Genomic DNA, 57,671 nt, shown 5'->3' with positions numbered 1-57,671 from the left:
GTTATTTTTTCTTCATTGCCGTAGACGGCAAGGCTCGCCGTACCTTCCAATACGATGTAGATTTTGTCGTCAGCCGGTTTCTTGCAGCCCAAATTTAGCGTAATCCAGTCGTCATGACCGGCTGCAATATCCAAGCGGTAATCTTTCAACTCGCTGGTGGGAATGTAGTTTTCCTTCCGTTCCCCGGCAAACAGCTTTACATGCAAAGTTTCCGAATGCTCGGACCTATTTTTAATTTTGATCCGTACACTTTCAGCCACGGATGTCTGAATCGGCAAGACCAAACATAACCCTTTCTCCAAGGGAATCTCTTCAGTTGGATGAAGATTATCATAGCTGCGCTGAGACGAGGCACGAATAGTTAATCCGTCAGCGAAGTAAGGATTCAATTCCTCTTGAAGCCCTACAATCGTTTGGCCATCTCGAAGCAGCAGCGCCTGCAGCTCCTCCATATGAGATTCGACTATGGCCGCAGGGTCTATCTCATATTTCAAGCATAACGAAGCTGCCGTTCCAACCGCCTGCCCCATACAACCGCAGGTTGCCATTACCCTAGTAGATCCGAAAGCCACATGGGTAGCACTTATATTGCGACCAGCGAACATGAGATTAGGAATATTTCGTGAATATAAACTGCGGAAAGGGATATTGTACAATCCAGGCACGAAATTCCATGCTGTAGCTGGCCCCTCATCGTAGATGCCCTTATTCGCATGTAAATCCATATACCATCCACCGACGGATACAGCATCTTCGAAATGCGGCTTTGCTGTAAGATCGTTCTGAGACAACATGTGGTCTCCTATGAACCGCCTCGACTCCCGCTTTCCAGGAATCGGGCATACATAATCCAAGATGAGATTGTCTACATCATCAAATTCGCCGCTATTTTTGATATAATCCCAAATCCCGTACACCAATTTCCGCAGTTCCAATGCGATGTCTTCATTATTCTTGATAATATCCATATGTCCACCATATTCTAGCCACCACAATCCGCCAAGCCCATTGATTTTTCTTGGTAAAGCCCGATGGTTTAAACCTTTTCTGATACTATCGAAAAAAGCCAACTTCGTAATATCATACGCAAAGCCAGGTCTTTTGAATGGAACGGAATATTCTACGTCACGGGCTTGAAACAGGATCGTATCGCCCATGGTGTAATGGTCCGCCACTTCAGGAGCCAATTCTTCCATGTATTCATGCTTCGCTTCTCTCCCCCAGCGGAAGAGAGCACCTGCTTGATATCCGACAACTCCATCTCCGGAGCAATCGATGTAGGTTCGGCTTTCGAAACGAAATTTTCTTTCGGAAGCCAATTGAAGGCCCTCCACCCATTTAATTCTACCGTTCTCCATGCCCGTTTCATGCACGCATGTATTCAGAAACAGAGAAATGTTAGGCTCAGCATAAACCATATCCAACAAGACCGTATCCGAAAGCGAAAGCATAAGCTTCTTGTTGTATAACGGATTATAGTGAAAAATCTTCAACTTGAGTTCTTCCACCAATCCGCCCTCGCGTGCATAATAGGATGGACTGTTTCCGAGATATGCTGACCCGTTGATATGAACCCGGACCTCGCTGCTCGCATTTCCTCCAAGAACCGGCCGATCATTAATAAGTGAAACCTGCAGCCCTTGGCGTGCGGCAGCAATGGCAGCGCATATCCCAGCAATACCTCCGCCTACGACGGTTACATCTGCTTTAATAAGCTCCATTTTGATAACCTCCATGATTAGATCCTTCTATCATGGTAAGCCTTTTGTTGCTCTTTTTTTTACATGATTTCACGAGAAATTTATACATTTTTTGCAACCTTATTTGGATTCATATCGTGTCATTTTTATCCGATATTGCTTAGGCGTATCACCCGTATATTCTTTAAATAGTTTACAAAAATAACCTTCATTCACAATTCCTACTTCCTCACACAATTCCAATAAAGAATAATCCTGAACATTTAACAGCTCGAGAGCTAAGTGAATTTTTTTGCGGTTGATGTAGCTGATAACGCCCTCGTTCATTGTTTTTTTGAATAAGCTGCTAAAATACGATGGAGCTAAATTCACTTCCTCAGCAATAGCCTCAAGCGTTAATCTCTGTTTCAGGTTTTTCTCTATAAAGCGCATAGCACTCATGATTTCTATACGATGTAAAAGCTGGCCAGCGTGTACATATTCGAATGTGAAGTCGCCAATATAGGCAAGCTGCTCCCGAAATGTCATGAATTTTATGGGAAACTCTGATGCATCCGTGGTCAACGAGTTCCCCGATTTAAATTTCGCAGTAATGTCTCTGTACAAGCCTTGAAGCATAGGTGCCATGATGGACTTATGAATTTTATAATCCGTTACAAATTGGTTTAAAGCAGAGAGTTCTTTCTCTAGCTCTTCCTTGGAAACTTTCCTTTGTACCCATGTGAGAAAATCAGCCAGTTTCAGCTGAAAGTCCTCCTTTTTGTCATTACGGTAATGGAACCGATGCATGGGTGTTTTGACTACTTTCTCTTCATGATAATAGAAATCCTCACTCACGATATTAGCTTCCATGTAAGCTTGTTTGATAGATTCCCAGCCTCGGTGCGGACCTCCAAAAGCGACGGATACCCTTTGATTCAAATATTGATGTAAATGGGAGACGATCTGACTACCCAATGAATGGCAAGCATATTCCGTGTCCATATCGCTGCGATTATTTTCCCAGGAAAGAAAGCCAATAAAACGATTATCGGATAGATCCGCTGCTACACCTCTGCCACCATTCACCACAGTTTCTTCGATTATATTCGTAATCGCATATTTCAAGATGTTTTGATCAGACGCTGAATAATCGTTTCGGAAACTTTCATACAAATTCATTTCAACAATGAAGCAGCAATAGTTGGCTTGAAAGAAATGGAATTGCATGCGATTGGCAAAATCCGATGCCCGATGAGAAGGAATTTCGCCTCTGATAAGCTCATTAAAAAATTGCTTTCGGACTCTATATTTATTTTCAAGCACGGATACGTTTAACGATTGAAATTCCGCTTCTTTTTTCTTAACCTCATTTAAAATCCCGGCTGCCTTATCTAAAGCGCGATCTAAATCCTTTTCCCTGAGCGGAACCTTAACAATGTACTCCAAGACGTTGGCTTGAATAGCTCTCTGGGCGTATTCAAAGGATGAATAAGCGGTCAAAAGAATGTATTGGGTATGGGGAAGCTTTGGTTTTAGCTGCTCAATCATGGAAATTCCATCCATTCGAGGCATTACGATATCAGATATCACGATATCCGGCTTAAGCTTTACGATCTCCTCTATCCCTTCCAGACCATTTTTTGCTTTTCCCACTAAATGAAATCGCTTATCCCTATGGGAGAGCTCGTTAAAAAACAATTCCAATCTCTGAATGATTAGATCTTCATCGTCAACAATGAAGCAGGTGTAGTCTCTCACCATCATGCATCTCCTTTAAACGAGCCTGCTGGGAATAAGGCTTGAACACGGGTTATTTCCTTAGGTATGCTTATGATTTGAAGCCCGAATTGTTCTCCGTAGTGAAGTTTTATTCGGTCATGAATATTATTTAACCCGATTCTTTTCCTTTTCAATTCCACATCACTCGGTTCTGAAATCAAAATATGCTTTATTTTATCAGTTGGAATTCCCTCCCCTAGATCAACTACTTCTATGATGACGATGCCGCCCTCCCTGTACGCATGAATAGTAATAGGGCCTTCGATCCCCCCTCCGTTATAACCATGGAAGATACTATTCTCCACAAGGGGCTGCAGCAGCATTCGAAAAACTGGGAAATCTATTAAATCTGCTTCGATATTTTCAATCAAGTGGAAGTTCCTGTTATAGCGGATGTTCTGGATCGCGATATAGTCCGAGACATTTTGCAATTCCTGACGTAGTGAAACCTTCTCCGAAGCATCAGCTATCCCATATTCCAATATTGAAATGAGAGACTCGATCACCACATCTACTTTCTCTATTTGTCCGAGTCGTATGACATTGCTGATAGAACCAAGCGTGTTATATAGAAAATGAGGGTTTATTTGAGACTGAAGCACTTGGATTTCCAGCTTCCGCTCAAGTTCATTATGTAGCTCTGCTCCCCGTATCAGTTCCACAATTTGCTGAAGCATACGATCGAATGCGCGGGAGAGATCTCCAAACTCATCGTTTCGGTTAATCGATATTGTAGTTGTGAGGAGGCCTTGCTCCACCCGCTTCATTTTTGTTTTGAGCGCATAGAGAGGGGTCCTTATATATTTGGCAATAAAAAAGGAAATGAACAGACTTAAGAGAAGACCTGCAGCTAGAAGCCCGATATAATAGGTTTCCAATCTGGACAAAGCAGCTTTCAAGCGTGATTCATCATTGATCGAGATGATGGTCCAGTTGAATTTCTCAGTCGGTTTTTTCAAAAGGGAGACTGGAATACCATCCTTGGTATGTAGTTGAAGGCTTGTTTCTGTAGTATCCAGAATTTGTTCCACCGTCGTTTCACCGATTGAAAAAGTATGATCTTGAATATTCATGGGTCCTTTATTTTCCGAAAATCCGGCAATGATTTTTCCCGATGCGGTGATTAGAGCCAAATCCATTTGTTCTTTTTTATTAATCTTGAACAAGGTTTCTTCAATGGCATTTAGATCCAAATCTACCGCAATGGCCATAGGAAACGGAGCACTATTCAGATATCGAACCATCGTAACTGTCCAGCCGGAATATTTAGATTTGTAAGGATCACTGACAAATGTAGTCCTTCTGTTCTTGTCAGCCGCATCAAACAAAGGTTCTCTTTCAGCTAAAGGTTCATCGAATATTCGGGTAGGTGTACTCCCGCCTAGAATGGATAAATCGCTTTTGATCAAATAAATATTACTGACGTAATTACTGTTGAGTTCATACAGCTCTCTTAATTGCTTTTTAATCACTTCTGTATTGTCAATGTTGGCTTTCACCGATGTTTCGACCGAGAACAGGATCGTCTGGAAAGAGGAAAAATTAACTGTGAAATACTGATCTACCTTGTCTAGTATTTGGTTGGTGTAATAAATGTCAGTTTTTCTTATTTCCTTTTGGACATAGTGGTAAGACAATTGACTTATCAAGATTATGCAGCTTAATACAAATGCAAACACGATAAAAAATAATTTTAAAGGCAAGCTTATTCTTCTTCGCATCTATCATCTTCCTTTTAAACAAATAATAGCATATGACAAGAAGAAACGCCTTCGGCGTCCTTTTTAAGGACGATAAGCGTTTCTTCGAAAAATAGAAGGAAAAAGTATAAAGTAAAACTTATACTTTCTTATATTTCAATAAAGAGAGGGGCTATTTATAGCCTCTCTCTTTGTTTAAGAGATAAGAATTTATATGCTTCGCGCATAAATGTTCCTTATCTTTCTCGCTGAAACGGTACCGTCCTTTAAAAGGACGGCGAAGCCGTTTCTACTTGATTTACTTAATTAAGCCCGCTTCTTTAAATTGCTTGATTACTGTGTCCTTATATTTCTGCATGTCAAACTTGGTATCCAACGTATTGAGGAAATTCTCCCAGTTAGAAAGAGGATCCTTTCCGGTCATAAATTTGACCAAACTTTCATTAATGAAACGTTGGCGGTCAGCTGCCAATGTATCGTTCGGGTCTTCAGTCAATAAATTCCCGGGCAAAGTAGGCGCCACGTACTTCTGATTGTTCTCAAAAGCTTCTGCCGTCTTAGGATTCTGGAAGCTGAAGTACTCAGCATCATCACCACGACGCGGCATTCTATAATGGTCAACCCATAGGTACTTTTCTTTCATTTCCTTTGATAATTCGGAGGTTTTATTCTTGATCTTGCCGTCCACTAAATCCCAATGAATCCCTTTAATTCCGTATGCAAAATTCGGATATGCTTCTTTGTCCGTAAAGAGATAATTCAGCATGGATAAGATCCGAATGATTTTGTCCTTATCCGCTTTCTTGGATATGGCCCATGAATTGCCTTGGAACGATTTTCTCTCTACAATTTGATCACCATAAGGACCTATCATTGGAGGAATGACGATCCATTCCGGTACCTCTCCACTGATTTCTTTCATTTTCTGCTGATAATCCGGTTCCAGCCTGCGTGCATCTCTTATCATGAAGCCAACTTTACCCTTAAATAACTTTTGGTCCAACAAATCGGGAGTATTCATCGTCACCCAGTCTGGATCTACAACTTTGGCTTCCATCATTTTATTGATATAAGTGAGCGCCTCTTTCATTTTTGGGTCGGTATACAGGAACACCGGTTCATTGTCTTTCACATCAATGGCTGATGGAGGATTGACGCCAAACATCCACATCAAACTATCGAAGCCGTAGGTTTGCAGATTGCCTTCTTTATTCATGCCGCCTATGAATCCGTAAGTATCGTTTTTGCCATTACCGTCCGGGTCTTTCTCTGTAAAGGCTTTCATAACTTCGAATAACTCGTCAGGTGTCGTTGGCACTTCCATATTCAACTTTTTCAGCCAATCATTGCGAATGAAGAAGCTTCGACTGATACCATTTACATTATCATAACCTGGAACCCCAATGGTTTTTCCTTGATAGGACATCGCCTCCCAGGAGTCGTTGCTAAAACGTTTCTGTAATTCAGGAAATTGATCCAGATACGGTGTCAAATCCGCAAGAACGCCTTGGTCATAATATTGCGCGAGATCAGCCCGGCTTTTCAAGAAAATCAAATCTGGAATATCTCCTCCAGCAATGAGCGTATTTAATTTAGTCGTTGCTTGACCTGATTGAGGAATCATCATTTCCAAGTCGATATTTACTGCTTTCTCCAACATTTGTCGTTGGATATCTTCTTCACGGGGAGGAATCGGAGCAGCAGCATTGAAAGTGCCTTGGTTAAACATCGAAATTTTCAATTTTTTTTCAAAGGGACTAGACTGGCCTTGTGAATTACCCGTAGCTGACGATGTAACCTCTTTTTTGTCCCCACATCCTGACAATACCGTTCCCACACCGACCATTGCTGTCAGAATAGCAAATGTAATCGCTTTACGTTGCATAATGACCTCTCCTTTGCTTCTATATTATCACGGTTTCCCCGTAACAACTCAGGTTGGAATTTCTTTTTAACCTTTAACAGATCCCAAGAGTACACCTTTGGTAAAATGCTTTTGCATAAATGGGTAAACGATCAAAATCGGAACTGTAGTCACGACAACTGCTGCCATTTGTATAGCGAACGTACTAACAGCTCCGGTATTGGCAAGCGAATCAGCACTTTGGGTTGCGACGTTAAGCAGGATGTTGCGCAAGATCACTTGAAGCGGCATTAAGTTGGAATCATTGATATAAACAATAGCATCGAAATAACTATTCCAATGCCCGACTGCGTAAAATAAGGAAATTGTGGAAAGGACGGGCAAGGACAGGGGTAAAATGATCCGCCATAACGACTGAAGCTCACTTGCACCGTCTACCCTCGCTGATTCCTCGATTTCAGCAGGCAATTGCTCGAAAAAGCCTTTAATGATCACCAGATTAAATGCACTAATGAGATTTGGAATAATCAATACCCACGGACTGTTTAGCAATCCCAGAGAGCGGACTAGTAAATAAGTCGGAATTAATCCTCCCCCAAACATCATGGTAAAGACAATGAATAGTAAAAATGGGCTTCGACCCGGCAAATATTTTTTGGATAACGGATATGCCGCTATTACCGTAAAGAACACATTGAGAGCAGTGCCTACTATTGTTCGAAACAATGTAATTTTATACGCCTGCCCGATACCATGAGAAATGAATACTTCTTTATAGGCTAGAAAGGTAAAGGTTTCTGGTATAATAACAATTCCTCTTCTTAACACTTCCGATTCTGGCGTCACTGAAACAGCAACCACATATAGAAAGGGTAGTAAGCAAAGTAGAGCTAGCAAAATAAGAATAAAATAAACGACGGCTTGCCAGACTTTCTCTCCGATTGTCAAATTGATCATTTTGATAACCACCTCACCAAATTTGCCCATCGAATTTTTTGGCGAGCTTATTCGCTGCCAACACTAAAACAAATCCGATGACCGCTTTAAACAATCCCACAGCAGTAGCCAAGCCAATCTTAAGTCGCTCGAGCCCTTCACGGTATACCCATGTGTCGATAATGTCGATCTTCTCCTGATTAAAGCTGTTGGCAAACATGAATATTTGGTCAAAACCAGCATCCAGAATATGGCTTAATTTAAGGATCAGCATCAGAATCATCACGCCTCGAATGCCGGGAAGTGTTACATGCCATAGCTGTCTCCATTTGGAAGCGCCATCAATTCTAGCCGCTTCATATAAGCTTGGATCGATTCCTGCTAGTGCTGCAAGGTACAATATCGCTCCCCATCCAATATCCTTCCATATTTCAGATAAGATGATCAGCAGTCTGCCCCAGGCAGGTTCCGTTAGGAATGAGATGGGTTCAACTCCAGCTTCCTTCAAAATCATGTTAAAAAGACCATCCCCTGGGGCTAATAATGCCACCATCATTCCATAAACAATGACCCATGATAGAAAGTGGGGTAAATAAGTGATCGTTTGTACGATTTTCTTAAACCATTGGGTATAAACTTCATTGAGCAGCAAAGCAAGTATGATAGGAGCTGAGAAACCGAACAATAGCTTATACAGCGATATGATTATCGTATTTCTCATGATGTCCCAGAAATAAACGCCGTTCATAAAATCTGTAAAATTTCTAAATCCCACCCATGGACTATCCCATAGTCCCAATGCTAGGTTATAGTTTTTAAAAGCAATAATGATTCCCGCCATAGGAACGTATTTGAAAACGGCAAAGTAAAGTAATGCCGGGAACAAGAGAGCGTACATCACTTTATACTTTTTTATCGTTCTTATCCATGAATTCCGCTTTTTGGTGAGGGGAATGGCGTCCGCTGCCAATTTTGCTTGCATATCATCACCTCGTCTTTATTTATATTTGTATAATAGCATCCCACTACCCGAATAAATTTCTGTGATTTCAAGAATTTCTTATAAGATTTTAAGTAAATACAGCCTTGGATAATTTCAATACAATAGGCATGATTGTCTTGATTTAAAGCTGTACAATAACTCTGACTCGAAAGTTTGAGTATAGACCAAATACAATCCTGAGGTCTCAAACAAAAAAAGCCCTAGAGAAAATTGGGCTTAATTTAATGAGACATGTTTTTTATATAATGCATCCACGTATTTTATTTTCCATTACTAAAAACTACATTCATGAGCAAAAAAGGCATCCTCCAGCGTGGAAGGATTACCTTTTACTTCTCCAATGTTCCATCAGCAACGATTGTTCCATGCTTAATAATCATCACATCATCAACCGTCGCTGCATGCTCTTCCATTAGATGAATGGATAGTAACACCGAGTTTCCAGCCTCAGCCCGTTCTCGTAAGTTTAGACTTCTCATTAAATAAATCAATAGTGCTTATGACTGAGCCAAAATTCCTTTAACAAACAATGAGACACTGTGCTTGTAGAACTCTTCCTCGGTGACGAGTTGGGATTGATATTGCCGGTGAATCAGCTCGCTCATCTGAAATCCGTAGCACATCGAGAGAAAAGACATTGCGACAAGACGCTCATCCTGTCTGGCTATAACTTTTTTATTCTGCAAGCGTTGAAAATATTCAACCAGCAAGGAGTGAAGCTTCGCCGGCGGATCGGCTAGCACTCTGTCTAATTCGGGAAGCATTCCTTTGTCGCGGATGCCAATCAAAATGATGTCCGCATTTTTATGGAAAAACAAACGGTACTGCTGACTTACATTCAGCAGATCGATTTCCGGGTTATCGGTCGCGTCCTCTTTTAACAGCTTCTCAAATTGCGGGATATCCGAATGTCTTTCAATGATGGTTTCCAATATGCCTTGCTTGCTTCCAAATTGCCGGAAAATCGTAGATTCATTGACTTTAGCTTCCGTTGCAATGGCTTTGGTGCTTACTCCCCGATAGCCCTTCTTTTTGATGAGCTGTGTCGCGGCTTCAATGATTCTGTCTGAAGTTTGCATTGTATTTCTCCTTTTGCATATGTTAATCCTATTCTACTACAAGTTTTGCATATGCAGCAGGGTCGGGGTTCATCATTTTGATAAACGTTTTTTAAGGCAAATCGCTTCTTTTTTCCCAGCGGCTTGGTTCCGTAATCTTGACATGATTAGGCACCAATTGCGTGAGCGTGCCTAATTTATCAAATGTAATCTGGATTCGGTCAGAGGGCAACAGCCATTCTTCGGTCTCGATTGCGCAGCAATCCGGTATCGTCCCCATTCCTATAATCGTGCCCGGGAGTGGCGTGAAAACTTTGAGAACCTCCTCCATCACTTTTGCAGGGTGTGCAGAATACTCGGATGTGCTTCCCTTCCAGTGCAGTCTCTCCCCGATGCGTACATCCACATCCAGTGCCAGCGGGTTGTCGATTTCATCCGGCGTTACCAGAAATGGTCCTATTCCTTTGCTGCGATCGAAATCTTTGCAGCGCGTCGGTCCGGTCATCGCCTGGAAATCCGGCCACTGCACATCGCGGACAGTACTGTCGTTAAAAATAACATAACCTGCAATGCAGTTCCCCTTCCCTGTAACAAAGGCCAGCTCCGGCTCGATATCCAGGTAGGAAGAGTACGAAGGCCAATGAATCGTATCCCCATCGCCAATTAATGCATTATGGTTACACTTATAATAACTGAAAGTTACTTTATTCAGATCTTGCTGGAATTTTTCGAAAATTTTACGTGTAAGCTCTTCTCTTTCCGGCCCTGTATATTCTCTTTGCAGCAGATTTACGCCAGCATTTCTCAGATGTCTTGGTGTCAGTCCGAAATCGATAAGCGCAGCCGGATTTGGAACTGGCGGCAGCAGTTTTACCGCTACAATCGGGCAGATTTCATTTTTATTAAATTGATGCGACTGTTCGACCGCATATTGCATTAATTCCTTAGCGGCATCATAACTTGACGGTAAATAATGAAGATAGCTGTCCATACTTTCAAGACTGTCAACGAATGTTCCCTGCTTTTTCATGATTGCGGCAAAAGACACGACAAATTTCTCGTTAATTACAAGCCCAAACAAAGGTTCCTGGGATGTCTTGGTTTGAAAGGTTACTAGTTTCATGTTGCAGCGCCTCCATGCATGTAGTGTGATGTTGTTCTGTTACATCATATTACATGGAGCGAATGCATGCAAGTACATGCTTGCATTTATGTTTTCCACTCTCTATAATAAAGGCATGCTTTACCCCAAAAACATATACACAAAGGAGAATTTTCATGAAGTATGGACGTATTATCCAAAAACCTCGCGTTAAATTTTTTGAAGTCGCAGATGGCGTCTTTGCCGGTATTTCGCCGTATCGCGGCATCAGTTGGGCCAATGCCGGGTTCATCAACAAGGGTGAAGGGCTGGTGTATGACACGTTCTTCGATTTGTTCCATGCACGGGAAATGCGGGAGGCTTTTAATGAAGTAAGTAACGGTGGCTCTCCCGCATATGTGGTGAACTCGCACTATAACAGTGATCATGCCTGGGGAAACAAAGTGTTTGAAGATGCTTGCATTATTATGCACAAGGAAGCGTCCAGAGAGCGTCTCACCGAAAATATCGCTTGGATGGATAACGTCATCAGAAGAGGAAAGGATTCTCCGGAATCGACTTCGGGCGAGCGGTTTTTTGCAGCGGAATTTGAAGGATTCGACCTGGAAGGCGTAGAATGGGTGCTCCCGAATATTGAGATAAAGGACGATATCAACATCCGTCTTGGCGAAACGGAAGTTATGATTTACAACGTAGCTCCCGCCCACTCTGACAGTGACTTGCTGATGTGGATGCCAAAAGAAAAAGTGCTGTTCGCCGGCGATGTCGTGTTTAACGGGTGTACGGCATACAGCGAAGAGGGAACCCTCAATTGGGTTAAAGTGCTTGATCGCATTATTGATGAAATTAAACCCGAAATCGTTGTTCCAGGACATGGCGCCATCTGTGGCCTGGACTTCGTGAAGGAGCAGAGAGACTACCTCTTGAACTTGATCAGCGAGTTCAACAAGCATTACAATGACGAAATTGATGCCTTGTCCCTGACCAAGCAAATTGATATTTCCCGCTTCCTTCATTGGATTCAGCCAGAACGCTTGTATGTTACAGTGGACATCCTATTGAAAAGCAAACGAGGGTTACCACCCCTTCCAATTTGGAACGAGGTGCCTGCTAAGCTGGAAGACATGAAAGCTTTTTTGGCTGGAAAATATGGCAATCAGATCAAGCCATGGGACCCTATGAGTGTTTGGCAAGAATAGCAATTTACAGCTAACCTATGAAAAACAAAAGAACGGCCCTGTCGCAAACGATGCGAACAGCGGCCGTTCTTTTGAATTGTTCAACGGAATTAAAATGGGCGCTTAGAACCGACTATGATCAACCCCAACTAGATTTGGAGAAGATTCCCGTTGTTTTTAATATTTATTATTCCAAATAGCCTTTTGCAATTTTCATCAAAGTTTCTTTGCTTACTTTATTTATGTCTCCACGTAAAGTATAGGCGTATTTCACCTTTTTGTCTGGGCTCTCGTATACCCATTTCAGCTCGTGCGTCTGCGAAGGAGCAAATTCTGTATGCAGCATTTCTACTCCCTTCACTTGAACCTTCTCCTGCTTAAATTCAACCTTCTCGTCAATATACATTGTAGGATCGCTCTTTCCACTCAGATTAGTGATATTAACCCCGATTTTATCTTCGCCATTTTGATACGTAGCAAAGAGAAGGAAAAACTGATCTGTCATTTCAACCGGCATCATGGCATATCCCTGATTGGATTCTTCCGCCTGCTTTCTCAGCTTTTCTGCCATTTTCTTTTTTTCTTCCGAAGAAGGAGGATTCACTTCCTGAGCATTTTTAAAGATTACGTCCGCCTTTTGGAATGTATAATTTCCATTGACTTTGTCTGCGATCTTAATGGATTTATCCGTAATCTTATCTCTCAATTGAGAAAGATCTTGGAAGATAGTCACCTTCGTTCCAAGAATTGTTTCATGATTCGGATTATTGGCAACCATATAGAACAGCCCAGCTTCCCCGTTCTTTAGCACCTTATCCTTAAGTTCATAAAATGCCTTGTAACGCTCTATCTCATCTTTCGATTCTGTTTTTCCGTAATCTTTCGTCGATTTAGTCTCATATACGACTTCGCCATCCTTATTCGTCAAAGAATGATATTGAACTGCCGCATAACCTGTGGAGGCCATTAACATCATCCCTACACACGCAGTCAAAACAACTTTATATTTCATAAAAAACCTCTCCTTTTCTTTTGGCTTAGCATGTAATATTCTCATTACTTTTCCTGTCAAGTCGGCGTCGGGAATGCGCGGGTCATCAAACAGTCTTTTCAAATCCCGATCCCTGTCCATATTCATACACTCCCACTCCCTTCACTTGAGCATAATACTTTCGAAATTTTGCAGATGCACGTTCGTACTTTTTACGAAGGCTGGCACTGTTTTTGCCGAGAATCAATCCGATCTCCTGGTAGCTTTTATCCTCGACACAACGTAAGATTAACAAATTACGCTCTTCCGCCGATAATTTTGCCATGGCTTGATGTACGGATTCATCAAAATAGTTGGCTTCAATATGCAAGTCGACTTCATTATTTTCTTTCTCATCCTGGTAAAAGAAAGGCAAATATTTCACCAACTTTCGCTTACGGATGATGTCGATACATTGATGGTAGGCAATCTTGTATACCCAGGCGCCAAAATCTATTTGATATTGGGTATATTTCTTCAACGTGCGGAATGTCTTCAAAAATACTTCCTGTGCGTTATCCTCGGCTTCGGCGTAATTGCCCAGCATATGATAACAGTAGAGAAAAATCGGTTTTTGATAAACCTCCATGATTTTTTCGAATTTTTCTGTGTCCCCATCCAACACATCTGCAATGATCTGACTTAACTCCGTATCATTCAAGCTGTCTCCCCCCCTTTCACTCTATACAACGAAGAGCTCGACCCAAAATGTGACAGCAATTGTTTATGTATTAAGCCATAGTTACTTACTTTAAATATTTTTTTCTTTTGTTGTATGTGAAAATTCATAGTCAGTTAGAGCCGCATCATAGACAAAGCCTGCAACCCCCTACACAGCATAAATGCGTTCATCTTCTTCATAAACCTTAGGAATATCAAGACTATGTATCATCACATTTTCTGTAGTAGATTCAAAGAAAAAACGGATTTTGGTGTTTACCTAGATCTTATATAAAAAACGAAAGGTGCCCTAAACAGCCATAAAATGGCTTTCTGGACACCGCAAGAGAATTAATCAGTCTTTTGTTTTAGATATTCATCTTGGTACGATTGTTGAAATAAAACTGTAATAAGTAGTGCTAGAACTTCATAAATCCAAATCGTCAGTTTACTCATGAGCAGCCCAATCGATTCGAAATTGTTTCTCTTGATGTCCATTTCCTTCTCCTATTAAACTGCATACTTTATCCTATTAACAAGAAGGGAGCTGAATGCAATGGGACTTAGTTTTCGTAACAATACGAGTTTAACTGTATATGTTGCCTTCGCATATTACTCCTCTGCAAGCTGTAATCAGGACTCTAACCCCTTGATACCTTGGCCCAGCTGGTATGAAGCGGTAGGTTGGTACACAATAAATCCAGGTCAAACGGTAGAGGTATTGAGTGGGGAAGTCAACAATCGAGAGATATATTACTATGCTGAATCTTCAGATAGGCGTCTTGTATGGTCAGGTGTTAATTATCTTACTCTACCGCAAAATGCTTTCAAACTTTGTGGTGGCGCAGGTTACTGTGATGCTCCGCTTTGTAGAAGGCTAGGATTGAGAAAAATCAGTATTGGTAACTTCAGAAATTACACAGTTAATATTGTATCTAGTAATATTCAAAGTCAATCTAAGTTTTTAAATGTCAACACGGCAGTTCCTGGTAAAAAGAAGAATGTTGGCCGGAGTACCTCTCCTATTAAAGGTCTTCGAGTTGTAAGGCCTGCTGCTGGCAGAAAATCTATCTCGAAACGTTAGACGTAAAAATGCAGAAACAGTCTTGGGCTTTCCTATTCAGTTCAAGACTGTTTCTACTTTTCAAATCTTCACACTCCAACTTCTCCGATCATTTGCTGTTCGATTTGTTTCATCTCATAAAAATAGCCTTTTTGCCCCATCAACTCCGAATAGGAACCCGTTTCGACTACCTTGCCTTGGTCCATGACCACAATTCGGTCCATCTCTTCCAATCCGGTTAGCCGATGACAAATCAAGAGAAGCGTATCATTAGCCGCCTGTGCGTAGAGATGCTTCAAAACGTGATGCTCTGTCACATAATCCAGCGATGAAGTTGGTTCGTCCAGAAGCCATACCCGTCCTTTGCGGAGCATCGCTCGCGCCAGAGCCAACCGCTGCTTCTCGCCGTCTGACAGATTCTCTCCTTTTTCATACACCATATCGGTCAACGATGTATCGGGCAGCTGCATTTTAGCTAGCACATCCAACAATTGTTCGTCAGTATGTTCTTCTCCATTCAGCAGCAGGTTGTCCCGGATCGTTCCCCGGAAAAAATGACTTTGCTGAAATACCACATTAGCCGTTTGCCAAATGCTCGTCTCATCCAGTTCCTTCATCGAGATACCGTTTAATCGTATCTCGCCAGCCGTTGGTGTTCGCAGTTTGAGCAGCAATTCGATAATTGTTGATTTTCCTGACCCACTCGGCCCGACAATCGCCGTTTTGGAGCCAGGTAAAATGTGCAGGGACACATCCCTGAGCGCCGGTCTCCACTCCCCATCATATTGAAACGTAACATCGGATAGTTCCATCGTAACAGCATGATCAACAGACAATGTGCCACTTGGCTGCGAGGACTGCTCATCAAAGGTCTGAACTGTTTCCGTCAGTCGTTTGGCTGCGTGTTCGCTATCCTCTTTATAGGCGGGTAATGTGGCCATAGCCGTCGCTTCTTCAAATACGGTTTGTGATGCCATGACCAACATGGCAAGAAATACTCCTGCAAGCGCTCCTTCCATAATTAAATAGGCGCCGAGCGTCAGCACTCCCCAGGAAACGAGAAACGTAACAAAAGTGTGCATCGATTGCCCGCGCAACAAGTGCCCGGCTGCTCGTTGCTGTTCAGTTGCCAATACAGCGGAAGCGTGCTGAAGCTGTTCCTCCCGTTGTGCCAATTGACCGTATACTTTCAAATCCCGGAAACCGTACAACACTTCGGTAACTTCCGTAGATAGCTGCGCCCTCTGCTCACGAACGCGTCCATGTATTCTCCGCTGCCCGAGTAACACAATTCCCGGTACAACGAATGCCGTTATCAGCATACCTAGTACAAACAAAACGGCAATCCAGATCGAAAAGGTAGAAGTAAACAGCACCGTAGCCAAAAACACCATGACGACCATGATCGGAGGATAAGCGACTCGCAAGAAATAATTTTGTAAACTTTCGACATCCCCAACGATCCGCGCAAGCAGATCCCCGCTTCGATTTTTGTTCAATATACCAGGCGTTAAAGGAATAAGCTTGGCAAAAAAGGATGTACGTAAACGGCTAAGCATGGAGAATGTCGCCCGGTGAGAATATAAGCGTTCTCCATAACGACTCGCCGCCCGAAGCAGACCAAGCAGTTTGACCATCGAGGTGAGTACAATTAAAGTATAAAGCGGTGGCGCAAATACCGTTTGCGAAATTAGATACCCGCTCGCAGAAAAGAGTGCCACACCGGCTATGCCGGCGATAAATCCACCCAAAATCGAAAGAATGATATCCTTACGCTCCTGAATCATCGCCTTTGACAGAACGGCCAGTTCATTCATGAGGATATCCCCCCTTTCCGCTCTACATCAATCATCTCGGCATATTGAGGCAGGCGACCCAGAAGCTCTTCATGCCGTCCGGAGTCCACCAACACTCCATTGTCCATAAACAAAATCTTGTCGGCTTGTTGAATCGTATATAATCGGTGAGCCACCGTAATCATCGTAGCCGTTTTTGCCAGTTTGGCTATGGAGCGTTGCAGTACCCGCTCGGTGTGCAAATCCAGTCCAACTGTGGGTTCATCAAACAAAATGATAGCAGGACGCTTCAAAAAAGCGCGTGCTAAGGCAAGCCGCTGCTTTTCCCCACCAGACAGTCCCCTGCCTCCTTCACCAACAAAGGTATCAAATCCATGCTCCAATTGGGCTGTAAGCGCAGTGAGCCCTGCTTCCTCCCCCGCCCGCTCAATTTCTGCTCTGGAGATGCTCCCACGAGCACCAATCGCAATATTTTCAGAAAATGTGCCTGCAAAAATATACGGATGCTGTGTAATGTAGCTAACATGTTCGAACCATTCGGTTTCATCGTATTGCGAGAGTGGACTTCCATTCACCAGAAGCGTTCCAGATTCTGGTTTCAGCAGACCGGCAATGAGATGGAGCAAAGTCGTTTTACCGGAACCACTTTTACCTACAATCGCAATATGTTCTCCCGGTTTAAACTGGATCCGACCCGTCTCAAGCTTGAATGAATCTGGAGCATATTGAAACTGAAGATGATCTATTTCCATGGATGGCGGTACTGAAAGATCATTGGAATTTCCAATTTCTAATTTGCTTCCCTTGTCGACCCTATCCATGCTGTCGATCTCGTTAATTCCATCGGTTGTTAATGCTCCTTCAATGCTATTCGCGTCCCTGCTCTCCCCTGCCGGTTCTTCAAGCATCTGTTCCACCTTACGAACCGCACCCATACTTGTCCGGCCACTGTGAAAGGCCGTTCCCGTATTCTTTAACAGGTTGTAAAACTCGGGAACGAGCAACAACACGAGAAAGGCGGTGTGGAACGTCATAGATTTGAAAACGAGCAACTGGATGGCCAGTTCAAGAGCGACAATGCCAATGCTTAGCATCACGATCGATTCCAGCATAAAGGTATTCGTAAACGCAATCTTCAAAATGCCCATTGTGGCATCACGGTAACTCAGGCTACTGTGTTCAATTTTCTGTTGCTGACGGTGTGCCCGTCCAAATATTTTCAACGTCACTAGCCCTTGAAGAGAATCCAGAAACGTACCTGAAAACTCGGCCAGTTGCGCATATTTTTCTTCGGATTTGTTCTTCGTTTTCAGTCCTACCAAAATCATGAATAGCGGGATGAATGGAGCTGTAAATAATAGAATGAAACCTGTGTTGGCATGTTGGATAAATGTAACGACCAAAATCAGAATCGGGATGATAGCAGCTTCCATCATACGCGGCATGTACTGACTGAAATAACTATCAGCCTCATCCACAGCATCAAGAGCAATACTGACCTTGCCTCCCGTCTGTCCACGAAGGGTGGAAGGCATGGAAGCATGGGTCAAGTTTTGCAGCACGGCTGCGCGCATATTTGTCTTGGCAGTGGCAGCCATTCGCAAGCCAACTTTACCGTTTCCATATGACAACAATGTGCGTACAGCCATAACAGCCAGAAGAATGCCGAGCAACAGGATAACCGATGAAAATGAAGCTCTCTCCACAAAAATCCGTTGGACTGCTTCAGCAAGCAGTCCAGCCTGACTCACAATAGCTGTACCCAGCCCGAGCGAAAGGATCGCGAGGAGGGCCATATTTTTTCTTTGTGAAGACATTTGTTGAGAAATCAGACTGGATTTCCTCGGCACAGATCACACCTCCTTTATATATAGGCTTGTAGAGAAACCTCATACACGCCGTAATGGATCAATTAGCTTTATTTTTTCCCTTTTACATAATCCGCATCAAACAGGAAGAGCTTGAAGACCAGAATAAGGGATGGGATCAACAGGCACAGACCGCCGATAAACACAACAACTAACGCTAAGCCCATTGCTGGTGAAGTTGCACTGCTCTGAATCGTGATATACGGATCGAGAATATAAGGGTATTGCCCAATCCCATAAGCGAAAAAGGCACAGAAAAATTGCAGCATGATGCATATGAAAGCTAATCCGTAACGGCGTCCGTTATATAACAGCCACATCGCGATCATGAAGAAAGCAACGGAAAGTGCCAAGAGCCACCATAAATCCATCATATTTTGAAAATGCCGCTCATTGTGTTGACCCAAATAGATAAATGCTGTCAGTGCGAGAATTATCGTCGGTGTGCTCCAAAACAGGGCGTAGTTCCGCATCAGCTTCAACGCGGAATGATCCTCTGCACGAGATGCGTAAAAAGTCAGAAATGAGCCGCTTATGAACAAAACGGACACGATTGCCAGTCCAACGATGCTCCACGATAACGGATTGGTAAACAGCGCCCAGTAATCCAGAGAAACCGTCTCAGCCTGCTTCACAATAAAGCCGCCTTCAGACAAAGTAAGTGCCACTGACAACGAAGCCGGAATAAGCAGACCTGTAGCTCCGTACAAAAAAAGATATACTATGTTTTTCTTGGAACCATAATTTTCAAAAGCGTAGAACGAACCGCGAATCGCAAGAAGAATAACTGCAATACTTCCCGGAACAAGCAGCGCGGAGCCATAATAATAGGCTGTGTCCGGAAAAAATCCGACGATGCCAATATAGAAAAAGATAAAAAATACATTTGTAATCTCCCATACGGGTGATAAATATCGGGAAATCAGACGATTAATGAGATGATCCTGCTTCGTCAAACGGGCATAAAAGGCGAAGAATCCCGCTCCGAAATCAATGGAAGCTATAATTAAATAGCCGTACAAGAACAGCCAGAGCACCGAGATGCCAATTATTTCGTAACTCATCATTCAGTGCCCCCCTTTTCCACAGATTGATTAGGATGTTCCTTCATCCATTTCTCCATCTCAGCTTCTGCCGGATTATTGTTAAACAAACGTCTTAGCACGATTACACACATACTGCCGAGTACGATGTACAAGAGTAATAAGGCGAAGAATATAATTCTTACATTCGGTGAAGTCGTGGCAGCCTCCTCTACACGCATATATCCGCGGATAATCCACGGCTGTCGCCCAACCTCTGCATAAAACCAGCCCAGCTCTACAGCTAGAAAAGCGAGCGGTGCGATCAGTGCGATGATGCCAAGCATCCACTTGTTAAGCACATTGCGTTTTTTCCAGAACACAAACAGGAAGTACAGGACTGAAATCGCGAGCAGAGCAAATCCGATTCCAGCCATTAAATCAAACAGGTAGTGAACAAGAAGCGGTGGCCATTCTTCCTTGGGGAATTCCTCCAGCCCCGTTACCTCCGCATTAAAGTCTCCAAAGGCCAGGAAGCTGAGCACTTTCGGCAAATGAAGAGCCCCTATCACTTCATGCTCTGCATTCAGCCATCCCATTAGAACCAAGTCCACACCGCTACCCGTCTCAAAATGCCACTCTGCCGCTGCAAGCTTCTCTGGCTGATGCTCGGCCAAAAACTTGGCGGACACATCACCAGCTAATGTGTTCAGCAAGCTGAACAGCAAAACGACCGCCATCATGAGATTCAAGGATTTTTTGTGGTATGCGGACACTCCTTTTCTCAGCATCGCAAAGGCTGCAATCCCGGCTAACAAGGCAGCTCCTGTCAAATAGGCCGAGCTTAATACATGGAACACCTTGGAGAAGGTCGCCGTATTCAGCATCGCTTGCACCGGGTCAATCGCTGTGAATTGGCCCGCTTCCATGACAAAGCCTCCAGGCTGGTTCATGAATCCGTTCACCGTCGTAATAAAAACGGCAGACATGCCTGCCCCGGCGACAATCGGAATCGTCAACAGCCAATGGATATACGGATTTTTAAACCGATCCCACGTATACAAATAAATGCCCAGGAAGATGGCCTCAAAAAAGAACGCGAACACTTCCATGAATAACGGAAGTGCAATAACATTCCCAGCCAGTTTCATAAAATTCGGCCATACCAGGGCTAATTGTAGTGATATGGCTGTACCGGTCACGACACCAACCGCTACAGAAATGACAAATCCCCGAGACCATCTCTTTGCCATAAGTGTATAATGGGGATCCTTTTTGCGGATCCCGATGAACTCTGCAATAGCGATCATTAGCGGTATACCGACGCCAATCGTCGCAAAAATAACGTGGAACCCGAGAGTCAAGCCTGTCACCAGCCTGCTCCATAGCACCGTATCAATTGCCATTCTTTACTGCTCCCTTCAAACGCTGTTCATTTTTCGTCATAACTTGATGCTTATGATTAGGCCGGCTAATTCTGGGGCTGCATTCAATATCAGGTTTAGCAGGGCTCAGCGACATCGTTGCCTGTTCGTTTTAGTATGACGTTCCTCGTTCTTTGCTATGTAAAAAGAGAAAAATTTCACAAAGCAAGAGTTGGCGAGCCTGATTTACCTGATACTGAGCAGTCAAATTAATAACGTGACCTAATGATTAAAATCATCTTATCTTAAATTGCAAGTAATTCAATCACAGATATCTCTTAATCCCTAAATGTTCAAGAAAGGGTCAAATCTTTCTGACAACTCAGTGAATAACATAAAAAGAACCCAAAAGAGCTATTGATTCAATAGCGTATATATGATTTCACAAGTCTCCTCCTACTTCGATGTTAGAAAAAAACAATATTTCCTCATTTTAACCTCTAATATATACCCCCTTCTGCAACAAAAAAAACACTGACTCAAATCATCAGTGTTTTTGAATTAAAGCCAATGTCATCTTCGTCATGACAAATCTTTCTCCATTTCATATTGCTCGATGTATACGTCAAGACCAACACTTTGAAGGAAACGTATAGAATTTGTATCTCTTTTGTCTACATTATTGACGGTGATGATAGAATGTCTCTCTCCCATCCAATGAAATAAGGAACGCCCAAATCCCTGGTTTCTTTCTTCTCGCAAAATACCGAACTGTACAACTGCTCCGTTGGCCGATTTTATTACCGCGTATCCACAAATCTTATTCTCTTCCCTTATCGTGACCACATCGTATAAATGCGGATTTCGTAAAATTGCATGAACAGATTGTTCCCAAGAAGGTTCAAAATTCCAATAAGAATGTACCGATGTCCAATCGAATTCTTCCAGTCGAACCATAGTAATGAATGTATGTCTATGATCGTCCGGAAGGGTGACATCAATACGTCCCTTGAAACAAGCCAATTCTCTATGAATTTGAAATCCTATGGCGGTATACGCTTTTATAGCTTTATCATTCGTTTGAATCACTTCAAGCAAACACTTTTGAATATGAGCTTCTTTAAGGATGGGAAGAGCATGACGATAAATTTGTTCGACTAGCCGTCTCCCTCTATATAAAGGAACGACTCCTGTACCAGTATTAAATGCAGTACTTTCGCCGTTACGATCCCCGATGCCATGCATAACAAATGCAACCAGCTTCTCTTGATCAAAAGCACCAAACGACATCTGATAATTAACTCCCGCACCTGCAAATTTATCAGCTAAATACTCCGAAGAAACATGAAATGGAATTACATAATCGGAGAAGGCTTCGTTAAAGCAAGTTGTAAACTCTTGTAATTCAAGATCCTTAACACTTTTGATCAACATGTAGTTTTTTTCTCCTTTTTTTTGGTACTAAGTTCTTCATCATCAGCCAATCTCCAATTCATCATTTAGTACGGCCATAGAAAAAAGAATACCCATCTGACTTTCCAAGCTTAGTCGTCTCCGTTCCGTCCACTATCTTGACCGCTTTCAGTAACGATATAATTTGTGTATTCATGAGCTTTGCATCAAATTTGCCCATCTCTCTGTCTTCACTATCCACGAGCAGATAGTCGGGCATTGGAATGAAGCCAATCACCGGTATCCCTGCTTCAAATAAAGGCTGACTCTCTCCAAACTCAAACTTGTTATGTCCACGTAATAATACAGTACGTGTGCCGTCGGACTTTTCAATAGCTTTCAGCCATATGGACGCCATCATTTCATTGCCCGCATAGGTATATTCTGTACTTATTTTTCCAGTTGGTCTATAGTGACCCGTATCATCGTCCTTCCACTCCATACTGCCTAAATGCTCAACCGTAATTCCAGCTACAGCTTTCATATGGCCTTTCTTGCCATCCCAGAGCTCTCGATGCCCCTCCATCCAAGTGGAAGTCGCCTGAGAAGTTCCTTTGAAATCCGGTAATCTAAAATGGCCTGTCACAAAGGTGAAAATCATCGTACGTTCCGGCTGCTCCTGCTGTAAGTAACGAATCATGGACAGCATGCCCACAGCACCATTTTCCTCCACCACATTTATCCCATCCGTATGGGTATTTATGATAATCGCTTCATCTTTATTTTTTCCGTCAATTTTCACATAAAAGGATTCTGTTGGAGCATTTTTTTGTATTTCCGCTTCTAAAATAACCGTACCTTCTTTGTGCTTCTGGGCTGCATTGATCACCTTTTTCCCTTCCGTTTCATTGACCCAGATCGCAGGAATTCCAACGTAAGCTGTAGTAAAAGGCACATACTGCTTTTCAACCTTATCGTCGGATACCCCTTTCCAGACAACAACAACAGCTTTCACACCCATTTCCTTCGCTTGCTCCAATTTAGCTTCTTTTAAAGCTGTAGTGAGGACTAGATCGCCTTCATTTGAGGCAATTTGGCTTTCCATTGGAGAGGAATCCCGCATGTTCATAACGATCCCACTTGGGAAATTTCTGAAATTCTCAATTTCAATGACAGCAATTTTTCCGCTGGCCTGGTCATACTCACCACGCTTCGTATATACCAGGTCCCCTGTTACCCCATTTTCGTCAGTTTCCCCGGAATAAGGAAAAGCTGAAGAGACATGAATTGACTGCTGATCAATCATTAAAGAGCTGCTCTTTTCTTCCCATCGGTCAAAAGTATAGTGATCACGATAAACTTTCAGCCCCATATCTGTAACCTGTTGCTCCAGCCATGAAATAAATTGATTATGACCCTCAGATCCAGTTGTACGGCTTCCAAAAGAATTCATTACTTCAATATCCTTCAGCATCACTGCTGCAGAATCCATTTTACGTTCATCGATCGTCACAGCCGCATCAGTTGGTAATGCCACAGGTGTTGTAATAGGTTTTGCATAGATTCCAATACCCCAAAGTGCAGTAACGATAAGAGCAGCAATGCTGATTAACACTTTACGAACCACTATCAATGGAGTGACTCTACTGCGCACCTTGTGTCCAAAGAGTCCTCTCCATATGCCCGCTACGATCAGCAGCAAGATAGAAAGCGCAAGCAGCCAAAATTCTCTTGTTAGTAAGAACAACCCTTCTGCCACCATCGCACTAATAAATACCACATGTAACTTCTCACGCTTCTTTAAAATTAAAATGGAGATGCCTAATTCTGCTAACAAAAGGATAACGGTCACTATCGAGATTACCGTTTCTTTGCCAATAAATACCGTAGCACAGAGTGCTAGGATCAAAAGCAGCACCGCTGACAATCGTCTATATAAGTTTTCTAACATGACGCCCTCCCATTTTATCTACTACTATTTTGACATTACATTTGTAATGCCTTATGGTTTTAGCATATTGAAAAGACTCATGTAAAACAATAAAACGAACACCAGAATGTACAAACGGAGGGGATATGTCATCTCAAATCATGAATTATACAGTCCGAATACCTCTCAGCATCGTTCCAATAAAGAAACCAACCGTTTGACAAGAGAAGCCATCTGCACGGCATTAGTATACTTGATCCAGGAACAGCCTTTTAACAAAATCACCATCACCGATATTGTGAAGCGTGCAGGGGTCTCTCGAACGGCCTATTACAACAACTATTCCTCCAAGCAAGAGATCCTGGTGGATTTGGTCGATTCGCTTATTTTCGAAATTAATCAAAAACTCTTACCTTACACCAATGAATTAACAGGCAAAGCTAAAGAACCTCAAAAATTTATCAGAGTGCTTTTTGAAGTTGTTTTTCAGCAGCGGAACATCTACAAAGCACTTCAAAGCGCAAAATTTGATGATGTGATTCTGGATTGCTTGAATGAAATGATGCTCTCTACTGCTCACGACAAAAGCGATGAAAATGTGTACCGAATATACTTTAAAGCGGGGGCCCTCTATAATGTTCTCCTCAAATGGATACAATCCGACTTTGCAAAATCCATTGATGAGATGACCAAGATTTGTCTCGATGTATACCAAACACCAATGTCCCAGGAATAAGGGGTATTATCAGCAAAAAAACGTTCACTCATCAATCGATGGGTGAACGTTTCAAGCCTAATCATCTAGCAATATGCAGCTGCGGCAGAAGCCCGAATGCTCAACATGTTGAAGACGCCAATACCACGTGATGTATTGGCGTCTTTGTGATTTAACGGCTAAGGATTATTGCACGTACACGGTGATCGTATTACTCGATGTCACTCCAGCTTCGTTCACAAGCTCGCATCGATATTCATACGTGCCCGCCGGTAGATCACGGATCTCCGTTACTGCCGATTGCGCTTGAGGTGTCTTATTGGTGAGCGTCTGGGTATCGATGAGCACGCCGTTCTCATAAAGCCGGTACGACGACCCATTTGTTCCCCACCACATGTTCATGCTCACTTTGAAGGTTCCATCCCCATTCCAGTTATCATGTGAGAGAACTGGTTGGCCTGGATCAGCATCGGTCACGCGCACAGTTAGTATGTTGCTTCGCGTGGTACCGAATGCATTTGTCAGTTCAGCGAAATAGCGGTACGTACCGTTTGCCTTGTACGTCACGGAGGTGACTGTGGATTGGGCTTGAGGTGATACGTCTTTGAGTGTTTGTGTATCGATGAGTGCATCATTCTCATATAATTTGTAAGTCGTACCGTTGTTTCCCCACCACATGTTCATCTTTACGTCATAAGTTCCGTCCATTAAGCCTGTATCATGGCCGTTATTGCTTGATAGTTCGGGTTTACCGGGACCCCCAGAAGCATTCGCCACGATGTTGCTTACCTCCGCTTTCGCCGTACCCGTGTTCCCTGCTGCATCAACGAATTCGAATGTGAAGATGCCATTCTCCTTAAACGTATAGCTATCTGCTCCCTCATTGTTCGTTATCGTAACCGGCTCACTTGCCGTCATTGTAGCGATGACCTCTTGTTTGGTCGGTTCCGTAGTGCTGTATACAATTGATGCCGTTGGTGTAGTCTTGTCTATGCGGAAGGTGATTTTCTGGTTTGCCTCCACATTTCCTGCTCGATCCATCGATCGATACAGTAGGGTATACATACCGTCTTGTTCAAAAGTCAGTGGAATCGTGTACGGCAGCCATATTTTCCCGCCATCTAAACTGTATACCACGGATGCTACACCGGACTTGTCATCGGTTGCGCTCAGTGTCGCTTGTACGCTGCTCATATACCAACCGTTACGTTCCGTCCCTTCGAGTGAAGCGATCGTCGTCGGAGGGGTCATGTCAGTAACAATCCACTGCATGGAACGAAACTTGGAAGATAACTTCCCGTCGCCGATTCCTCCTCCCCATTCAATGAACCCTTTTCTGCCGGATCCGTCATTGTCATTAACAAGCAACGAGAAGCTGATGTTCCCGTTCTTCTCCGGCTTAATCGGTGCGACTTCCGACCAAGGGAGAGATAGTTCGTAGATCGTATTCTGCTCTTGATCTCTTGTAATAGCTAGCTGACCTTTGGTGATGGGTCCTTTAATCACGCCCGGAGGGGCATTCCAACTGCATATTTGCGGACCATCAGGTGTTTGAGAAATTCCGATTTCGTACCAATACGGTTCTTCACCCGGAAGGCCATTCGCAATGGCAAACTGAATGCTGTCGTTGTTCCAAATATCGGCAACCAGGAAAGAAGAATAATGCACATTGTCCTTTACTTTCGCAGATAGATAGAGTTGGTTTGTATCGTAACTGATCCAGACATTTCCGCTTAAATCTCCTGCACCTTGATAGCCTGTCATTTTGACCGTACCCTTCGACAGATCGATCGGAGATGCGCTGGCTGCCGTGTCCGGATCCAGCACTCCATCTACTGCAACAGACCTAAGGGGCACAGGATTAAATTCGGCAGATCCCGTGTAGGTATACGGATCAAAACCATCGACATTAACTGTCACTTTAATTGTACTACTAACACCAAGGCTAATGGCAGATAGGGGGAATTTCACGGAGGTAGATGCATCAGCTGGAACCGAAACATTCAGAACCTCCGATCCGGATTGGGTTCCGAATCTCCATTCCACTTTATTAATCTGAATCGGCTTGGTTGTGGATTCGTTCTTAATTGTAACCATAAGTGCTTTGCTGCTATCCGATTCATTAAGAGTAGGTCGTACCTGAACGTTATACGATGGAAGTGTCGATGCCGAACTTCTCAACAGGCCGACTCTCTCGCTCCCATTCATCAATACGCCTGTAATAAGACGAGTACCCGGTTCGTTACCACTCGGCACGCTGATTGTTTCCGTCGTTTTCTGACCGCTAGGTGTAGACACCGAATAGTGCTGTCCTTCTACAACTAGATTGAAATCAAAGTCATCGGACATCTTGTTATCCGTCTCAAGGGCGAGTGCCATCGAATCACCTACGTGTGATGACTTACTTGTTAACGTAAATGTGGAATCCTTCTCAATACCTCTAACCTCTCCTGCCACATAAAAGGGTTCATTGCTTAATGTCACAAATACGTTGCCATTATACGGCGTGTATGTGTGCGTATTTCCCATCATATCCGTGATCTGAATCGGACTCGGCGTACGTATGACGACTGGCGTCGATGTGCTTGTTGTCCATAAGACACGAACCGGTTCACCATTTTTATCGAACGTATAGCTTCGAATATCTTCTTCCGTGACATCCCGCGCAACGAACTGTACGTTGTTCAGTATCCTTGTCATAGTCGCAAAACTCGTATAGGTAGGCTTTGGCGTAAGGCTCCCTAACGGATCGTTCGGATTTCGCAAAAGGCCGAAGTTATCTTCATTAATATTTTGGATCCCGTCATTGATCAGGTCGTACCATACAACCTGATCCACACCATTCGCGATTGCAACGACATAAGCGCGAAGCAAATAATTGGCTTGGGTCTTCTCATCCACGCCGCGGGCATCAAGCTGGGTTGGCCATCCGGTCTCATTAATCCAGATCGGCTTCAGATTTCCGTTGTTGTACTTCAGAATCAAATTTTTCAAATCAGCAATCTGGGTTTCATACCCTTCCGGCGTACCGGGATATAGATAGGGATGAATCGAGAACCCATCCATATATGACATGCCGCCCAGCTTAAGCACATCTTCAATCCATTTGAGATTACCTACTGTCGATGTGCCAAGAACAGGCAGTTCAGGGTACATAGGTTTGATCGTCTCATACGTTTTCTTTAAGAGTGGATAATAGAATTCTGGTTTGGAATCGGCTGGCCCATTGCCGCGATCTCCGAAGCTGCCATAAAATTCGTTGTATACTTCAACGGCATCCATCTGGCCTTGGTAATGATCGACGTAAGCCTTCATATAATTGGCGAATCCTGTCCGCCCGGCATCTGTATAAGGGGTACTGTTATTGTCGTAATTGGGGTTAGTGTATCCGGATACATAAAGGAAATCAAAATCGTCTGAATCTAGCATATTCATGTAATAGTCCGGCTGAGGGGTAAAGGTGTAGTTCCCCTGCTGTCGCTCGATGCCAGGCCACTCATAGCCGCCCCGCACCATGCGGATGCCGGCATCCTTCATCAGCTTCACGATATCAGGAGTCATGGCCTGTGGAAAACGATGCAAATGAGTCGATACTCCGAACGGTGCATGTTCATTTCCCGTTGCATCACGAGTGGCAAGTACAGTGAATGGTGTTTTAATTAATACAGGATCGCTCCCTGCAAGATCGGCTCTGACATGCAGTGTGAAATATCCATACGTGGAATGTGGAACAGTCCATATGGCTTCGTTATGAACCGTTGGTGCCACGCCTTCCGATACAAATGCTCCTTGATAATCGTAAACAGACCATGCGACAGATGGCCTCGCCGTTCGGACTTTGAACTGAATCGGCTCACTGTTCGTATAGACATTCCCTGGACGGGTCTGGATCAGCTTCGTCGTTGGTGTCGCTGCTGTAACATACGGACCATCATTGCTCCATTGATTCTGGGCGTTTCCGGCTTCCACTTTGAACGTATAATTCTGACCTAGCTGCAATCCCGATACGGTGTAAGAAGTCGTTGTTCCATTCACCGTCCCTAAGATGCTACCATTTCGATACACCGTATAACCGGTCACGCCAACTGGGTCGGTTGCTGTGGACCATTCGAGCTGTAGACCAGACTCCGTTATATTGGTGACGCTCAGTACTCCACCACCTTGCCAACTCGGTGCATTTGCATTCGTCCTATTGGAAGAAATCTCCAGGTAGGGCTGGTTGACGATGTTCTCCCTGCTGTTGATAGAGACCGAATGGCCTTGCGCCGCCTGCTGTATCAATGCTAGGCTTGCTATACCGTCTGCAGCCTTTTGCTGTTTGACAAAGGCCGTTACATCCCATTCTTGCCAGCTTGCCGTCTTACCGACATTAGCGGAGGACAAATAATGATTGATGTCAGGTTTATTGTTCCAGGTCACTGACTGCTCTTCCCAGGTGTCGTCCTCCATGCCATACGCTTGAACGCCGATCGTCGAATTCTCTGTATCAATGGCATATACCTTTATTTTGGCCGTGCCAATCTCTCCGGTAATGGAGCTAAGATCGAATTTTAAATACGTTTGCCGATTTAAATTAATATCCGCGTTATAATTTTTGACAATGAGCTGATTAGAGGTCCCATAATTTTTACTCGCATTCCCTCCAGCATTGACATAGGTATCTTCGAGCGGATTCAACTGGACAACTGTGGGAGCAGTATTAGCAGAGGCGATAGATGACGTTACGAACATCGGTGCAGGCCATGGCAGTACAAGACTATGAAGCAAGGCTAACGACAATGTTAACCCCAAGATACGATTGGAGGCTTTCGTTGAGCTCTTATTGAACACCCTTCTCACCTCAATTATTTATTGTTAATCTACTTGATTTCACGTTCACAAACTTCAGAACTTACGTCCTCCTTATTTGTTAATTATGAAATAATACGACCCGTTCGGATGGCTTCTTCGCTAGCTTCAATGTTAGCGATTGGTCAGGCGACTCCAACGATGTTTGAACTTCATGTTCCGAGATAGAGAGCGACGACCTTCTGTCGGAATCCTCGTCCGGTCCGCAAAGCGTCAATGCAAACATGAACAACGCTTCCTTCATCGCATGGAAGTCAATCATCGAAGGTTCTCCTTTGTAGAGGACGTAATCCAAGCTAACAATCGGACCCTCTTCGTCCAATTCCCAATGAAACACACTGAATTCATCCATCGCGCCATATAAAGCCTTGACCGATAACGTCATCTCTCCAAGATACGTTTGGAATGTATCTTTGCCGATCTGTTTCCATGCAGGTACATCACCAGTACTGCCAATTTCAAGCCGGATTCGCAGATCTGACGCCGTCATTCGACCGTGGATAGGATCCAAATTCACATGTGTATCTCCGCCGTCCAGAGCGAATTGGATGCCATATAGTACGGAAGCTTGCTCCTGTACACTTGTATACACCGCCGAACAGAAGTCGTAACCGTCATGCAGCACCCGAAGCTGGATATAACTTCGCCCCTGATTTCCGGTGTGAACGTAACCCAGCAGATTTCGGCACTGCTTCCACATCACATTATGATTGAACGTGCCAAGCGTGAACTCAGAAGTCATGTACGTATAAGCCTTCCGCGTCCGGAACTCGTGATAAGGAGGCAAATCCTGCCTCAGTTCCCGCTCAACAATACTGGTGAACAGTCCATACAGCCGCTCCGGACAGACGATGCCTTGCGCATACCATTCCAGTCCATATACGAATTCGTCATTGCTTACAAATGACACGTCACCTTTACAGGCCATCTGAAGGAATGAGAGATGCGAATTACTTAGGAATGTCTGGTATGAACGGGCGTGGGGTCCGGACCATTGCTTCAGCATCGGGTGGAAATGCTCGGCAACCATCAGCCAGGTCGCCTCTAACATCTCGTTCGCCAACCGCTTGGCCTCTGCTGTATTCGAATACATCACAAGTGCGGATAGTTCCAGAATGGCTACCGTACTGTACGCCGGGCTATTATATTCGAGGAATGCGCCGGTCTGCATAGAATAATCGTATAGGCGCGTGAGTCGTTCCAAGCCATACTCGAAATAGGTGCGGTTCTTTAAGCGTTCGCCTGCAATCAATGTAACGAATGCCCCCATAATCGCAATATTCGTGTAATCAGGTCCGACATTTCTTTTGATGATGGCTTCGCAGCTATGGGAGATCGCCTGGCTTGTTAATTGCTCAAGATCGCCTGGAAGTCGGTTGCTATGACGTATCAACACTTGCAGTAGTCGCCTCCCGATGAAATCAGCCCAGTTCCAATCCGGCGGTGACATCATGGATAGAGGCTCCTCAAAGTACCATGACCATATTCCGAAGGTAGGCGAATCCAGCTGCTGATCCTGAAGGGAAAGAATCGTTCGCAGTATTTCGAACGCCCGATCTTTATAAGTATCTTCATGGCAATCCAGAATGGCCAGGGCATAATCCAGAGACTCCCGGATGGGGTGAACATTTTCTACATTTCTAAGCTTCGTATGATACCCTGGACTCGTAAACGGTGTGCGAAGCAACTTGATCTCATCATTGTAATTCACATGTTTGGGTTCCAATGCTTTCTTGAGGAAGGGAAGCCACTGGGTTTCCTCTTCGTGTATTCTGCTGAATTTCGTGCTCGACATGTTTTTCCTCCTTAGCTTTACCTGGTTACGGTATACTTCTGATCCTTTAGGCAATCAGAAGTATACCTACCGAGTGTTTCAACAGCGTTCTAATTCAGATTATCTTTGTTTGCGTCATACCACGCTTGCGCGAGCCTCTCCACATTGTCGCCGCCAAGACGCTTCCATTCTTTCTGTAACTCGTTCAGACCTTGTGCAGGCGTCATCGAGTTTCCGCCGGTCACAACCTTCGCTTCAATCTGTTGTGCGATCGGATTAAATGTCGCGATTAATTGGGTCAATTCCGGGAAATCAGGATTAAAAGGGATATCTCTGCGGTATTTATTTTTCATGACCAGTTCAAGCGACTTACCCTTCTCTTTGGCATAATTTTGTGACTGCTCATCCTTGGCCGCCATAGCGAGGAACGTCTCTGGACGTAACACATTATCGAGCATGATCGCATATTCAGAAGCATAGGCAACTTCATTCTTGAATTTATCCGGGTCGGTTTTCTGCCGGACGCCGTCGACCATGTTAAAGTGGACGCCTTCTTCGCCATATCTGAGCGGTTCCCAACCATCCTGCAGCATCCAATCGATAAATTGAATTGCTGATTTAATCTGATCTTCATTCATTTTGCTATTGAACGCGGTGAATACGCTCGGCGGTGCCTCTTGATACAATCCGTTTTTGCCATATTTGCTGCTGATCGACTCCAATGGAACTAGCTTTGCTGTGGGATCATTTTTTATTAAGTTATTATTCAACTCTTCGATATCCCAGTTGGCAAGGTAGATGCCAGCTTTGCCTGTCGTCAGCAGTTGACCTGAGCGCTGGAAATTCGTATCCGTGATATATTCCTTGTCGATTAATCCTTCGTCGAAGAGCTGCTTCTGGAAGGTTAACGTATCCACATACCGATCTAGCGTTCTGCCGAATTGCAGTTTGTCATCCTCGACGTACCATTGGTTCTCGCTAGTAAAAAAGAAAGCTTGATCAATCGAGTTGGAACTCACGCTTAATGCGATCGGTACGGTGTCTGCTTGACCATTACCATCCGGATCCCCCTCCTTGAATTTTCGGGCAACATCGATGAACTCTTCCACGTTTGTCGGCGCTTTCAGTCCAAGCTTATCCAACCAGTCTTGACGGATCCACATCCCGTGGTTGGCAAGCGTTTCCCGTGCGAACGACACCGCATAAATTTTTCCGTTAAAATTCAAGTAGGGCTGTAGCTCAGGATGCTTTTCTAGATACGCCTTGTACGTCGTACTGTATTTGTCGATATATTCGCCAATCGGTTGGATTGCGCCTTGATTTGCCAACTGACTGATGTAATTCCGATCGTATTCCCAGATTAGATCAGGTGCTTCCCCAGCGGCGATGAGTGCATTCAACTTCGGCTGTGCTTGGTTCCGCGCAATAGGAACCCATTTCACATGGACGGGTGATTTCTCATTGATCCACTTCGTCCAGCGATTATTCTCGTACGTTCCTTCTTCTGTCGGCACTTTCCCACGATCAAACATCGAAATGCTGATTTCTTTCTTGTTTTCCTCGTTTACTGTGGCAGCTGTGCCCGATGAATTAACCGGTTGCTCCGATACAGTTTTGTTCGAGCTGCATGCGGCCAGCATCGTCACGGACATCGTGATCACCATCATGGTCATCATGGCTTGTTTCAGCTTCTTCATCGTTTCATCCCCTTTTTCCTATTGAACTATATCAAGAGCCTTCAGCCCAGTGATATCAGTCGTCAACCCTTGACCGACCCAATAAGTACACCTTTGACGAAATGTTTTTGTAGGAATGGATACATACATAAGATCGGCGTGACAACGATGACGACGGCAGCCGCCTTCAGCGCCTCTGGTGTCAGGAGTACCTGCTCCAATGCCTCATTCCCCCCCATGTTGTTCAATAAGTTACTGTCCACCAGACTAATCATCTGATACAGCTTGACCATAACGGTCAGCTTCGTTGATTCTGTGATATACAGCATTACGTTGAAATAACTGTTCCACCAGCTGACAGCGTAGAACAGAGACAACGCCGCCAAAATCGGCTTGCATAGCGGCAAATAGATTTGTAAAAGGATCCGCCAGTCGCCCGCGCCATCGATGGATGCCGACTCCTCAATTTCCTCCGGCAACCCTTCCATAAACGTCTTCATCACGAACATGTTATACGTACTAATCAAGCCTGGAAGCCATACCGACCAATATGAATTCATAAGCCCAAGCGACTTAATCAAAATAAAATTTGGAATCAATCCAGCGACAAAGAGCATGGAGATTGTAATAAACATCAGCAATACGCTTCGTCCCACCAATCTCTTCCTTGAGAGCGGGTATGCTGCCATAATCGTCATTACTACGTTTAATAGTGTTCCGATAATCGTAACGACGACGGTATTTCCCATCGCTTTGATGAGCTGTCCATCATCGAATAGCCGGCCATAAGCAACGGTATTGAATTCAATTGGCCACAAGAACACTTCACCGGACGTAATTGCCCTGCTGCTGCTGAAAGATGCCACGATTTCGTACCAGAAGGGAAATAAGGTTAACAACGAAATAACACCCAGGATTGCGTAAGCGCTTACCATTGCAAGTTTATTTAAGAGTCTTTTTTCGGTTCGTATCATCGGATCACCACAACCCCCGTTCCCCGAAAAGTCGGATCAGTCGATTGACGCTGAGAATAAGAATGACACCAATGATGGATTGAAACAAACCGATGGCCGTCGTGTAGCTGTAGTTCATGTTCTGAAGCCCTACCCTATACACATACGTACTAATGACATCGGCCACATCCAGTACGGAATTATTCTGGAGAACAAGGGTCTGCTCCAATCCGACATCCATCATTTGTCCCATTCGAAGAACGAGCAAAATGGCTATGGTACCGCGAATACCAGGCAATGTGATATGCCAGATTTGCCGCAGTTTGGCGGCGCCGTCGATTTTAGCTGCTTCATAGAGCTGAGGATCAATCGAAGCCATGGCCGCCAGATAAAGAATGGTTCCCCAACCAGCTTCTCGCCAAATCCCTGCAATGGTATAGGCAATAGGCCACCAGAACGAATCTGCCATAAAATAGATGCTTTCCCCGCCGGTTATTTTCTTCAATAGAAGGTTCACGATTCCCGTACTCGGCGATAACGCAGCAATAACAATGCTCCCTAGCACTGCCCACGACATAAAGTGGGGAATGTACAGCATATTTTGCACGATCCGCTTATACCAGTTACGACGTACTTCATTTAATAAGAGAGCTAGTAGTATCGGAACAGGAAAGCCGAACACCAGACTATACAAGTTAAGAACAAGCGTGTTTCTTAGAATCCTCCAAAAATCTGAGCTTGCGAATATCATTTGAAAATGTTTGAATCCAACCCAAGCGCTGCCGAATACACCGTCCGAGAATCTGTAATCTTTAAAAGCAATGACCTCTCCGACAATCGGCACGTATTTAAATAGAAAATAAAATCCGATGACAGGCACAAGCATTAGATATAAATGTTTGTCCTGCAGCATTCTACTCCAGATCGACCGCCTGTGTGTTCCGCTTCGTACTACATGCGATCCGGCCTGCGATTTCGCTGTCGCTAACCTCCCTTTCATATGTTCTCATCCTTTCATATCATCTCGCCTCACCCTTTCGCATGAAAACATGCGACTGATGAATGCTACGATTCAAATTGTAGGATAAGAAGCCTTAACCCGGAAAGAGACGCCTTATGCTATGAGTGACTTTTCTTACAAGATGTCGGGTCGCATTTTTTATGCTTCGTTCATTTTTTTGTGATGAGTTTCGTAAAAATCTTATTCCACGGTGATTTCGGCATTCGTATCTAGCATCCAATCCCGATGTTCCGAAGGCGTCATGCCTGTATATTTCTTAAATGCCCGTAAAAAGCTTCGAGTATTGTTATACCCAACCTCTTCGGCAATATCGTTGATTTTGCGATTCTTATCTATGAGCAAACCAACAGCAGCTTTAATCCGTGTCTCAATCAAGTAATCAATGAAGTTCTTCTCGGTATGCTCTTTGAACAATTTGCTGATGTACGTAGGAGTGAGCTCAAACTGATCAGCCAACTGTGCAAGTGAAAATTCGCTTTCTCTATAATGCTCCTCGATATAGATCAACATGGCCTCGATCAATTTATTACTGCCCCGCTGCTCCCGCTTCTCTTTTACTTTGCTTGCTATCTGCGTAAGCACGTCCAGCACGATCTGCTCCAGTACCTTCCAATCATGACAACGGTTCATTCGTTCGTGTAGATTGCCCATGCTATCTAGTACTTCGTCTGTTTCAATGCCTGTCACAGCAATGGCCTGCAACGATTTTATCACCAGCTCATAGGATAAATGCCGGATGAGTTCCGGGGACAGACTGTTCCCAATCGCCTCCTGGTATAAGAGTGCAACAGTTATCCTGATTTTCTCGATCTCCGTGTGCCTAAGCGCTTCAATAATGCGCTCTGTCATTTTAATGAGCCGGTAATAATATTGATTATCCGAGCCGATCAAATCTTCAAATGAGATAACGGCATGGCTGCCGAACACCATGCGATATTGCAGTGCTTTTTGTGATTGCTCATACGATGTCGGAATATCCTTCATATCGAAATAACATCTACCTACCCCTGCCGTTACGCATAGTCCGAACTGATGCTTCATAATGTCCAGAATGAGTTCAAGAATCGTTAGGGCATGCAAATGGTTCTGTTCCACATCTCCTTCTGCGAAGCTAAAAATAATGGCAGATCTACCTGAACCTAAATCGATTGCAATGCCGGCGGTCTCCATATTGATCAACTCTTCGGCGACATTACAGAACACATAGGTATATAGCGTCTCATCCTTGGAGCTCATACTGCCTTCTTTCTCAATCTCAGCTGTACAGACGACAAACATGCTCGGATGCAATGGAAACCCAGTAAATTCTAACTGGATGCTTACGGACGAATACTCAGTTCGATAACCCGCTAACATATCCATCACGATTCTCCATTTCAGGATCGGCTTGGAGTCCCGAACTCGCTGCTCCAACTGCTCGCGATCCATGAACATTTGATCAAATACCGTCTCTAAATAATCAAGTCTGGCGGCGTGCTCCGGCTTCATTGGTTTGAATGCGCCAGTCATTTTATTTGCCAAGCGATCCAGCGGTCTAAAGGTTCGACGGTTCACGTAGAACAGCACGGATAATGCGAGTACGACCATCAAGACAACAATCCCGATCATAAGATTTCGAATCGATGCTAATGGATGGTACAACTGAGTCTCAGGAATAACGCTTACAATTCTCCAACCCGTATAATTGGACTTCGTATAGAAGATGGACTGCTTGCCTCCATTCCATTCGACTGCGAATTGCCCACTCCCCTTCTCACCTAGTATCCGGTTGATGTAAGGAATGTCTGTCATATTCTTATATAATTGTGATTTGTCATCATGCGTCACGATGTTCCCTTTGTCATCGATGATGAACGTATGTATTCCTTCTTGATTGCCATCGAACACATCGCTAATCATGCGGTAGAGTACCTCTTCATTAATATTGACAGCTACAAGACCTTTCCGGTAAGCCGGACTACTAATTAGCGGATAGGGTCGGATTAATGTGACGACATCCTGCATTTTCTCCCCATCCCATATCTTGTGCGTCGCGATCCACTTCGTATAACCATCCATATCTAGATAACTTCCTAACCAATGATCTTCTGACTCGTTTTTGTTGATATAAGCTTTATCGGTTAATACATCACCGCTCGTATTCGAGTAAATAAAGACGGAGGAAAATTGATTGTTGGCATGAACCATCGTTTTCAATTTGTTCGATAAACCGAAGAAATTCGCATACTTCTGTGAGACATCATCGTAACTGTCATACATGAAATACACGTATTCAAGTTGTTCAGATAAATTCAGCAAATCTTTCTCTGTTGAGCGAAACACGAGTTCGATCTTATCGTCGATCTGCTTGAGTAGCGCAATATGTGTATCTTTCAAATCGCTACGCAGACGTCCTACCATCCCGAAATAAGACAAGCTAAAGGTAAGGATAATAACGATGATAAAGATCGATCCATAAATCATCATAACTTTCCCCGAAATACTTAAGCGCATAACATATCCCTCCCTCAGCAGATGATTGGATGTCATTCATTTCGTCGTGAATTCCTATATCACTCTTTAAAATTCTAGAAATAGAAAAACTCCCTCCTGTTCCATCGTTTCTCTCTAGTTAAGAGCCTTGATGGACAAAAGGGAATCTATCTTGATTACGAATTCGTTGTTTGCGTGGTCAGATTACCGTACCAGTATTATTTGACTTCCGCCTTTCACTTCAATGACTTCACCATTCACTTCCAGCCATATCGAATGATAAGAGGGATTGTATACAAGATCCATCGCAGCAGAAAATCGTAGGCTCTGATAGATTCGCATGTAATCTACGATTTCGATGTTCGTCGCGTACCATATATCCTCACGACCACTAACCGATTCACAAAAGCTCTCGATTAGTTCCCAATTACTGTCTTGATCGAACTCGTAGCTGTGTCCCCAGATATACATCAAATAAAGATGCTGTCTTCGACCAAGCTGCTTGAATGTCTCGGTCAACGCAAGAAGGTTTTGGTTGTGGTGACAGGTCGGGTTCCACGCGAAGTAATCATCTGGCAGGTGAAAATTCCCATGACTTAGGACGTTTCTGGCATATTCGATCCCGAGGTGTGGGAGCATCTCTTGGATCTGGCGGTTGAATGAACCGTTGGGATAGGAAAACCCTCTGATCGGGTAGCCTGTGACTCGTTCTATAGACTTCCTGTCTTCAATTATCTCACCAACGATTTGCTCCCTTGAACATCGTGTTAGTGTCGGATGCGTAACCGTATGCACCGCGATTTCATGGCCTTTGTACAGATCCTTGACTTCTTCCAAAGGAATTCGTTCGTGATGTCCGGCCAGGCCTGAATTTAAATGGAAAGTTCCTTTAATGCCATATTGATTGAATAAGTGCAACAATCGTCTATCGGCTGATCTTCCGTCATCATAACTCATCGTGAGTACCTTATGTTTCCCCTCAGGGAACGTCAGTTGTACATTAGGCATAGAATTTTCCACAGTCTGCGTGTGCGAGTGATAACAGAATAAGAGTTAGCCCTTGGCCATACAGGGTCGGAATGCACGGAATTTCATCATAGGCCGCAATGCTCGGCATAACTGGCGTTCCTCCAGATACCCCTTGTACTGTACCGTCAGGGTCAATCCGATCTATAACGCCATGCAATGCCAGATTAATGGCTTTCTTGTATGAATCATCCAGCCAACCTAATCGCATACCAGCTAACCAACCCGCCGCGATGCCTGCGCTCCCGGATGTCTCCTTATAAAATTCGGATTGATCCATGACGGTACTCCACATGCCAGATACCCCTTGGAAATGCCGTAGTCCTGCTGCAAGCCGCTGGTATCGTTCTACAATCTCATCTGAAAATGGCGTCGTGGTACCAATCTCCTCCGCAATCCAAGGAATTGCGAGGATGACCCATGCATTCGCACGCGTCCAACGAGCGGAGGACATATGATTCTTCTCCTCACAATTCCAGCCATGGAACAATACACCCGTTGACGGATCCTGAAGCACACGTAAATGGCTAAGTAGTTGGAATTCCGCTTCTATCGCGTATTTGCGATCACCAGTTAGCTTTGCAAGTCGAGCCAGAAAGAGTACGGTCATAAATAAGCTGTCCGCCCACACTTGTTCGGAAAACTGAACATTCTCCGTGACTGTATGCTCAAAAGTACCTTCCCGCGTGCGTGGTGCTTCCGTTAGCATCCAATCCCCGACATTGAGCGCGGTATCCAAGTACCAATGTTCGCCCCCCAGCCGATACAAATCAGGGAAGATCGCATACGGCGCCATGGAATTGATGACATTTACTTGCTCACTCAATTGTTTATTTCGAGCCGTCCATTGAAGCAAATATTCGATGGCTTCATGATTGTTCATTAATTTGCCGTAAGCCAGAATTGAAATGACGCCGACGCCCGGAACCCAATCCCAGCTATCGATACCCATTCCCCAATCATTCGTCGTCTTATCGATCATCCGATGATAGACGCGATCCGCTAGTTCAGCTAGTTCATCTTTTCCCAACATCTAGATCCTCTCCCCTGAACAAGAATCATACTTTTGTTGTTCCCTTTCAAAAGGCTCTATTGTAAATGTAAAGGATATCCCCCTCAAAACTTGAGTAAATGTTCAGGTTTTATGGGGAATTTCCAAATTAGCAAGAAAGCATTGGAATAACACATGGTAATATTCACTTACTGCTCATCATTCCTTTTGGAACAGAAGCGCATATCATGGGTTTGTTTTTCCGTGACAGGTTTATTGGACAAAACAAGATATTTTTGCCTGGAAGGTGAGGGCAAGCTGCTAGTTGCGCCGATCGCATGTATTCTTTACATCCTGGCTCCATTGTCATCATCAATTTATTACACTTGATAAGCCGATACCTTCAAAACAGCACTTTTTTCATAAAACGTTCGGATTGCCGCTGTCTCTACCTCCGTCAGTTGCTTTAGCGGCTGCCTTGCTCTGTACGAGCGGATAATGCCCTGTGCATAGCAAATATACTTCTCATAAGGGATCACATCGAAAGACACCATATTCGCAATGACCTCATTCGCCTCGCCCTGCAGTTCTGAAAGACTTGACCAGTTCCCATGTTCCGCTTCTTGATACATCTGAACGAATAACGGAGCCATCATATTATAGGTGCTGCCTATAGCGCCGTCGGCTCCAGTGAGCGCGCCAGCCGCATACACCTCATCATGTCCGTTAAAGATTAGAAAGCGGTCTCCGCAGCGGGCACGAATTTGCTGCATCTCGAACAGGTTGAGGGATGTGAATTTGACGCCGATGCATTGGGGATACTGGGCCATCTCTTCGTAGAAATCCATCGATAATTGGACGCCTGTCGCTCCCGGGTAATGATAGATAAGCATCGGCAGCGGGACAGCGGCCATAATTGCAATATAGTGTTCCTTGATCTGTTCAACTGTCGTCTTGTAATAAAACGGCACCACTGCCGACATCGCATCGACGCCCTGCCGTTCGGCATGACGCGCCAACTCGATCGAAGCTTCCGTACCTATGGCTCCGACGTGGGCAATGATCGTTGACTTCCCCTCCGCCGCGCGGACGACTGTCTCCAGCACCTCTTGCCTCTCCACCGTATTCAGGATGAAGCCCTCACCAGTACTTCCGCCTACATAAAACCCTTTAACGCGCTGGCTTTGCAAATGTCGAACTAGACGGGCAAGTGACTCATGATCAATACTACCGTCATCGTGCATCGGCGTAATAAGCGCGGTATACACGCCTTTGAAATCATAAGAATTAGTCATCTCTATCGGCTCCTTTTTTTAAAAAAACTATCAACCCTTTACGCTCCCTGCGGTCATTCCCTCGATCAAATATTTCTGAATAAATGCGAAAATGACGATAATCGGTAAAATAACGATAACCCCGCTTGCGAGCAATCCGCCCCAGTTGGTCGAACCCATGCTTTCCATCAATTCGGCGATGCCGACCTGAACGGTCTTTGCGTCGATAGAGCTGGTTAAAATGAGCGAGTACTGGTAGTCGTTCCATCCGAGAATAAATGCATATAGTGTGATTGACACCAACCCCGGCAAACTAAGCGGAATAATGACTGTGAACAGCGTCCGCCACTTGCCTGATCCGTCAATCGCCGCTGCTTCCTCCAGCTCGGGCGGTATGGTACGGAAAAACCCGCTCATAATCCACACACCAACAGGTATCGTCAGTGTCCCGTAAATTAAGACCAAAATCGCTTTCGTATTCAGCAGTGAAAACGCTGCCGCTATTTTGTACCAGGGAATCATGATCAACGGACCCTGAATCATCTGGGCCAGCACGATTAGCACGACGACCAGGCTAACGCCGGGTACCTTATAGCGGGCCAGACCATAGCCGCTAATGCAGGCGATGGCTCCTGTAACCAGTGCGGTGATACCGCATACGATAATTGAATTGAGCAGCAGTCGGGGCAGCTGAAATCCTACATCGCCAAGCGCCCATCTGTAATGATCCCAAGTCAAATTGTCCACGATCCAGGTCGGAATCGTTGAGAACATTTCCGTGTCCGACTTCAGCGTCGTGACGATCAACCAAGCGAACGGCAGCAGCGTGAATACCATCAACAGCGCCAGCCAGACATAATTTGCCGTTCTTTGAGCAAAAGACTCTTTCATAAGTCGCACCTCGAATCATGCATCGTTGTTAGTGGTACTACCCTGCATAGTACAAGCAGGACCAAGACTCGTAAGAACATCGTTTTAATCGGGTATAATATCGTTCCTCTGATGCCTATTCTAGGTTTCGGCCGAACAGACGCGAGTAAATACCGACGAGAATCAATACTATCGCCATCGACAGCGTAGCGATGGCCGAACCTTTGCCGAGATCGAAGTAAACGAATGAATTCGTATATAAATACGTCGGCAAAATACTGGTCGAATAGCCCGGTCCACCGTTCGTCAGCGCCCATATCATTTCGAATTTGGTCCAGGAGGAGACAATGCTGACAAGCCCGGTGACGTACATGATCGGCTTGAGCATTGGCAGCGTAATCCGGGTAAACCTCTGCCACGCGGAAGCCCCATCCATATGCGCCGCCTCAATCATTTCTTGGGAGATGCCCGTGAGTCCAGATAGCATCATCAGCGTAATATAGGGGAATCCCTTCCACGCCGACGTTAGCAGCAGTGCGGGCCAGACCAGTTGTTCATCTCCAAGCCAGACGATATTTTCCGAAATCAAGTGAAACATTTTTAAATAATGATTGAATAGTCCGTAATGACCGTCGTAAATCCACTTCCAGACAATGCCGATAATAACGACCGGCGATACCCATGGAACCATCATCAATCCACGCCACAACCCTCTGAACCGTATCTTGCTGAACAGAATAATTGCGGCGGGTATTGCAATCGCGAATTGAAGGGCAGTGGAACCCAGAACCCAGATGAAGCTGTTCCAGAAAATTTGCCAGAAAGCTCCGTCATTCACGAGCAGCTCCTTGTAATTACCGAAGCCGTTGAATGACATGCCACGTCCGGAGATGAGCGAATAGTCGTACAAGCTCAGCCGGATCGTTTCCACAAGCGGATAAAATTGAAATACTACAATATAAAGGACGACGGGCGCCAGCAAAAAATACCCGAAGCCGAATTCCCGAAAAAACGCCGAAACGCGTCCCCGCTGTCGGTTGAGCGGCGGATCCTGCCTATCTAGCCTCAGTATGTCGGACATTTCTTACGCTTCCTTTCCTTCACCGGTCCCATAACATCCTGTGAAGCTGCAATGGCTCGGCATGCAGCTCCAACGGAGTCTGGCCTATTCCAGTTTTGACTTGATTTTGTCAATGCCGTCTTTGATGGCGGCATATGCCTCTTCTACCGTCACTTTGTTGTTAAGCAGCTTGGCCATCTGTTCCTGAACGATGACTTCCATCTCGCTTTGTCCCGGAATTTTGTCCATCGGAACGCCGGATTCATCCAGCAGCTTGCTGAAGTCGTTCAGCATCGTCTTGTGTCCCTCTATCGCTTTTGGATAAATTTTTTCTGACTTCTTGATAATTTCATCGAGGCTTGTACTCTTGATCGCCGTCACGTTGACGACGGACGCTGCCGTGCTGTTGAATTCCTGGGATGACCATTCCTGAATGAGTCTCCAGGCGACTTCCTTGTTTTTACTGTCCTTGAACATCGCGATACCGACGTTCGATACCGGCGCTTTGGCTGATGTGCCTGAAGGCCCCTTCGGATACGCAATCGTACGGGAGACATTGACGATGTCTGGGTTAATGCTGTATACATTGGCTGTAAAGAACGTTCCCGCCGCAATCATGCCAACCTCGCCATTGCTGTATGCGCGAAACATTTCCGGGTACCCCCAGGTCAGATGCGCTTTCGGCTGATAAGGCTCCAGATTTTTGAAATGCTGAAGCGTTTCCAGGTATTTGTTTTTGCTCTCAGCTGACGTATCGCTCAGCAGCAGATTATTGCTATATGCGGCCGTGAACGGCACACGGAATGCGAACCGGGCTGTTCCAAGCGGATAGCCGAAACCGTACTTGCCGTCTTTCGTCATCGCCTTGGCTGCTTTCTCAACATCCTCCCACGTTTGCAAGTCCTCCAGCTTCATGCCTGCTTCGTTCAGCATTTTCTCATTGACGATCATCGTGAAGGAGTTCGCTAGATTCGGTACAGCGTACAGTTTGCCATCCTCTTGGGCATATTCCATCGTACCCGGCAGAAAATCGTCCTTCTTCAAATGCTCGCCTTCTTGCTCAAAATAGGGGGTCAAGTCTTCCAAGCCGTTCAATCGAACCAAATTGGTGATGTCTTGCGTTTGTGTGAGATCCGGGACGTCCCCCGAATTTAACATGACGGATAGTTTTTTCTCCATATCGGCCCACGACAGATACATGTACTCGATATTGACGTTCGGATATTTTTCCTTCATTCTCGCCTTGAACTGTTCAGCCAGCTCTTTCTCCGCCTCTGAAGTTCCCGGATAGACGAACCGGATGTCAGCCTTGACTGTGTTCCAGTCGATGGCCTCTCCGCTTGCCGCCGTCGATGGCGGCTGGCTGTTCTTTCCATTCTCTGCCGCGTTATTCCCGCCAGATGTTCCGCATCCGCTCGCTAACAGCGACAGTGCAACAACCACCGCGCCGAACCCAAATCTCTTTTTCCCCCTGCGCATATCTGATCATCCTCCCGTTTGGACTTGTCTTGCTTGTGCACAATCCCATCTTACCCGCAGATTCGATATGCAACAATGCGGCAATTTCAAGGTTTAGTGGACTTCGTCAAGTAACTGGTTTCGATCTTCTACCTCCATATTGAATGTAGAGAAAGGATTTGCTAATGTAACAGTATAAATTGCTTATAACATTATTTTCCTATGCGGATGATCAAGCGCCGCCTGTTGGGAGGCTTTCCATGTTCGTATTCAGACATCTGCAAACGAAACTGTTCGTATCCTTTGTATTACTCGTCCTCATTCCGCTGCTGACGCTCGGCTTCTTTTCGTTTCGGACCGCCACCTCCTCTCTAGAGAAGGAAACGGAGCAAAATCAAGCCCAGACGGTACGCTTGATCGGCAATAACATCAAGCTGATGCTAGACGACGCCGGAGACATTACTTCCTACATTATGAATAACGTTAGCTTACAAAGCTTGCTCAGTCGGGATTATAACGGACCGGTCAACACTGAACAGGCTGCCGCACTTGCTTATCTCGACAACATCAAAGCCGCCAAAAAATACGTTAGCTTCCTTGTTATCTACGGCCAAAACGGCTTTTTGTACCGCGATTTCAGCGAGTTTTTCCGGCAGGTCATCCCTTATTCAGACTTCGCTGAGATGCCGCTATACACCGCTGTTGCTTCCCGGGACGGCGAGGCATTCTGGACGTATTACAGCACCCCCCTATTTACATTCGGGCACAGCTACAATGAAATTATGATTGGACGGCGGATCGTCGATTTATATGACCCGGACAACAAGCTCGGCTTGCTTTTTATGGGTGTTAATCGTGACGCTATCGGCAATATCATTCAGGACATTGAGATTGTGCGCTCGTCTAACATCTTTATTTTTGATGACAACTACAATCTTGTATCGAGCAAAAGTCAGGACAACGGATTAAAAAAAACACTGATGGACGATCTGAAACTCAAGCAGCAGCTTTCACTTAAGTCGCATTCGGAGATCTATGATATTAACGGAAAGCGTTATTCCGTCGCCAGTACGGTCGTGGAACCATATCTTTGGAACATTGTAAGCCTCACACCGCTGGAAATTATCCGTAGCCAACACCGAATCATGCTAAATGTAACTCTCGCCCTATCGGTATCGCTGCTCGCTCTCGTCGGGTTCTGCTCGGTATTCCTATCGCGCAGTATTACAAAACCGATTAAGAAGTTACTCCGTTCCATGAACAACTTCAAACGGGGCGACTTCAACCAGAATGTCGAGGTCACCTCACGAGATGAGATTGGATTGCTTACCCAAAAGTACAATGATATGGTCATGGAAACGAACAGTCTCATTCAGAAAGTGTACATTAGTCAAACAAAACAAAAGATGATTGAACTTAAGACGCTTCAGACTCAGATCGAACCGCACTTTCTGTACAATACGCTGGACTATATTTTCCTTAAATCGAAAATGAACGGTGATGATAATACAGCCCAGGTAACGCAATCCCTGACTGAGCTCTTCCGTCTTTCTCTTAACAAGGGTAAAGATTATTATACGATTCGTCAGGAGCTGAGCCAGGTCAAGGCCTATATTCATATCCAATATGCCCGCTTTCCGAACCGATTCATTCCTTGTTATGAGATCGATCCTGACATCATTCACTTCTATATGATGAAGCTACTGCTGCAGCCATTGGTGGAAAACGTGATTCTACACGCCTTTAGTACAAAGCGGGCACAGCCCGGCACGCTCTCGATCAGAGGAAGAAAACTGGACGAGCAGCGGGTTGAATTCGTCGTCGAAGATGATGGATGCGGCATGAGCCCGGAGATGGCAAGTTCTCTGCTTGAAAGTGATACCAGCGGCACCGGTTATGGCATCCGTAACGTCAATGAAAGACTGACTATGATGTTCGGGCCGGAATACGCACTACGTATTGAGAGTGAACTGGGGCATGGCACGCGTGTTATGCTGGTTATCCCGCTCATATCAGACGAAAACCAATGGAGGCTGCTTTATGAAAATCATGGTCATTGACGACGAACCCATCGTACCTCAAGCCCTTCGTGCCCTTATTCCATGGGAGGAGCATGGTTTTACTTGGCTTCCGCCTGCCGATAACGGAGATGAAGCGCTGGAGCTTATCGAGCGAGACAAGCCCGATCTGCTGTTACTGGATTGCCGGATGCCGGGCAAAACTGGCCTGGAGCTGTTGCAGGAAATCCATGCGCGGGAGCTGCCGGTTAAATCGATCATCTTGAGCGGACACGACGAGTTCACGTACGCACAGCAGGCGCTCAAGCTAGGCGCACTGGATTATTTACTAAAGCCACCGGATCTCGACCAGCTGCTGAATGTTGTCCTATCCATCCAACAGCAATGGAAAGATGAGCAAAAGCTCAAAAGTCAACTTAAGGACCATCTGCCGCTGATCCGTTTCCGTTTTCTTACTTCTTTGCTGGAGGGCGCCTGCTTCAACGACGATCTGTTCGTGGAAAAAACGGAGTTCCTACACATCCCTCTACGGATCGGTCCCGTATATCTAGCAATCATCGAGTTGGACGAAGATCCAGACTTTCCGAAAAACTACTCTTACGAAGATCAGCAGTTGATGAACTTTGCTGTTATGAATATAGCTGAGGAGACGCTTGCGGCATGGCCTGACAAATTCTTAATTTGTCCTGAGCACAACCGATTCATTCTGCAGGCCAATGTCACACCGTCGCAGAAGGCTCAGTTTCGGGAGGATTTGTGCAGACTGGTAAGTAATCTGCGCGAGGCGCTTCACTATATGGTGATGATCGGGGTATCGGTGCAAGGGATGAGCCTCAATACGGAGGGCAAACATCTCTATCAATCGGCTCGGACGGCGTTGGAGTACAAATACTATACCGGTCAAAACCAGGTCGTGTTCGTTGAGGATCTGGAATGGGAAAATACCGTCTCACCGAATCAGAAGTTTCCAGCTTCCACTCCAGTTGACGAAGCGCTTCAACTTGCGCTCAAAGTCGGTAATCCCGATCAGCTCACCCGATGGCTAGAGGACTTTATCCAACATTTGAAGAGCCGCGACTATCCTGTACAAGTGACCAAATCCATTGCACTCCAGCACATGGTGGCAGCTGCGGACTCGCTGATGGGCATGCACCCGAAGCTGGCACTCGACGAACTGCTTCCCGCAGGTCAAATTACGATGTTCTTCGAGACGTCTACGTTGGAGCAGTTAGTGGAAGAAATGCGACGCTATCTGGACGTACTTCTGCGGCGGACCCTCGATTTTCGCAAAGTCGGTAAAAACGCTATCGTGGAAAAGACAAAACGATTTATTGAGGATAATTTCAGGGAGTATGTGACGCTGGAGACAGCAGCACAGGCAGTCTACTTGTCGCCCGTCTATCTAAGCTTTTTGTTCAAGCAGGTCCAAGGCATCAACCTGTCGGATTACTTGACCGAAATACGGCTTGCCGAAGCGAGACGATTACTTGCGGAAACCTCTCTGAAAACCTATGAGGTGGCACTCCGCTCCGGCTACCAAGACGAGAAATATTTCTGCCGTCTGTTCAAAAAAAGGACTGGCCTGACACCGACCGAATACCGCAATCGCCAAAATTGATCAGCCATACCGCTCAAAAGATTAATATAATCTACCAAATCTAGACTCTATCCAATAGGTTAGAAAGAGTTGATTTGGTATGATTCTTAATGTAAGCGCTTAATATTTTATGTCCAAGGAGCTGATGATTCTTTTGAAACAAGCTGTTTCCTGTTTGCTGCTCGTTTGTCTTATGGCGGCTTTGGCTGTGCCAGCAGCCGCTACTGGTTACCGTGTCGATCCGAAACGGATCTATGCAAATGATGGCACCAATGATTTCTGGTGGTCTCATACGCGTTGTGCCACCCTGCCGGGACAAGGTCAAAATGGCACTCCGGCGATATTGTGCACGGCATCCAAAGATTTGAATGACAACCACTCTGACGTGTTTTATGACATCGCCTACACGGTCAGCACTAATCTTGGTGACAACTGGACGCCTTACAACGTTATCCCGCAATACGATTGGAAGACACTTCCGAATGGCTACAGGGGCATGCTCATCGATCCCGTTCCTGTCTATCATGCTGCAACCGGCAAGATCATACTTCTTGGCATGGCGCAGTCGTACGACGCCAATTACGGCAAAAAGCAAACCTATCCGGCATACGCCGTATTCGACCCAACTATCGAAGCCTGGAGTGCAGATTGGCAACTTTTTGATTGGCCTCAAGTATTCGGTCATGCGGGAAGCTCTTATCCGCACATAGACGAGCAGACGGGCAAGGTGTTATGGCCGATTCATTCGACCTCCGGCTCTGGCGCGCTGCAAGTTGTGACCGCCTCCTTCGACGGGACCTCATTGATATACGAAAGCATGAGCGGTACGGTCCCGAACACCGGCGTAAACGGCAATCGTTCAGGTATCGAGGCTTCGCTGACCAAGTTCGGCGGCGAATACTTTCTGACGAGCCGTGATGACACGAATAATCGTTTGACCAAGAGCATCAATGGTATCGACTGGCAGCCCGCCGTTGATCTACAGTGGGAAGACGGCACTCCCATCGTCGGAAGCATGAATACACAGATGCATTGGATGACGCGACCGGACGGCTTGTATCTCGTTTATACTCGGCAAGGTCCCGTCAATTCGGATGTGTTCCGATATCGGGCGCCTCTATGGATGGCCAAGATGAATCCGGAGACGCTGAGGCTTAAGAAGGAAACAGAGCACAACGTGATGCCGAACACGACCGACCGTGCGCAGCTCGGGAACTTTGGCACGTTGGATGTTACGCCAGAGCTGAGTATTGTGACCAGCAATGAGTGGAATTCGCTCCAACCTAACAGTACCATCGTGTCGCGTATCTGGTGGAAACGCTCATTGCTCGGGAGCTGGCCGCTGAACGAAACAGCCGGTATGACGGCCGTTGATACATCAGGTGCAGGACACGACGGATCGATCTCAGGTGCAGTACCGGGTGCGGAAGGGCAATTTGGTCCAGCACTGAGCTTCTCCCAAGCTGGCGATCACGTCAACCTTGGCCATTCTGCGGACGGCTCGTTTGACTTCGGCTCGACGCAGGACTTTACTATCTCGGCATGGGTCAAGACAAGCCATACCGGATCGATCCAATATATCGTGAACAAAGGCGATACCAACGGCTCCTTCTGGCTTCGCTTCGAAGCGGACGGCTCACTCCGATTCTTGCTCGATTACGGGAGTACGTTCGATGCAGTGCAGTCCGCCGTTTCCTTAGCGGACGGTAAATGGCACCATGTCGCTGGCGCGGCAGACCGCGATGCCGGACTGCGGCTATACGTCGACGGATCGATTGTCGCGCAATCGTCTGCGTTCCTGGGAGGCGACATAGCTAGCAACCTCCCCCTGACGATTGGTTCTAATTCAGCTTTGACGTTAAAGGGGCTGATTTCTGAGGTTAAATTATTCAATTATGTCCTAGAAGAACATGATATGCTTGCTCTTGGTGGTGTCGCTGGCAGTTGGAGCTTTGACGAACCGACGGTGGGAAGCGGCATTATCACAGCCAACGATATAAGCGATTACGAATACGGGATGCTTTTGAACGGCGTGGCTCGCAGCTCATCAGGCAAATCAGGTGGAGCTGTCCAATTCTCGGGAAGTGGACAATTCGTCAAGCTTGGTGATCCGGATTCCGGCATCTACGACTTCGGCACAGACCAAGACTTTAGCCTGACCGCTTGGTTTAGAACCAATGTTGTCGGCACGCCGAAATACATCATAAATAAAGGGGATACGAACGCTTCCTATGCCCTGCGAATCGAGAGCAACAATACAATTCGATTCTGGCTCGATTACGGTAGCACTGCCGATGTCGTGCAATCGACCCAGACGTATACAGACAGCAATTGGCATCATGTCGCGGCTGTAGCGGATCGGGACACGGGACTGAGACTGTATGTAGACGGTATATTAGTTGGAGAAAATAATTCGCTGCTCGGAGGTAACATCTCGAACAAACTGTCGTTGACCGCCGGACATAACTCGTCCTCCACAATGAACGGCCTAATCGACGAGGTTCGGCTGTACCGCTATGCGTTAACGGAAGAACTTTTACTGAACGAAATTGTAGGTGATTAAATCAGTGTACAGTTCCTTGTAGGACAAGTACTTGGACCTTACCGCTGATTCTCTCTTGATCGGCAGATGTGACACAAGAATTGGAATCAAACAAAAACAACCTAATGCATTATGAAGTGCACCCCTTAGAATAGACATTGGATAAAACCTTTGGTTTATCCAATGAAATTTTAGAGGGTGCACTTCAATTTCGGCAACGCAGTTTAATTATCAACCATACTATTGGATTTGTTTCATGTAAGCTTTGAATTCTTCGGCGATTTCTTTGTATTTTGTATGATGCAGGTAATGAGAACCTTCCATCGGGATCATTTTTCCCTGTGCGGATTGTTTGACCTGCTCTTCATGAAGCGGAATCCACTGTTTATTGTGCTCATTATTCGATTGAACAAAGAGAAGCAACGGCAAGTCTTTTGGCATTGTGAGTTTTTCTCCATTTTTAAAATTGGAACCGAGGTGGCTCAGTTCATTCATCAACGTTGGATTGGTCGCGACTTGATTCGAAATCAAACGCATCTGTTCTTTGGTATGCTCATCGAATGCAAGCGATTTATACGCATCTCCGCTCACTTTTTGGAACAATCTCATCAGACCTGATTTTTGAAGAAATTGCATGGATTTCAAAGGTAATTTGACATCCATCCCGGGTTGATTGGGAACGCTGCTATCGATGCCGACAAAAGCAAGAACTTCATCCGGATAAGTGTTCACATAGGTCGCTCCGTAAAGTCCCGCGATGGAATGTCCCATTAGAATGTAACTGTCAACACCCAGTTGCTGCAGAGCTTCGTGAACCTCACTTACTATATTCTCCGTCGTTCTTTCCTTCTCGGTTTCATCGCTCAAACCATAACCGAAAGGCTCGACCAACACGACTTTATAATTAGGGGTAATTTCATCGATCAGCAATTTGAAATCAAGTGCAGGCGACGGGGTTCCTTGTCCCGGTAGGAGTACAACGGTTTGTTCTCCGCTGCCTTGAATGAGCACATTCATCTTTTTCCCATCCACATTGACATACTGGCCATAGGATTCGATTTTCTTTTTCTCTATCCCATCGCTGATTGCATCAACGATAAACACGATGCCCATGAACAGCACGAGCGCCCCTACAATACCTCCGATTATTTTTAACCATAGGTTCCGTTTCTTGTGGCTCTTAGTCCCAGTTGTTTTTATTTCCACCATATTTGCCACGTTTATCTCTTCCCTTCTTGTCCCTGTATCTGAAGTGCCGCCTTGACGACATATTCAAAGTGTAATCAACTAAGATGTACTCATCGTGACGACAATATGAACGGAATATGAACAAGTCAAAAAGGAGGCGTTATATCTGAAAGATATAAGCACCTCCTGGAGACATATTTAGATCAACAGCAAATCGGAATGCAACACCTTGGAATACTTCTTACAAGATTTAAACGCTCATCGTATTATTTGTTGACGGTTACGTTTATGATATCACTTATGGTCTCTCCCGCTGCATTAACCAGCTCCGCCCGGTATTCATAATTGCCGGAAGCGCGACCAGTGACGTCAGTCGTAGCGTTCTGCGCCGAAGGCGTGTTGGCGTTTAGCGCTTGCGTGTCGATCAGTTGCCCGTTCTCATAAAGGCGGTACTCTGTGGCATTAGTGCCCCACCACAGATTCATCGTTACTTTATAAGAGCCATCTCCGTCCCAGTTGTCATGGGCCAGGACCGGTTTGCCCGGTGCGGCATCGCGGATCGTCACCGTGAGCGGCTGGCTCTTGGTTGTGCCGTATTTGTTGGTTAGCTCCACTGTGTATATATAGGTGCCATTCGGCTTACCGTAAAGCGCTGTGCTTGCCGTCTGCGCGGAAGGAGATACATCCTTCAGAGACTTGGAATCGATCAGTGTGCCATTCTCATAAAGCTTGTAGCTGGTAGCGTTATTGCCCCACCAGAGGTTCATGGTGACGGTAAAGTTACCGTCACTGAATCCATAACCGTAGCCGCTGTTCGAAGACAACACTGGCTGTCCAGGTTTGTCAGTTGCAAGCGCCGCTCCGCCAGTAATTTGGAACGTGTAGCTCTTTTCGGCAGTGTTGCCTGCGGCGTCGGTCACGACGTAGTTTACAGTATGGGACCCGGCACCCAGCTCCGCAGCATTCAGGGTCTGTCCGTCAGCTATGGGCTGTCCATCCAGCAGAAGCTGCTTGGAGGTGACGCCAGACAGATTATCTTCGGCAGCCAATACAAACTTAAGCTGGGCTTCCTCCTCTACATCTCCGACCGCATGACCTGACTCCGTCAGCTCCGCTGTCGGTGAAACCGTGTCGATATTAAGGCTCAGTGTCTTAGTTTCTTCCGCCTTTCCCTTGCCCGAAACCGCATGATAAGACAGCGTATGCCGTCCATCTTTGCTTACGGCCAACGGAGTGCTGTATACGGCTTCCGCACCGCCGTTCAGAGAGTAATAAACTTTAGCTGTATCAGAGTCGGCCTTCAGGGTTACTTCGGTGGGCTGGTTCAACCAGCCGGCAGCGTTCGGATTTACCGACAGGGTTGCCGTCGTTACCGGAGCCCCCACTTCTTCCACAATGCTGAAGTCTCCGAGACTTCTAGGCTTGAGTTGGTATACGTCTTTGAAGATCGCGGCTACGCCCGTAATATCGAGCTTCTGTCCTTCCGCATAAGGGAAGCTGTCTTTCGTGATGCCCGTCCGGGCATCCACCCGGATGTGATTGCTTGTCCCGTCATCGGCGATGGCGTCAAATTCAAAAGAACCGCTTGGAGTGGCTGTGATAATATTCGTCACTTTCACGTCTTTAAGCTTGAGCAGCTGACCTTGATTGGTATCGTTCACAGACGGCACGTCAACTGACTCGGGCAGCTTCGCAGTGCCGGTCTTCTCGATCTGCACAACTTCGGTCAACTCTAGCTCCGAATTGTACAGCGCCGTGGACGCTGTTACCTTGACCGTGTCGCCGGCATGGAAGCCACTTTGGCTCTGGTAGACATAAAGTCCGCCGGTCTCATCCTGCAGATAAAAGGTTTGCCCGCCGAAAATACCCGGCTCAGTCGTTACGATCCCCTCAACCGTCACCAAGGATCCAACAATCTTGGTCCGGGCTTCGCCGATGGAAACGGTCGCTGGAATCGGATCTTCCTCGTCCGGAAGCGGTTCTGCTGGGACGTTACCGAGCGTTACTGATTCGGTCTTCAGGTTCGTTCCGTTCTGGCGCAGACGCAGATTGGATGCAGCCGTGGTGCCCGGTTTGATCTGCACGGTCAGATCTTTGTAGGCATGGCCGTTCAAGTCTGAAGTCAGGCTAAAGTTGGCGCTGTAAGCATAGCTACTCGGCCAAGTGCCGTCACTGTTCTGGATCTTGGCGATCTGGGCACCGCTACTCACCTGGTAGATACCCAATTGGAAGCCTGATACGCTCGTATTGGCAGGGAGATTATCTGCGCTGACACGAATCTGGAAATCCTGCGCGTTCGGCAGCACCGTTTGGTGCGTGAAATTGTACACCGCACTTGCAGTAGCCGCCGGTCCGCCGTAAGAGCCCGCCTTGTAGCTGGTGCGGTCAAACCATTTGTAGCCGGCATTCGGAGCGGCCCATGGCTCTGGCTGCGGCTCGGTGGAAAGCGCCGGCTCTTCGAACGGCAGCAGCTGCGTCGGCTGATCCAGCGTCAGGCCACTTACCTTGGTGAAATCCGTATAGCTCTCTTGTTCGGCGAGCCAGTTAACGGTGTTCACCAGGAGCTCAGCATCGTCAGCCTCCTTGAAGCCATCGTAAGTCGTTTTTTTGGCACCGGTATCCTCGCGCAAATACTTCGGTGTGGCATCCTCGACTGGGGAGGAGTCGCCGAGAAAGGCGGCTTTGCCGGCACCTTTTTTCGCCACGGCCACATAAGGACCTTCCGCTACGCCGCCGCCATTGTAGACACCTTGGTCCACCGCGTTGCCCCAAGCATTGTTGGTTTTCGGTAGATAGACGATGCCCTTCGCCCGGGTCGGGTCGAGGATTGCCAGCGTGGAGCCGGCATGCATGGCTACACTTGATACTCCTGATGTAATACCGAAGGCCTGATCGGGAGCCACGATGTTGGTGGCGTTAATGTCACCGAGCGCATTGAAGCGGAACCGGACACCGAACTCTTCCGCCAGCCAGTCGGAGCTGACCACGCCTTGCATTGCCGCGGAACCGGCCTCTTCAGTGCTCATGCCTTTGGCCGGGTTGTCCCAAGCTCCGCGGCGGTAACCGTTGAATGCCTCATTGCCGTCCCAGCGGTTCTTATTGCGGTCCGCATTGTAATGATCGCCGATGAAGAAGATGCTGCCGCCGTTCTCCACGTATTCCGCCATAGCTGCCTGCTCACTGGATTTATATGGAATGTTAGATTCGGCCACGACGAAGACGTCATAGCTGGAAAGATCGCCTAGCGTAATCGGAGTGGTCTTACGAAGCTCTTTGACGTAATAGCCTTCTTGCGCAAGCGCATTACCAAAATCGGAAAAAGCGCCATCAATAACCCAGTCGGCCGCTCCGGCCGTCTGCGCGTGGGTATTGTCAAACAGAATTTTCTGGCCTGCATGCTCGTTGACCACTTTGGCTTCAATGAATGGGGCGGGGTCGCTTGGCCCCTCAGCGTATATTGCCGAGCCGGCTCCGAATGCGAACAAATGCAGGGGTACGGCAACAGATGCAACCAGCATGCTTTGTAGCAGCTTCTTATTCCAACCTGAACGCTTCTCCTTCATATTCATCCTCCTTAAGATATAGATCGGTGGATTTTTCCATAATTGTCCACCGCTTTCGTCTAATATGCTATCTCATAAGGATTAGGAAAAACATAGATTTTTGTAAAGTGTTGTAAATTTATACTTTCGGCCTATACAGTGGGTGAAAACAAGGTCGAATCTTGGAAATAAGCTATGAAAAAAGTCTTAGTGATACTGGAGTTTGGGTCCGGAATGTCCTGCAATAGAAAAATGGTCAAACACAAGAATCACAAAAAATCCCCCCATGTATACAGGAAGAGTTCACAATCACGTGATCTCTTATATTCCTGACTATCATGAGGGGATTTTTGGCTAAAAAGCAGGCGCTGCTTGATGCAGCACATACTTCATTCGATTATTTATTGAAAGTAATCTTTTCCGAACCGTTCTCAAGAATAATCGAAGTGTCCCGCGGCTTTGTTTCCGCGATTTTGCGGCCTGCTCTGAACGAATAAAGTACTCCGGCCTGTTTACGAATGGTCTCATACTCATTCTCTGCTTCAAGAACGATGAAGTTGGCAGGTTTACCTACTTCAATGCCATACATATCCTCGATATTCAACGTTCTTGCGCTATTTTTCGTAATAAGATCGATTGAATTTACGATTTGATCGTATCCGAGCAACTGAGAAGCATGAATACCCATGTGCAGCACCTGAAGCATATTGCCTGTGCCAAGCGGATACCATGGATCAAAAATGTCATCGTGACCGAAGCATACATTAAGTCCCGCTTCCAGCAGTTCTTTGACGCGAGTTAACCCTCTTCTTTTCGGATAAGTGTCAAAGCGTCCCTGCAGATGGATGTTAACCAGAGGATTGGAGACAAAATTTAGGTCAGCCATCTTCAGTAATCTAAACAATTTGTACGTATATGCATCATTGTATGACCCCATCGCCGTCGTGTGGCTTGCTGTCGTACGGGAGCCAAGCCCGCGTTCGTAAGCTTCTTTGGCTACAACTTCCAAGAAACGGGATTGCTCGTCATCGATTTCGTCGCAATGGATATCGATCAGACGGTCGTATTTTTCAGCGAGGTCAAACGCAACCTTCATCGAATCAACGCCATATTCTCTTGTGAATTCGAAGTGTGGAATACCACCCACCACGTCAACACCCATTTTCAGCGACTCTTCTAGTAATTCCACGCCGTTCGGGAAGGAGTGAATACCTTCCTGTGGAAAAGCGACAAGCTGGATGTCAATGAACGGTGCCATTTCTTCTTTCACTTCAAGCATCGCTTTTACGGCGGTCAAGCTTGGATCAGTAACGTCTACATGTGTTCGTACATGCTGGATACCCTGCGCGATCTGCCACTTCAATGCAGTTTTGGAACGCGTTTTGACGTCTTCATGCGTCAGGAAGGCCTTGCGTTCTGACCAACGTTGGATGCCTTCAAACAGTGTTCCGCTCAAATTCCATTCTGGCTCACCTGCTGTTAACGTTGTATCCAAGTGAATATGAGGTTCAATGAACGGCGGCAGCACAAGTGAGCCGTTAACATCAATTACTTCCTCATTCGCAGTTAGTTCCATTGATTGCGTGATAAGCTCAAACTTCCCATCTTTCACAACAATATTCCATAAACCTTCTTTACCCCGCAATTTTGCGTTCTGTATAATCATTTTTATTCCCCTTTTCTTTGGATTCTTTCTTAGCAACGATCAGCATTATCACGGTGTATACAACCGCTGTTCCAATCAGTGCATTAAGTGGTGTTATTCCTGGAGCCAGCTGGGCGAAGGCCACGCCGATAACCCAAGCCACCATCGCGATCCAGTTTACATTTTTGAAAGTCATGTCGGCAAATGGTTTATAGTTTCTGCGCTTCACAATAAAATAGTCTGCGATGATGATCGCCCCGATGGACGGTATCGCCGCGCCCAGCACATTCAGGAAACCAACGAAATTGTTGTACATCCACATGGCAAATACGGTACCCACGATGCCGTTAACGATAACGAAAAACTTTTTCGAAATTTTAGTGATATTGGCAAAGCCCAGCCCGGAAGCGTAAAGTGCGTTATCGTTAGTTGTCCAGATGTTCAGCCCCAGTACGATGATCGCAGGAATGAGCAATCCTTGCAAGAACATGACCTCCGAGATATCTGCCAAATTATAAGCCATTGCGCCGACTGCACCGAAGAGAAACATAAGTGAGTTCCCTAGAAAGAACGA

Annotated in this window: 41 protein-coding genes (2 of these 41 cut by a window edge); 7 read left to right on the top strand and 34 right to left on the bottom strand. The window is 45.6% G+C overall.

Annotated features, from left to right (window positions below):
* The 9 genes from MKY19_RS15600 to MKY19_RS15560 all read right to left on the bottom strand — a co-directional run.
* Positions 1-1,721: the 5' portion of an FAD-dependent oxidoreductase gene (locus tag MKY19_RS15600; protein WP_339795887.1), read on the bottom strand. It extends 496 nt beyond the left edge of the window; only the first 1,721 of its 2,217 coding nucleotides appear in the window; it begins with the start codon at positions 1,719-1,721; its stop codon lies beyond the left edge, outside the window.
* A 99-nt stretch (positions 1,722-1,820) separates the two neighbouring features.
* Positions 1,821-3,446, bottom strand: coding sequence for a response regulator (locus MKY19_RS15595; protein WP_339795885.1), 1,626 nt, complete (start codon positions 3,444-3,446; stop codon positions 1,821-1,823).
* On the bottom strand, positions 3,443-5,182 hold the full coding sequence (locus MKY19_RS15590; protein WP_339795883.1) for a histidine kinase: 1,740 nt from the start codon (positions 5,180-5,182) through the stop codon (positions 3,443-3,445). Before MKY19_RS15590 ends, MKY19_RS15595 begins: the two co-directional genes overlap by 4 nt.
* A 277-nt stretch (positions 5,183-5,459) precedes the next feature.
* Positions 5,460-7,046: an extracellular solute-binding protein gene (locus MKY19_RS15585; RefSeq protein ID WP_339795881.1), complete on the bottom strand. Its 1,587-nt coding sequence runs from the start codon at positions 7,044-7,046 to the stop codon at positions 5,460-5,462.
* A gap of 66 nt (positions 7,047-7,112) precedes the next feature.
* The gene (locus tag MKY19_RS15580) at positions 7,113-7,982 is read right to left on the bottom strand and encodes a carbohydrate ABC transporter permease (RefSeq protein WP_313636918.1); all 870 of its coding nucleotides are present in this window, start codon (positions 7,980-7,982) and stop codon (positions 7,113-7,115) included.
* Between the two features lie 13 nt (positions 7,983-7,995).
* Complete coding sequence (locus tag MKY19_RS15575; protein ID WP_042188436.1) at positions 7,996-8,943, bottom strand: ABC transporter permease subunit; 948 nt, start codon at positions 8,941-8,943, stop codon at positions 7,996-7,998.
* Positions 8,944-9,293: 350 nt separating this feature from the next.
* Positions 9,294-9,455 (bottom strand): hypothetical protein, encoded by a 162-nt coding sequence (locus tag MKY19_RS15570; RefSeq protein WP_339795876.1) that lies wholly within the window; start codon positions 9,453-9,455, stop codon positions 9,294-9,296.
* 6 nt (positions 9,456-9,461) lie between these two features.
* Entirely contained in the window at positions 9,462-10,043 is a 582-nt protein-coding gene (locus MKY19_RS15565; protein WP_042188435.1) for a TetR/AcrR family transcriptional regulator, read from the bottom strand.
* 91 nt (positions 10,044-10,134) lie between these two features.
* The gene (locus MKY19_RS15560; RefSeq protein WP_339795874.1) at positions 10,135-11,145 is read right to left on the bottom strand and encodes a fumarylacetoacetate hydrolase family protein; all 1,011 of its coding nucleotides are present in this window, start codon (positions 11,143-11,145) and stop codon (positions 10,135-10,137) included.
* A gap of 155 nt (positions 11,146-11,300) precedes the next feature.
* On the opposite strand from MKY19_RS15560, the gene MKY19_RS15555 reads away from it, so the two are divergent.
* Positions 11,301-12,323: an MBL fold metallo-hydrolase gene (locus MKY19_RS15555; RefSeq protein ID WP_339795872.1), complete on the top strand. Its 1,023-nt coding sequence runs from the start codon at positions 11,301-11,303 to the stop codon at positions 12,321-12,323.
* A 17-nt stretch (positions 12,324-12,340) separates the two neighbouring features.
* The gene (locus MKY19_RS15550) at positions 12,341-12,502 is read left to right on the top strand and encodes a hypothetical protein (RefSeq protein ID WP_339795869.1); all 162 of its coding nucleotides are present in this window, start codon (positions 12,341-12,343) and stop codon (positions 12,500-12,502) included.
* Here MKY19_RS15550 and MKY19_RS15545 read toward each other — a convergent pair.
* The 3 genes from MKY19_RS15545 to MKY19_RS15535 all read right to left on the bottom strand — a co-directional run bounded on the left by MKY19_RS15545 (position 12,490) and on the right by MKY19_RS15535 (position 14,490).
* A complete protein-coding gene (locus MKY19_RS15545; RefSeq protein ID WP_339241155.1) occupies positions 12,490-13,314 on the bottom strand; it encodes a hypothetical protein in 825 nt (274 codons plus the stop codon). The two genes, MKY19_RS15550 and MKY19_RS15545, sit on opposite strands and share 13 nt — an antisense overlap.
* Before the next feature lie 85 nt (positions 13,315-13,399).
* Entirely contained in the window at positions 13,400-13,993 is a 594-nt protein-coding gene (locus MKY19_RS15540) for an RNA polymerase sigma factor (RefSeq protein WP_042188431.1), read from the bottom strand.
* Between the two features lie 350 nt (positions 13,994-14,343).
* Positions 14,344-14,490: a hypothetical protein gene (locus MKY19_RS15535; RefSeq protein WP_339795867.1), complete on the bottom strand. Its 147-nt coding sequence runs from the start codon at positions 14,488-14,490 to the stop codon at positions 14,344-14,346.
* A 58-nt stretch (positions 14,491-14,548) separates the two neighbouring features.
* Here MKY19_RS15535 and MKY19_RS15530 point away from each other — a divergent pair, with 58 nt between their 5' ends.
* Positions 14,549-15,076, top strand: a complete 528-nt coding sequence (locus tag MKY19_RS15530; protein ID WP_339795865.1) for a DUF1036 domain-containing protein — start codon at positions 14,549-14,551, stop codon at positions 15,074-15,076.
* 68 nt (positions 15,077-15,144) lie between these two features.
* Here the strand turns inward: MKY19_RS15530 and cydC are convergent, their stop codons facing one another.
* The 6 genes from cydC to MKY19_RS15500 all read right to left on the bottom strand — a co-directional run bounded on the left by cydC (position 15,145) and on the right by MKY19_RS15500 (position 24,448).
* Complete coding sequence (gene cydC / locus MKY19_RS15525; RefSeq protein WP_339795862.1) at positions 15,145-16,872, bottom strand: thiol reductant ABC exporter subunit CydC; 1,728 nt, start codon at positions 16,870-16,872, stop codon at positions 15,145-15,147.
* Positions 16,869-18,701 carry a thiol reductant ABC exporter subunit CydD gene (gene cydD / locus MKY19_RS15520; protein WP_339795860.1) on the bottom strand — a complete coding sequence of 611 codons (1,833 nt, stop codon included), beginning with the start codon at positions 18,699-18,701 and terminating at the stop codon, positions 16,869-16,871. Before cydD ends, cydC begins: the two co-directional genes overlap by 4 nt.
* Before the next feature lie 68 nt (positions 18,702-18,769).
* The gene (locus MKY19_RS15515) at positions 18,770-19,786 is read right to left on the bottom strand and encodes a cytochrome d ubiquinol oxidase subunit II (RefSeq protein ID WP_042188427.1); all 1,017 of its coding nucleotides are present in this window, start codon (positions 19,784-19,786) and stop codon (positions 18,770-18,772) included.
* Positions 19,783-21,147 (bottom strand): cytochrome ubiquinol oxidase subunit I, encoded by a 1,365-nt coding sequence (locus tag MKY19_RS15510; RefSeq protein WP_149645730.1) that lies wholly within the window; start codon positions 21,145-21,147, stop codon positions 19,783-19,785. Before MKY19_RS15510 ends, MKY19_RS15515 begins: the two co-directional genes overlap by 4 nt.
* Positions 21,148-21,687: 540 nt before the next feature.
* Positions 21,688-22,539: a GNAT family N-acetyltransferase gene (locus MKY19_RS15505; protein WP_076283694.1), complete on the bottom strand. Its 852-nt coding sequence runs from the start codon at positions 22,537-22,539 to the stop codon at positions 21,688-21,690.
* 61 nt (positions 22,540-22,600) lie between these two features.
* The gene (locus tag MKY19_RS15500) at positions 22,601-24,448 is read right to left on the bottom strand and encodes a hypothetical protein (protein WP_339795857.1); all 1,848 of its coding nucleotides are present in this window, start codon (positions 24,446-24,448) and stop codon (positions 22,601-22,603) included.
* Positions 24,449-24,554: 106 nt separating this feature from the next.
* On the opposite strand from MKY19_RS15500, the gene MKY19_RS15495 reads away from it, so the two are divergent.
* A complete protein-coding gene (locus MKY19_RS15495) occupies positions 24,555-25,163 on the top strand; it encodes a TetR/AcrR family transcriptional regulator (RefSeq protein ID WP_339795855.1) in 609 nt (202 codons plus the stop codon).
* Positions 25,164-25,328: 165 nt separating this feature from the next.
* Here the strand turns inward: MKY19_RS15495 and MKY19_RS15490 are convergent, their stop codons facing one another.
* The 12 genes from MKY19_RS15490 to MKY19_RS15435 form a co-directional block, all read right to left on the bottom strand.
* Positions 25,329-29,933, bottom strand: coding sequence for a DNRLRE domain-containing protein (locus MKY19_RS15490; RefSeq protein WP_339795853.1), 4,605 nt, complete (start codon positions 29,931-29,933; stop codon positions 25,329-25,331).
* Between the two features lie 118 nt (positions 29,934-30,051).
* On the bottom strand, positions 30,052-31,785 hold the full coding sequence (locus tag MKY19_RS15485) for a hypothetical protein (RefSeq protein WP_339795851.1): 1,734 nt from the start codon (positions 31,783-31,785) through the stop codon (positions 30,052-30,054).
* A gap of 89 nt (positions 31,786-31,874) precedes the next feature.
* Complete coding sequence (locus MKY19_RS15480) at positions 31,875-33,461, bottom strand: extracellular solute-binding protein (RefSeq protein ID WP_339795849.1); 1,587 nt, start codon at positions 33,459-33,461, stop codon at positions 31,875-31,877.
* A 62-nt stretch (positions 33,462-33,523) separates the two neighbouring features.
* Complete coding sequence (locus MKY19_RS15475; RefSeq protein WP_339795846.1) at positions 33,524-34,414, bottom strand: carbohydrate ABC transporter permease; 891 nt, start codon at positions 34,412-34,414, stop codon at positions 33,524-33,526.
* A gap of 4 nt (positions 34,415-34,418) precedes the next feature.
* A complete protein-coding gene (locus tag MKY19_RS15470) occupies positions 34,419-35,393 on the bottom strand; it encodes an ABC transporter permease subunit (RefSeq protein ID WP_339795844.1) in 975 nt (324 codons plus the stop codon).
* Between the two features lie 201 nt (positions 35,394-35,594).
* Positions 35,595-37,907 carry a helix-turn-helix domain-containing protein gene (locus MKY19_RS15465; RefSeq protein WP_076283709.1) on the bottom strand — a complete coding sequence of 771 codons (2,313 nt, stop codon included), beginning with the start codon at positions 37,905-37,907 and terminating at the stop codon, positions 35,595-35,597.
* A 183-nt stretch (positions 37,908-38,090) separates the two neighbouring features.
* On the bottom strand, positions 38,091-38,894 hold the full coding sequence (locus tag MKY19_RS15460; RefSeq protein WP_076283710.1) for a polysaccharide deacetylase family protein: 804 nt from the start codon (positions 38,892-38,894) through the stop codon (positions 38,091-38,093).
* On the bottom strand, positions 38,887-39,945 hold the full coding sequence (locus tag MKY19_RS15455; protein ID WP_339241129.1) for a glycoside hydrolase family 88 protein: 1,059 nt from the start codon (positions 39,943-39,945) through the stop codon (positions 38,887-38,889). Before MKY19_RS15455 ends, MKY19_RS15460 begins: the two co-directional genes overlap by 8 nt.
* Before the next feature lie 338 nt (positions 39,946-40,283).
* Positions 40,284-41,198, bottom strand: coding sequence for an N-acetylneuraminate lyase (locus tag MKY19_RS15450; RefSeq protein ID WP_339264794.1), 915 nt, complete (start codon positions 41,196-41,198; stop codon positions 40,284-40,286).
* A gap of 30 nt (positions 41,199-41,228) precedes the next feature.
* Complete coding sequence (locus MKY19_RS15445; protein ID WP_179086710.1) at positions 41,229-41,984, bottom strand: carbohydrate ABC transporter permease; 756 nt, start codon at positions 41,982-41,984, stop codon at positions 41,229-41,231.
* A gap of 199 nt (positions 41,985-42,183) precedes the next feature.
* Positions 42,184-43,128, bottom strand: a complete 945-nt coding sequence (locus tag MKY19_RS15440; RefSeq protein WP_076283714.1) for a sugar ABC transporter permease — start codon at positions 43,126-43,128, stop codon at positions 42,184-42,186.
* 84 nt (positions 43,129-43,212) lie between these two features.
* Complete coding sequence (locus tag MKY19_RS15435) at positions 43,213-44,586, bottom strand: extracellular solute-binding protein (RefSeq protein ID WP_339795841.1); 1,374 nt, start codon at positions 44,584-44,586, stop codon at positions 43,213-43,215.
* 239 nt (positions 44,587-44,825) lie between these two features.
* Between MKY19_RS15435 and MKY19_RS15430 the strand changes: the two genes are divergently transcribed.
* The 3 genes from MKY19_RS15430 (at position 44,826) to MKY19_RS15420 (ending at position 50,743) form a co-directional block, all read left to right on the top strand.
* Positions 44,826-46,625 (top strand): sensor histidine kinase, encoded by a 1,800-nt coding sequence (locus MKY19_RS15430; protein WP_076283716.1) that lies wholly within the window; start codon positions 44,826-44,828, stop codon positions 46,623-46,625.
* A complete protein-coding gene (locus tag MKY19_RS15425) occupies positions 46,606-48,201 on the top strand; it encodes a response regulator (RefSeq protein WP_076283717.1) in 1,596 nt (531 codons plus the stop codon). The genes MKY19_RS15430 and MKY19_RS15425 overlap by 20 nt, the downstream gene beginning before the upstream one ends.
* 109 nt (positions 48,202-48,310) lie before the next feature.
* Entirely contained in the window at positions 48,311-50,743 is a 2,433-nt protein-coding gene (locus tag MKY19_RS15420) for a LamG domain-containing protein (protein ID WP_339795838.1), read from the top strand.
* Between the two features lie 219 nt (positions 50,744-50,962).
* Here MKY19_RS15420 and MKY19_RS15415 read toward each other — a convergent pair whose 3' ends face one another.
* The 4 genes from MKY19_RS15415 to codB form a co-directional block, all read right to left on the bottom strand.
* The gene (locus MKY19_RS15415) at positions 50,963-51,931 is read right to left on the bottom strand and encodes an alpha/beta hydrolase (protein ID WP_339804336.1); all 969 of its coding nucleotides are present in this window, start codon (positions 51,929-51,931) and stop codon (positions 50,963-50,965) included.
* A gap of 245 nt (positions 51,932-52,176) precedes the next feature.
* Positions 52,177-55,428 carry a chitinase N-terminal domain-containing protein gene (locus MKY19_RS15410; protein ID WP_339804333.1) on the bottom strand — a complete coding sequence of 1,084 codons (3,252 nt, stop codon included), beginning with the start codon at positions 55,426-55,428 and terminating at the stop codon, positions 52,177-52,179.
* 421 nt (positions 55,429-55,849) lie between these two features.
* Positions 55,850-57,118 carry a cytosine deaminase gene (locus MKY19_RS15405; RefSeq protein ID WP_042188420.1) on the bottom strand — a complete coding sequence of 423 codons (1,269 nt, stop codon included), beginning with the start codon at positions 57,116-57,118 and terminating at the stop codon, positions 55,850-55,852.
* Positions 57,087-57,671: the 3' end of a cytosine permease gene (gene codB, locus MKY19_RS15400; protein WP_339795836.1), read on the bottom strand. It continues 693 nt past the right edge of the window; 585 of the gene's 1,278 nt are visible here — the last part of the coding sequence; the start codon falls outside the window, past its right edge; it ends in the stop codon at positions 57,087-57,089. Before codB ends, MKY19_RS15405 begins: the two co-directional genes overlap by 32 nt.

Origin of the sequence: Paenibacillus sp. FSL R5-0744 (assembly GCF_037972555.1) — a bacterium.
Lineage (GTDB): Bacteria > Bacillota > Bacilli > Paenibacillales > Paenibacillaceae > Paenibacillus_AQ.
This window is presented reverse-complemented; position numbering and strand designations above follow the sequence as displayed.

Bases quoted from the DNA above. Each gene is read 5' to 3' on its own strand.
- MKY19_RS15415 (WP_339804336.1), bottom strand. From the start codon at position 51,931: ATGGTGGAAATAAAAACAACTGGGACTAAGAGCCACAAGAAACGGAAC.
- MKY19_RS15485 (WP_339795851.1), bottom strand. From the start codon at position 31,785: ATGTCGAGCACGAAATTCAGCAGAATACACGAAGAGGAAACCCAGTGG.
- MKY19_RS15580 (WP_313636918.1), bottom strand. From the start codon at position 7,982: ATGATCAATTTGACAATCGGAGAGAAAGTCTGGCAAGCCGTCGTTTAT.
- MKY19_RS15405 (WP_042188420.1), bottom strand. From the start codon at position 57,118: ATGATTATACAGAACGCAAAATTGCGGGGTAAAGAAGGTTTATGGAAT.
- MKY19_RS15550 (WP_339795869.1), top strand. From the start codon at position 12,341: ATGAAAAACAAAAGAACGGCCCTGTCGCAAACGATGCGAACAGCGGCC.
- MKY19_RS15430 (WP_076283716.1), top strand. From the start codon at position 44,826: ATGTTCGTATTCAGACATCTGCAAACGAAACTGTTCGTATCCTTTGTA.
- MKY19_RS15530 (WP_339795865.1), top strand. From the start codon at position 14,549: ATGGGACTTAGTTTTCGTAACAATACGAGTTTAACTGTATATGTTGCC.
- MKY19_RS15565 (WP_042188435.1), bottom strand. From the start codon at position 10,043: ATGCAAACTTCAGACAGAATCATTGAAGCCGCGACACAGCTCATCAAA.
- cydC (WP_339795862.1), bottom strand. From the start codon at position 16,872: ATGAATGAACTGGCCGTTCTGTCAAAGGCGATGATTCAGGAGCGTAAG.
- MKY19_RS15495 (WP_339795855.1), top strand. From the start codon at position 24,555: ATGTACAAACGGAGGGGATATGTCATCTCAAATCATGAATTATACAGT.
- MKY19_RS15425 (WP_076283717.1), top strand. From the start codon at position 46,606: ATGAAAATCATGGTCATTGACGACGAACCCATCGTACCTCAAGCCCTT.
- MKY19_RS15410 (WP_339804333.1), bottom strand. From the start codon at position 55,428: ATGCTGGTTGCATCTGTTGCCGTACCCCTGCATTTGTTCGCATTCGGA.
- MKY19_RS15470 (WP_339795844.1), bottom strand. From the start codon at position 35,393: ATGAAAGGGAGGTTAGCGACAGCGAAATCGCAGGCCGGATCGCATGTA.
- MKY19_RS15590 (WP_339795883.1), bottom strand. From the start codon at position 5,182: ATGCGAAGAAGAATAAGCTTGCCTTTAAAATTATTTTTTATCGTGTTT.
- MKY19_RS15535 (WP_339795867.1), bottom strand. From the start codon at position 14,490: ATGGACATCAAGAGAAACAATTTCGAATCGATTGGGCTGCTCATGAGT.
- MKY19_RS15515 (WP_042188427.1), bottom strand. From the start codon at position 19,786: ATGATGAGTTACGAAATAATTGGCATCTCGGTGCTCTGGCTGTTCTTG.
- MKY19_RS15545 (WP_339241155.1), bottom strand. From the start codon at position 13,314: ATGAAATATAAAGTTGTTTTGACTGCGTGTGTAGGGATGATGTTAATG.
- MKY19_RS15555 (WP_339795872.1), top strand. From the start codon at position 11,301: ATGAAGTATGGACGTATTATCCAAAAACCTCGCGTTAAATTTTTTGAA.
- MKY19_RS15435 (WP_339795841.1), bottom strand. From the start codon at position 44,586: ATGCGCAGGGGGAAAAAGAGATTTGGGTTCGGCGCGGTGGTTGTTGCA.
- MKY19_RS15450 (WP_339264794.1), bottom strand. From the start codon at position 41,198: ATGACTAATTCTTATGATTTCAAAGGCGTGTATACCGCGCTTATTACG.
- MKY19_RS15560 (WP_339795874.1), bottom strand. From the start codon at position 11,145: ATGAAACTAGTAACCTTTCAAACCAAGACATCCCAGGAACCTTTGTTT.
- MKY19_RS15475 (WP_339795846.1), bottom strand. From the start codon at position 34,414: ATGATACGAACCGAAAAAAGACTCTTAAATAAACTTGCAATGGTAAGC.
- MKY19_RS15455 (WP_339241129.1), bottom strand. From the start codon at position 39,945: ATGTTGGGAAAAGATGAACTAGCTGAACTAGCGGATCGCGTCTATCAT.
- MKY19_RS15480 (WP_339795849.1), bottom strand. From the start codon at position 33,461: ATGAAGAAGCTGAAACAAGCCATGATGACCATGATGGTGATCACGATG.
- MKY19_RS15595 (WP_339795885.1), bottom strand. From the start codon at position 3,446: ATGATGGTGAGAGACTACACCTGCTTCATTGTTGACGATGAAGATCTA.
- MKY19_RS15575 (WP_042188436.1), bottom strand. From the start codon at position 8,943: ATGCAAGCAAAATTGGCAGCGGACGCCATTCCCCTCACCAAAAAGCGG.
- MKY19_RS15510 (WP_149645730.1), bottom strand. From the start codon at position 21,147: ATGGCAATTGATACGGTGCTATGGAGCAGGCTGGTGACAGGCTTGACT.
- MKY19_RS15440 (WP_076283714.1), bottom strand. From the start codon at position 43,128: ATGTCCGACATACTGAGGCTAGATAGGCAGGATCCGCCGCTCAACCGA.
- MKY19_RS15465 (WP_076283709.1), bottom strand. From the start codon at position 37,907: ATGCGCTTAAGTATTTCGGGGAAAGTTATGATGATTTATGGATCGATC.
- MKY19_RS15585 (WP_339795881.1), bottom strand. From the start codon at position 7,046: ATGCAACGTAAAGCGATTACATTTGCTATTCTGACAGCAATGGTCGGT.
- MKY19_RS15500 (WP_339795857.1), bottom strand. From the start codon at position 24,448: ATGTTAGAAAACTTATATAGACGATTGTCAGCGGTGCTGCTTTTGATC.
- MKY19_RS15505 (WP_076283694.1), bottom strand. From the start codon at position 22,539: ATGTTGATCAAAAGTGTTAAGGATCTTGAATTACAAGAGTTTACAACT.
- MKY19_RS15460 (WP_076283710.1), bottom strand. From the start codon at position 38,894: ATGCCTAATGTACAACTGACGTTCCCTGAGGGGAAACATAAGGTACTC.
- MKY19_RS15420 (WP_339795838.1), top strand. From the start codon at position 48,311: ATGTCCAAGGAGCTGATGATTCTTTTGAAACAAGCTGTTTCCTGTTTG.